This is a genomic window from Sorangium sp. So ce296 (assembly GCF_051529605.1).
Taxonomy (GTDB): domain Bacteria; phylum Myxococcota_A; class Polyangia; order Polyangiales; family Polyangiaceae; genus Sorangium; species Sorangium cellulosum_D.
Map to the genome: position 1 here is coordinate 3,167,432 of NZ_CP150325.1, position 57,671 is coordinate 3,225,102.

44 protein-coding genes and 1 pseudogene (2 of these 45 running past the window's edge) are annotated in these 57,671 nt (G+C 71.8%); 23 read left to right on the top strand and 22 right to left on the bottom strand.

All coding sequences use genetic code 11. The annotated features are described in order from the left end of the window. The 3 genes in view from drmB to WME98_RS11960 are tightly spaced (at most 23 nt apart) and all read left to right on the top strand, a layout consistent with a single transcriptional unit that may run on beyond the window. A protein-coding gene (gene drmB, locus WME98_RS11950) for a DrmB family protein (protein ID WP_437951445.1) crosses the window boundary here: on the top strand, nt 1-1,099 show its 3' portion. It extends 776 nt beyond the left edge of the window; the window shows 1,099 of its 1,875 coding nt (coding positions 777-1,875); its start codon lies beyond the left edge, outside the window; its stop codon occupies nt 1,097-1,099. Further along, nucleotides 1,096-1,890, top strand: coding sequence for a DISARM system phospholipase D-like protein DrmC (gene drmC / locus WME98_RS11955; RefSeq protein ID WP_437951446.1), 795 nt, complete (start codon nt 1,096-1,098; stop codon nt 1,888-1,890). Before drmB ends, drmC begins: the two co-directional genes overlap by 4 nt. Before the next feature lie 23 nt (nt 1,891-1,913). Further along, nucleotides 1,914-3,620 carry an adenylate/guanylate cyclase domain-containing protein gene (locus WME98_RS11960; protein ID WP_437951447.1) on the top strand — a complete coding sequence of 569 codons (1,707 nt, stop codon included), beginning with the start codon at nt 1,914-1,916 and terminating at the stop codon, nt 3,618-3,620. Between the two features lie 16 nt (nt 3,621-3,636). On the opposite strand, the gene WME98_RS11965 is transcribed toward WME98_RS11960, so the two are convergent. The 3 genes from WME98_RS11965 to WME98_RS11975 all read right to left on the bottom strand — a co-directional run bounded on the left by WME98_RS11965 (nt 3,637) and on the right by WME98_RS11975 (nt 7,611). Beyond that, a complete protein-coding gene (locus WME98_RS11965; RefSeq protein ID WP_437951448.1) occupies nt 3,637-5,019 on the bottom strand; it encodes a glycoside hydrolase family 16 protein in 1,383 nt (460 codons plus the stop codon). Between the two features lie 240 nt (nt 5,020-5,259). Then, the gene (locus WME98_RS11970) at nt 5,260-6,255 is read right to left on the bottom strand and encodes a phosphotransferase enzyme family protein (RefSeq protein ID WP_437953974.1); all 996 of its coding nucleotides are present in this window, start codon (nt 6,253-6,255) and stop codon (nt 5,260-5,262) included. A gap of 12 nt (nt 6,256-6,267) precedes the next feature. Continuing rightward, nucleotides 6,268-7,611, bottom strand: a complete 1,344-nt coding sequence (locus WME98_RS11975) for an MFS transporter (RefSeq protein WP_437951449.1) — start codon at nt 7,609-7,611, stop codon at nt 6,268-6,270. Nucleotides 7,612-7,623: 12 nt separating this feature from the next. On the opposite strand from WME98_RS11975, the gene WME98_RS11980 reads away from it, so the two are divergent. The 4 genes from WME98_RS11980 (at nt 7,624) to WME98_RS11995 (ending at nt 13,786) form a co-directional block, all read left to right on the top strand. Then, a complete protein-coding gene (locus tag WME98_RS11980) occupies nt 7,624-8,448 on the top strand; it encodes a glycosyltransferase family 2 protein (protein ID WP_437951450.1) in 825 nt (274 codons plus the stop codon). A 24-nt stretch (nt 8,449-8,472) separates the two neighbouring features. Next, a complete protein-coding gene (locus WME98_RS11985) occupies nt 8,473-10,083 on the top strand; it encodes a C45 family autoproteolytic acyltransferase/hydolase (protein WP_437951451.1) in 1,611 nt (536 codons plus the stop codon). 411 nt (nt 10,084-10,494) lie between these two features. Next, entirely contained in the window at nt 10,495-13,110 is a 2,616-nt protein-coding gene (locus WME98_RS11990; RefSeq protein ID WP_437951452.1) for a cytochrome c peroxidase, read from the top strand. Nucleotides 13,111-13,144: 34 nt separating this feature from the next. After that, on the top strand, nt 13,145-13,786 hold the full coding sequence (locus tag WME98_RS11995; protein WP_437315134.1) for a LolA family protein: 642 nt from the start codon (nt 13,145-13,147) through the stop codon (nt 13,784-13,786). Between the two features lie 55 nt (nt 13,787-13,841). On the opposite strand, the gene WME98_RS12000 is transcribed toward WME98_RS11995, so the two are convergent. Then, nucleotides 13,842-15,728 carry a leucine-rich repeat domain-containing protein gene (locus tag WME98_RS12000; RefSeq protein ID WP_437951453.1) on the bottom strand — a complete coding sequence of 629 codons (1,887 nt, stop codon included), beginning with the start codon at nt 15,726-15,728 and terminating at the stop codon, nt 13,842-13,844. A 98-nt stretch (nt 15,729-15,826) separates the two neighbouring features. On the opposite strand from WME98_RS12000, the gene WME98_RS12005 reads away from it, so the two are divergent. Further along, complete coding sequence (locus WME98_RS12005; RefSeq protein ID WP_437951454.1) at nt 15,827-16,993, top strand: SUMF1/EgtB/PvdO family nonheme iron enzyme; 1,167 nt, start codon at nt 15,827-15,829, stop codon at nt 16,991-16,993. A 45-nt stretch (nt 16,994-17,038) separates the two neighbouring features. On the opposite strand, the gene WME98_RS12010 is transcribed toward WME98_RS12005, so the two are convergent. Continuing rightward, a complete protein-coding gene (locus tag WME98_RS12010; protein WP_437951455.1) occupies nt 17,039-19,978 on the bottom strand; it encodes an nSTAND1 domain-containing NTPase in 2,940 nt (979 codons plus the stop codon). A 729-nt stretch (nt 19,979-20,707) separates the two neighbouring features. Between WME98_RS12010 and WME98_RS12015 the strand changes: the two genes are divergently transcribed. Then, entirely contained in the window at nt 20,708-21,448 is a 741-nt protein-coding gene (locus WME98_RS12015; RefSeq protein WP_437951456.1) for a hypothetical protein, read from the top strand. Between the two features lie 595 nt (nt 21,449-22,043). Next, entirely contained in the window at nt 22,044-22,865 is an 822-nt protein-coding gene (locus WME98_RS12020; protein WP_437948501.1) for an IS630 family transposase, read from the top strand. Here WME98_RS12020 and WME98_RS12025 read toward each other — a convergent pair whose 3' ends face one another. Next, complete coding sequence (locus tag WME98_RS12025) at nt 22,866-24,413, bottom strand: hypothetical protein (RefSeq protein ID WP_437951457.1); 1,548 nt, start codon at nt 24,411-24,413, stop codon at nt 22,866-22,868. A gap of 38 nt (nt 24,414-24,451) precedes the next feature. Continuing rightward, nucleotides 24,452-25,573 (bottom strand): multiheme c-type cytochrome, encoded by a 1,122-nt coding sequence (locus tag WME98_RS12030; protein WP_437951458.1) that lies wholly within the window; start codon nt 25,571-25,573, stop codon nt 24,452-24,454. 537 nt (nt 25,574-26,110) lie between these two features. On the opposite strand from WME98_RS12030, the gene WME98_RS12035 reads away from it, so the two are divergent. The 4 genes from WME98_RS12035 to WME98_RS12050 all read left to right on the top strand — a co-directional run bounded on the left by WME98_RS12035 (nt 26,111) and on the right by WME98_RS12050 (nt 29,467). Beyond that, nucleotides 26,111-26,515 carry a hypothetical protein gene (locus WME98_RS12035; protein WP_061626928.1) on the top strand — a complete coding sequence of 135 codons (405 nt, stop codon included), beginning with the start codon at nt 26,111-26,113 and terminating at the stop codon, nt 26,513-26,515. 40 nt (nt 26,516-26,555) lie between these two features. Continuing rightward, nucleotides 26,556-26,969: a hypothetical protein gene (locus tag WME98_RS12040; RefSeq protein WP_437951459.1), complete on the top strand. Its 414-nt coding sequence runs from the start codon at nt 26,556-26,558 to the stop codon at nt 26,967-26,969. Between the two features lie 176 nt (nt 26,970-27,145). Continuing rightward, the gene (locus tag WME98_RS12045) at nt 27,146-27,934 is read left to right on the top strand and encodes a hypothetical protein (RefSeq protein WP_437951460.1); all 789 of its coding nucleotides are present in this window, start codon (nt 27,146-27,148) and stop codon (nt 27,932-27,934) included. Nucleotides 27,935-28,024: 90 nt separating this feature from the next. Continuing rightward, the gene (locus WME98_RS12050; protein WP_437951461.1) at nt 28,025-29,467 is read left to right on the top strand and encodes a DUF2252 domain-containing protein; all 1,443 of its coding nucleotides are present in this window, start codon (nt 28,025-28,027) and stop codon (nt 29,465-29,467) included. Between the two features lie 130 nt (nt 29,468-29,597). Here the strand turns inward: WME98_RS12050 and WME98_RS12055 are convergent, their stop codons facing one another. From WME98_RS12055 to WME98_RS12085, 7 genes are all read right to left on the bottom strand, one after another. Then, nucleotides 29,598-31,742: a family 43 glycosylhydrolase gene (locus tag WME98_RS12055; RefSeq protein ID WP_437951462.1), complete on the bottom strand. Its 2,145-nt coding sequence runs from the start codon at nt 31,740-31,742 to the stop codon at nt 29,598-29,600. Nucleotides 31,743-32,203: 461 nt separating this feature from the next. Continuing rightward, nucleotides 32,204-33,685: a hypothetical protein gene (locus WME98_RS12060; protein WP_437951463.1), complete on the bottom strand. Its 1,482-nt coding sequence runs from the start codon at nt 33,683-33,685 to the stop codon at nt 32,204-32,206. Nucleotides 33,686-33,893: 208 nt separating this feature from the next. Continuing rightward, nucleotides 33,894-34,181, bottom strand: a complete 288-nt coding sequence (locus WME98_RS12065) for a hypothetical protein (RefSeq protein WP_437951464.1) — start codon at nt 34,179-34,181, stop codon at nt 33,894-33,896. Nucleotides 34,182-34,313: 132 nt separating this feature from the next. After that, complete coding sequence (locus WME98_RS12070; RefSeq protein WP_437951465.1) at nt 34,314-34,574, bottom strand: hypothetical protein; 261 nt, start codon at nt 34,572-34,574, stop codon at nt 34,314-34,316. Continuing rightward, nucleotides 34,549-34,695 carry a glutathione S-transferase N-terminal domain-containing protein gene (locus tag WME98_RS12075; protein WP_437951466.1) on the bottom strand — a complete coding sequence of 49 codons (147 nt, stop codon included), beginning with the start codon at nt 34,693-34,695 and terminating at the stop codon, nt 34,549-34,551. The genes WME98_RS12070 and WME98_RS12075 overlap by 26 nt, the downstream gene beginning before the upstream one ends. A gap of 17 nt (nt 34,696-34,712) precedes the next feature. Further along, complete coding sequence (locus WME98_RS12080; RefSeq protein WP_437951467.1) at nt 34,713-35,366, bottom strand: peptide chain release factor-like protein; 654 nt, start codon at nt 35,364-35,366, stop codon at nt 34,713-34,715. Continuing rightward, entirely contained in the window at nt 35,363-36,598 is a 1,236-nt protein-coding gene (locus WME98_RS12085; protein WP_437951468.1) for an RtcB family protein, read from the bottom strand. The genes WME98_RS12080 and WME98_RS12085 overlap by 4 nt, the downstream gene beginning before the upstream one ends. Nucleotides 36,599-36,774: 176 nt before the next feature. Here WME98_RS12085 and WME98_RS12090 point away from each other — a divergent pair, with 176 nt between their 5' ends. Further along, on the top strand, nt 36,775-38,322 hold the full coding sequence (locus WME98_RS12090) for a sigma-54 interaction domain-containing protein (protein ID WP_437951469.1): 1,548 nt from the start codon (nt 36,775-36,777) through the stop codon (nt 38,320-38,322). 103 nt (nt 38,323-38,425) lie between these two features. On the opposite strand, the gene WME98_RS12095 is transcribed toward WME98_RS12090, so the two are convergent. Continuing rightward, on the bottom strand, nt 38,426-39,118 hold the full coding sequence (locus tag WME98_RS12095) for a hypothetical protein (RefSeq protein WP_437951470.1): 693 nt from the start codon (nt 39,116-39,118) through the stop codon (nt 38,426-38,428). A gap of 371 nt (nt 39,119-39,489) precedes the next feature. Between WME98_RS12095 and WME98_RS12100 the strand changes: the two genes are divergently transcribed. After that, the gene (locus WME98_RS12100) at nt 39,490-39,858 is read left to right on the top strand and encodes an MmcQ/YjbR family DNA-binding protein (protein ID WP_437951471.1); all 369 of its coding nucleotides are present in this window, start codon (nt 39,490-39,492) and stop codon (nt 39,856-39,858) included. Between the two features lie 74 nt (nt 39,859-39,932). Here the strand turns inward: WME98_RS12100 and WME98_RS12105 are convergent, their stop codons facing one another. From WME98_RS12105 to WME98_RS12115, 3 genes and pseudogenes are all read right to left on the bottom strand, one after another. Further along, nucleotides 39,933-40,412, bottom strand: a complete 480-nt coding sequence (locus WME98_RS12105; RefSeq protein ID WP_437951472.1) for a YbhB/YbcL family Raf kinase inhibitor-like protein — start codon at nt 40,410-40,412, stop codon at nt 39,933-39,935. Nucleotides 40,413-40,953: 541 nt separating this feature from the next. Continuing rightward, nucleotides 40,954-41,076, bottom strand: a pseudogene (locus tag WME98_RS12110) (HAD family hydrolase); the annotation flags it as partial. Nucleotides 41,077-41,141: 65 nt separating this feature from the next. Continuing rightward, the gene (locus tag WME98_RS12115) at nt 41,142-42,335 is read right to left on the bottom strand and encodes a lipase family protein (RefSeq protein WP_437951473.1); all 1,194 of its coding nucleotides are present in this window, start codon (nt 42,333-42,335) and stop codon (nt 41,142-41,144) included. Nucleotides 42,336-42,827: 492 nt separating this feature from the next. On the opposite strand from WME98_RS12115, the gene WME98_RS12120 reads away from it, so the two are divergent. Continuing rightward, nucleotides 42,828-43,979, top strand: coding sequence for a zinc-dependent alcohol dehydrogenase (locus WME98_RS12120; protein ID WP_437951474.1), 1,152 nt, complete (start codon nt 42,828-42,830; stop codon nt 43,977-43,979). Nucleotides 43,980-44,008: 29 nt separating this feature from the next. Further along, nucleotides 44,009-44,377 (top strand): hypothetical protein, encoded by a 369-nt coding sequence (locus tag WME98_RS12125; RefSeq protein ID WP_437951475.1) that lies wholly within the window; start codon nt 44,009-44,011, stop codon nt 44,375-44,377. Here WME98_RS12125 and WME98_RS12130 read toward each other — a convergent pair. Further along, nucleotides 44,374-45,714, bottom strand: coding sequence for a hypothetical protein (locus WME98_RS12130; RefSeq protein WP_061626931.1), 1,341 nt, complete (start codon nt 45,712-45,714; stop codon nt 44,374-44,376). The genes WME98_RS12125 and WME98_RS12130 overlap by 4 nt on opposite strands. Nucleotides 45,715-46,313: 599 nt before the next feature. Beyond that, entirely contained in the window at nt 46,314-47,018 is a 705-nt protein-coding gene (locus WME98_RS12135) for a thermonuclease family protein (protein WP_437951476.1), read from the bottom strand. Between the two features lie 644 nt (nt 47,019-47,662). Here WME98_RS12135 and WME98_RS12140 point away from each other — a divergent pair. The 3 genes from WME98_RS12140 (at nt 47,663) to WME98_RS12150 (ending at nt 54,225) form a co-directional block, all read left to right on the top strand. Next, entirely contained in the window at nt 47,663-51,952 is a 4,290-nt protein-coding gene (locus tag WME98_RS12140; protein WP_437951477.1) for a VIT domain-containing protein, read from the top strand. Further along, complete coding sequence (locus WME98_RS12145; protein WP_437951478.1) at nt 51,949-53,220, top strand: hypothetical protein; 1,272 nt, start codon at nt 51,949-51,951, stop codon at nt 53,218-53,220. The genes WME98_RS12140 and WME98_RS12145 overlap by 4 nt, the downstream gene beginning before the upstream one ends. 126 nt (nt 53,221-53,346) lie before the next feature. Next, on the top strand, nt 53,347-54,225 hold the full coding sequence (locus tag WME98_RS12150; RefSeq protein ID WP_437951479.1) for a Uma2 family endonuclease: 879 nt from the start codon (nt 53,347-53,349) through the stop codon (nt 54,223-54,225). Between the two features lie 27 nt (nt 54,226-54,252). On the opposite strand, the gene WME98_RS12155 is transcribed toward WME98_RS12150, so the two are convergent. Beyond that, nucleotides 54,253-55,146 (bottom strand): dienelactone hydrolase family protein, encoded by an 894-nt coding sequence (locus WME98_RS12155; RefSeq protein ID WP_020740100.1) that lies wholly within the window; start codon nt 55,144-55,146, stop codon nt 54,253-54,255. Nucleotides 55,147-55,211: 65 nt separating this feature from the next. Next, on the bottom strand, nt 55,212-55,619 hold the full coding sequence (locus tag WME98_RS12160) for a response regulator (RefSeq protein ID WP_061627803.1): 408 nt from the start codon (nt 55,617-55,619) through the stop codon (nt 55,212-55,214). Nucleotides 55,620-56,395: 776 nt separating this feature from the next. Here WME98_RS12160 and WME98_RS12165 point away from each other — a divergent pair. Both WME98_RS12165 and WME98_RS12170 read left to right on the top strand, forming a co-directional pair. Further along, complete coding sequence (locus WME98_RS12165; RefSeq protein WP_437951480.1) at nt 56,396-56,986, top strand: glucuronyl esterase domain-containing protein; 591 nt, start codon at nt 56,396-56,398, stop codon at nt 56,984-56,986. A gap of 140 nt (nt 56,987-57,126) precedes the next feature. Continuing rightward, a protein-coding gene (locus tag WME98_RS12170) for a hypothetical protein (protein WP_437951481.1) crosses the window boundary here: on the top strand, nt 57,127-57,671 show its 5' portion. Its footprint extends 550 nt past the window's final position; only the first 545 of its 1,095 coding nucleotides appear in the window; its start codon is at nt 57,127-57,129; its stop codon lies beyond the right edge, outside the window.

A 57,671-nucleotide genomic window follows, 5' to 3' on the forward strand; every position in this document is an offset into this window, starting at 1 on the left:
CCCACAGAACGTGAGCGCGATCTCGATCCCCACCGACGCGAGCAAGCAGGCGCTCCGCGAGGCGATCGAGGCGGCGTGGGGAGATCTGGAGTCGGCCGAGGGCGAGGAGGACGTCGCGCGCGAGCTGAAGAAGGCCAGGTACAAGCACCTGCGCGATCGCTTCAGCGCGCCCGAGCTGTGGGCCGAAGTTCAGCGCAAGCGGTCGGGGATGGGCGAGGAGCGGCGCGGGATCAAGGCGGCCGAGCTCGATACCTTCCTCACGATTCCGGAGTCGGCCGGCGAGGACACGCCTGATAAACAGGATTTCTTCGCCCATGCGCTGTCGCTCGCTCCAGCGCGGCGCGGCGCCATGGAGCTCGTCTCGCGGGTGGTCCTCGTGCACCGGATGCGCGAGGTCAGCGTCCAGCTCGGGTTCACGCGCTTCGAGGCGCCGGCGCGCGACGTCGACTACGAGCTGTCGCTCGGCGTGCGCACTGCGCCGCTGGCGCGCGAGGTGACCTGGCTGCCCGCCGTGGAGAACCGAGGAGAGGGCATCTTCCTGGCGCTCGACCCCGGCGCGGTCGCCAGGTGGCGCGACAAGCGGCCTCAGGTCGCGGCGCGGGAGATGCAGCTCATCGCGGGGTTCGAGGCCTGGAAGAAGCGCCGCCAGGCCAAGAACGCACGGTTTCCAGGCGTGACCTACGTGATGCTGCACTCGCTGTCGCACCTCTTGCTCACGGCCGTCTCGCTCGAGTGCGGCTACGCGGCCAGCTCGATCCGCGAGCGCATCTATCTCGACGGGGACCGCTGCGGCATCTTGCTGTTCACCGGCACGCCCGACGCCGAGGGGACCCTGGGCGGCCTCGTGCAGGTGGGCAAGAAGCTCGCTCACCACCTCGACGCGGCGCTCGACCTCGGCAAGCTCTGCTCGAACGACCCGGTGTGCGCGCAGCATCACCCGGACGACGCGCACGAGGAGCGGTTCCTCCACGGCGCCGCGTGCCACGGCTGCCTGCTCATCTCGGAGCCGTCGTGCGAGTGGTCGAACGAGCTGCTCGATCGATCGCTGGTCGTTGACACGGTGGAGGACTCCGGCGCTGCCTTCTTCACGGAGGAATGATGGATCCGCTCGAGATCCCCAGCGAGACGCTGCTCCAGCTCGCCGACGCGCTCGAGGCGGGCCATGTGCGCGGTCCGCTCACGAAATTCGGGCTGCGCGCCTTCACGACGTCCGCGGGCGCTGTGCGGGCGCTGGAGGCGCTGCGGCAGAGGGCGGGGAGCGAGGTCGCGCTCGCCGCCATGTGCCGCCTCGTGGTCGCGGAGCGGGCCGCCACGATAGCACGCGCGCCCAAGGTGGAGCTGGTGTGGACCGGGCCGGAGCGCGCCGGCGCGTCGTCGCGCGATACCAAGGTGGTCGTCGCCGAGCTCTTCGCCCGGGCACGGAGGTCGGTGCTCGTCTCGAGTTACAGCCTCGGAGGAGGAGCGACGCTGTTTGCGCCGCTCGCCGCGAGGATGGCGGAGATCCCGGCGTTGCGCGTCCGGATGTTCTTCGACCTCACGGTCGGCGACGATGGCATCTCGGGGCCGCGAACGCGCGAGGCGTACGAAGCGCGGTTCGTCCAGCGTTTCCGCAAGTGGCACTGGCGGGGCGCGCGCGTCCCCGAGGTCTTCCATGACCCGCGTACCATCGATGACGAGAGAATCAGCTTCCACGCCAAATGCATCGTCATCGACGAGGAGGTCGCCTTCGTCACGTCGGCCAACACCTCGATGGTCGCCCAGCAGGAGAACATCGAGGCGGGCGTTCTCATCGAGGACCGGCTCTTCGCCCTGGCGCTCGGGAAACAGTTCGATGATCTCGTGTCGGCAGGGCTGCTCGTGCCCGTTCAGGGGTTGGCGGCGTCGCGATGAATGCCGAATAGAATTTTGCTTTGATGAACCCCTTCATGTTCCGCCTCGGCACCGTTCGCGCCAAGCTCACCGTCCTCGTCGCGCTCTCTTCGCTCGCGACCCTCGCGGCCCTTCCCGTGCTGTCCTGGGTGATGCACCGGCAGCTCCTCGCGCAGATCAGCGAGCGCGTCCCGCAGGCGATCCGCAACTTCCGCCTCGAGCTCCGGCAGCAGCAGCGCTCCATCTCGACGAGCTCACGCCAGGCGTCCCGCACGCGCGAGCTCGTCGACGGGCTCCGGCTGCGGAACGAGGCGGCCGTCGATACGGCGCTCGAGGCCGTCATCGCCGCTCATCCCAACGTCGCCATCGCCGCCTTCGACGAGCTCGGCGACCTCGTCGCAGCGCGGGGGCTCGACGCCCCGCCGGCGAGCACGGACGAGGTCCCCGGGCTCGCCGAGGGCCTCTCGAACCTCGACGAGATGGAGGACCTCCGGGACGTGCTCGTCCACGGCTGCGAGCGACAGCAAGGCGCGCCGCCCGCGTACATGATCGCCCAGCGCGCGAGGAGCGACGCCGGATCGCTGCTCGCCTGCATCCCCATCGACCACACCTACTTCGACGAAGCGGCGACGAAGCTCGGCGTGGAGATCGCGCTGGTCGATCCGTCGGGCAAGCGGATCACCGGCACGGCGCGCTTCCCGACCGAGCTGCTCCAGGGCGCCTCCATCGGCGACGAGACCCACCCCACGATCGTCGAGGACGCGAGCTCGCTGTGGGCCCTCTCCCGCTTCGCGCCCCGATCGCTCCGGGGCAAGGCCGGCGATTTCTCGATCGTCATGGCGCTCGACGTGAGCGACGTCCGGAAGATCGTGCGCCAGAACCTGATGCTCGCGGCCGGCGTGCTCACCCTCGCGGCGCTCGTCTCGCTGATCCTCGGCGCGCGCCTCGCCACCACGATGTCGCGCGCGCTCTCCCGCGTGAACGTCGCGCTCAAGCAGCTCGAGCAACAGCAGTACGTCCACGTGGAGGGGGTGAAGACCGGCGACGAGCTGGAGGACCTCGCGGCCGGCTTCAACTCGATGGTCGACGGCCTCAAGGAGCGCGACAAGCTCCGCAGCACCTTCGGCAAATACATGACCGAGTCCGTGCTCGAGCACCTGCTCGCCGGCAAGGTGCAGCTCGGCGGCGAGACGCTCACCGTCTCGATCCTCTTCTGCGATATTCGGAGCTTCACGACCATCAGCGAGAAGATGAACGCCCATGAGCTCGTGGGGCTCCTGAACGAGTATTTCACCGAGATGGTGGCCATCATCCTCGACGAGGGCGGGGTCGTCGACAAGTACATCGGCGACGCGATCATGGCGGTGTTCGGCGCGCCCGTCCCCAGGCCGGATGACGCCGTGCGCGCCGTGCGCGCGGCCATCCGCATGCGCGCCGCGCTCGCGCGCTTCAACGAGCGCCTCGCCGAGCGCGGCATCCCGGCGCTGAAGACCGGCGTCGGGATCCACACCGGCGAGGTCGTCGCGGGCAACATCGGCAGCGAAGCGCGGATGGAGTACACGGTCATCGGCGACGCCGTGAACCTCGCCTCGCGCCTGGAGAGCGCGACCAAGGAGCTCGGCGTGAGCGTGCTCCTCAGCGAGGACACGCACCGCCTCGTGAGCGATCGTTTCAACACACGCCCCGTCAGCGAAATCACCGTCAAAGGCCGCGTGCAGCCGGTGATGACCTACGCCGTGGCGAACGTGTGACGGCAGCGCTGGGCCGTCAGAGGCGGATCAGCTCGACGCTATCCATGTGGATGAAGTTGGCCGGGTTGCCGGAGGTGGCCTTCGTGTGGAAGCCGAACTCCAGATAACCGCCCGTGACATGGATGACCGGCGTCTCGATCTGCGTCCAGGCCCCGTAGGTCCCGATCGTCGTGTAGGTGGGCGAGCACGAGCCGCACGTCTTGGCCTGGAGCCGGCTGAAATCGTAGCTGCCGCCCTTCTTCACCCACGCTCGGACCTTGTAGTCGCCCGCCGCGAGCCCCGAGCGCGTCTGGTACGTCCACACCTCGAACGGAGAGCCATTGGTCCAGTGGGTGAGGTGGTAAGAGCCGGATTGCGCGCCGCTATACGTCTCGCTGAAGCCCGCTGCCCCGGTGCCGTTCGGGCTCCAGTTGGTCCAGCCGGTCATCCCGGACTCGAAGCTCGGGTTGGTGAGCGAGATGCCGCTCGATCCGCCACCACCGCCGCCGCCGCCCTGCTGGTACCAGCGCACCCACTCGACCTCCATGGTCTTCGTGGTGCCCGACGGCAGATCGATGCTCGCGGGGCTCGGGTTGCCGTACCAGTTGCCCCCGATGGCGAGGTTCAAGAGGATGTAGTGGTTCTGCTGGAGCTCCGCCTCGTTGTGGTAGTACGTGTTATTGGCCACGATGTTGCCGTCGAGCCGGAAGATCATGCTGCTCGACGACCACTCGACCTCGTAGACGTGGAAGGAGTCGGCGAGGCTCGCGCCGCGGTTCGCCCCGGTCCCCCAGTCCGCCTGTCCGCCGTTCCACCAGTGGACCGCGGACTGCATCCAGGTGGGCTCGGTGGATCTCCACTCGAGGATGTCGATCTCGCCCGAGCGCGGCCACGCATTGGCGCCGGAGTCGATGTTGGCGCCCAGCGTCCAGAACGCCGGCCACATCCCGTAGCCGGAGGGCACCTTGATGCTCGCGGAGATCTTGCCGTACCGCCGCTCGACCTTGCCCTTCGTGTGGATGCGACCGGAATAGAAGGAGCGCCCGCCGTACCCGGTACACTGGGGCGCTGCCGGGTTGTCGCTCGTGCGCTGCGCGGAAATGACCAGCTTGCCATCGCGGACGGCGACGTTCGCGGCGCGCGGGTACTCGAGCTCTCCAGTGCCAAAGTTGCAGTTGTTGGTGACCGGATCGTAGTTGCTCGTGAGCACGTTCCAGTTGGCCGTGTTCAGGCTCGAACCGTCGAACTCGTCCGACCACACGAGGTTCCACCCCGCGCCGGGGCTGTAGGACACCTCGGCGAGCTCCTGGCTCGTCGTGTCCTCCGCGCCCGCTGGCTCGTCGGCCGCCGTGATGCACCCCCCGAGAGCGCCGAGGCAAGCCCAGGTCAGCAGCGCTGCGCAACCGTCTCTCCGATCCATGCGTCCTCCTCTGGTTTCGACGGCGACCTGCGTGGTCCGCTCGTATCGCCGCGACTTGCAGCGGCCGTGCCCGTCCGTGGAGGCCAACAAAATCGATCGCGACCAGAACCGAGGTCGGCTCGGGCCGGGATCCGGGCCGAGCGCGCGCGCTCGGGTGATCCGGGAGATCACCCCCCGGGTGATCCGGGCGATCGCCGGGGGACGCGGTCGAGGTCCGGGCCGATGGGCACGGACCCCGTGTCACCCCCCCGCGAGCAGCCGCGCGATCTCCCCGCGCTGCCGGCGCGCCGAGCGCGCCAGCGCGAGCTGCCCCGCCGCACGCTGCTGGTTGTGCGCGACCCGCGTCGGGAACCGCGCCGGGTCCCAGCCGAAGTACCGATCCTCGAACGCGTCCCGGCAGAACCGCGCCGCGAGCTCCAGCGCGATCCGCTCCACCGCGTCCACGAGCGCCGCCCGCTCCTCCGCGCCGAACGGCCGCACCTCGCGGTAGCCCGCCGCCGCGGCGGCGAACACCTCCAGATCGAACCGCGCGTCGGTCGCGTCCTCCCCGACCGGGTTGCACCACGACCGCCACGCGTCGCCGAGCTCCACGTCGATCGGCTGCAGCGCCAGCGTGTCCAGGTCGAGCAGGCAGATCCCCTCCCCCGCCTCGGAGAAGCGCAGGTTCGAGATCTTGAGGTCGCCGTGGCAGTGCCGCAGCGGCAGGTCCAGCCGCCCCTGCCACGTGCGCCACGCGTCGAGGATCGCGTCGGCCAGCCGCCTCCCCTCCCCCCCGGTGGCCGCGCCGTCCAGCCGCTCCATGTGCAGCGCCGTGTCGTGCGCGCCGGCGCGCACGTGGCGGTACGCGTGCTCGAGATCGTCCACCGCCCGGTGGAACCGCGCCACCAGCGCCCCCGCCGCGCGCGCGAGCGCGGTCGAGCCGACCCGGTGGTGCGTGCGGCCGGGGACGAAGTCCATCACCCGCCACACCGCGCCCGCGCCGTCCCGCGCCCAGAGCGCGCCGTCCTCCGCGCGCAGCAGCCGCGGCGTCGCGAGGCCCCGGCGCGCCAGGTGCGCGGTCACCGCCTCGATGTCGTCGTGGACCTCCGGGGCGAAGATCGCGCTCACCCGCTGCACCACGAACCGCGGCGGCCCGCCGCCAGCCAGGCCGGCCAACCACGTTCCGTTGATGAGGCCCTCATCGTCGCAGCGGCCCACCGAGAGACCGCGCAGCGGCGCCCACACGTCCGGGATCATCGACACGGCAAGCTACCTGCGCTCCGTCCCGGGCCGCAAGGAAACCGCCTCCGGCTCCGCCGCGACCTCCGCCGCGCCCCGCCCGCGCACCGCCGCGGCCCGCCGGCGCAGCATCCACTGCGACCCGATCCACGCGAGCACCCCCGCCCCGAGCCCCAGCCACGCCGCCACCCCGGGCACCCCGACCCGCTCGACGAGCACCGCCCCGCCGAGCGACGTCGCGCACAGCCCCACCGTGAGCACCAGGTTGTCGATCGCCGACAGCCGCCCGACGAACCGGTCCGGCGACAGCCGCTGGATCTCCGCGCTCGACAGCACCCAGTTCGCGCCGCTGCCGAGCCCCCACACGAGCGCCACCGCGATCAGCGCCGCCGCGTGCCCCGTCACCGAGAACGCCGCGATCGCCGCGAACGTCATCCAGGCGGCCCCGGTCGCCGCGAGCTCGCCCCGCAGCCCGCGGCGCACCAGCGCGACGCCGACCAGCGGGCCCACCCCCGTCCCCGCGCCGCGCACGCACTGGAGCACCCCCAGCGTGAGCGCGGCCGTGCCCGCGAACGCGCGCTCCGCCGCGACGAGGTTGAGCAAGAGCAGCGCCCCGCCGTTCGCCAGGTGGACCGGCGTCTTCGCGAGGACCGCGTCGAGCAGCGGCGGCCGATCCCACGCGTGCTTCCACGCGAGCGCGATGTCCCGGCGCACCGACGCGAGCGCCGAGAGCACGCCGCCCTCCGGCCGCCCCTCGGCCACCATCGGCGGCAGCCCCCAGAGGAACAGCGCCGACAGGCCGAACGACGCCGCGTCGAGCGCGAGCGCCGCCGCGGGGCCGAGCGACGCGATGAGACCGCCGGCCGCCATCCCGACCGCGAACATCACGCTCCACGTCGCCGACGCGATCGCGTTCGCCTCGAGGAGCTCGTCCTCCGCGACCACGTGGCGCAAGACCGCGCTCTGCGCCGGCAGGCGCAGCGCCCCCACCGACGCGCGGACGAACACGAGCACCTGCACCGCCGCCACGCTGCCCAGCACCGCGGCGCCGAGCATCGCGACCGTGAGCGCGCCCTGCGCCACGCTCGTCGCGACCAGCAGCCACCGCCGATCGAGCCGGTCCGCGAGCACGCCCGCCACCGGCGCGAACAGCGCGTTCGGGAGGTGATGCCCGACCATCACCAGCGCGAGCGCCACGACCCCGCCCCCCTCGCCGCCCAGCGCGAGCAGGCTCACAGCGACGAAGCTCATCCAGTCGCCCAGGAGCGAGACGATCTCGCTCAGCCAGACGCGACGGAACTGGGGTCGGCGGCGGAGCAGGCTCGGACGGGACGACGCGGACGCAACGGACAGATCGTGCCTGCCGCTGTTCATCCAGGGCACACCATGGTAATCGCGCTCTGCTGCATGCGGATCTGCGCCATCATTCCCGCCTACCAGGCCGAGCGCAACGTGGGGGACGTCACACGGGAGGCGCTCCGGGTCAACGGCCTGGACGGCGCGGTCGTCGTCGTGGACGACGGCTCGAGCGACCGCACGGCCGAGCGCGCGCGCGCGGCCGGCGCCACCGTGCTCATCCACCCCGAGAACCAGGGCAAGGGCGCCGCCCTGCGCACCGGGATGGAGTTCGCCCTCGCCTCCGGCTTCGACGTGGCGATCACGATCGACGCCGACGGCCAGCACCCGCCCGAGGAGGCGCGGCGCCTCGTCGAGGCCGACGCCGATCCCGAGGCGCTGGTCCTCGGCATCCGGGATCTCGCGTCGGCCGGCGCGCCGCGCGCCAACCAGATCTCGAACCGCATCTCGAACTTCTTCCTCTCGCTCTTCGCCGGCCGCCCCTTCGCCGACACGCAGTGCGGCCTGCGCCGCTACCCGCTCCGGACGACGCTGTCGCTCGGCGCGCGCGACGACGGCTACGCCTTCGAGGCGGAGATCCTCCTGCGCGCCGTCGCCGCCGGCATCCGCATCGTCGAGGTGCCGATCCAGGTCATCTACCCGCCCGAGGACGAGCGGCTCACCCATTTCGACAGCGTGCGCGATCCGGCGCGGATCGTGAGCCGCGTGGTGGCGACGCTCGCGCTCACGCGCGGCCTCCGCCACGTGCCCGCCGCGCCGACGCCGTCCCCGGCCCCGCGCCGCTCCGCCGTGGCGAGCGCCCTCGCCGCCGAGATCGACCCCCGCCCGTCGCAGCCGACGGCCGCGCCCCCCTGACGCGGGGCCAGCGCACTGGAACGCGTGACGGACCCAGCCGGCTCCAGCGCGGGCGCGGCGCCGGGCAGCGCAGCGACGGGCAGCGCGGCCCCCGCCGCCAGCGCGCCCCCCGGCGCCGCCGCGGGCGCGCGCCGCCCGCCCTCGCGCCTCGCCCGCCACCGCCGCAAGCTCATCGCCGCCGCCGCGCTCCTCGCCGCGCCGGTCCTCGCCCACCTCGGCATCGCCGCCGCGACCCGCATCGAGCCGCCGCCGATCCGCGCCGCCTCCGGCGAGCCCACCGCAGGTCCCGCGGGCCTGCGCGTGCTCGGCCCCGCCTACGCGCGCCGCCGCGGCCGCATCCTCGAGGCGCGCCTCGCCGGGACGCCCGAGGAGATCGGCCACCAACACGGCCGGCTCTTCTACCCGGAGATGGTCCAGAACGAGGGCACCCTCTACGAGCAGTTCCGCCGCTACGTGCCCGTCGCCCCGCTCAGGTGGCTCATCATGGACCTCTCGCGCCTCGAGTTCCGCGGCGTCGACGAGGGCATGAGCGACGGCGCGCGGCGCGAGATCGCCGCCCAGGCCCGCGCCTTCTCGCCCGACCCGTTCGACGGCGTCCTCCCCACGTACCACCGCTTCGTCTTCCTCCAGTCGCTCTACGACATCGCGCTCTCGTTCGAGCACTCCCCGCTCATCGGCTGCACGAGCTTCGCCCTCACCGGGGCCGCGTCGGCGGGCGGGCACGCGGTGCTCGCCCGCAACTTCGACTTCGAGGCCGGGCCCGTCTTCGACCTGGGCAAGGCGGTGTTCCTCGTCCACGAGCAGGGCAAGATCCCGTACGCCTCGGTGGCCTGGCCCGGCCTCGTCGGCGCGGTGACCGGGATGAACGCCGCCGGCCTCGCGCTCGTCGTCCACGGCGGGCGGGCCGGCGAGCCGCGCGCGGCCGGCGAGCCGGTCGTGCACACGATGCGCGAGGTGCTCGGCCGCGCCCGCGGCGTCGACGAGGCGCTCGCGCTCCTCGAGGCGCGCGCCCCCATGGTCTCCCACCTCGTGATGCTCGTCGACGCGGCCGGCGAGGTGGCGATCGCCGAGCGGGCGCCCGGCGCGAAGCTCCACGCGCGCCGCGGCCGCGGCAAGGTCGCCCTCACCAACCACTTCGAGGGGCCGCTCGCCGGCGACCCGCGCAACCTCCGCGTCCAGGCCGAGACCTCGACCCACGCGCGCCGCCGCCGCCTCGACGAGCGGCTCGCGGCGCTGCCCGAGGGCGCGACCGTCGAGGCGGCCGTCGATGTCCTGCGCGACCGGCGCGGCCCCGGCGGCGCGCCGCTGCCGCTCGGCGACCGGCGCGCGATCGACGCCCTCATCGCCACGCACGCGGTCGTCATGGACGCGACGGCGCGCGTCCTCTGGGTCAGCGAGGGCCCCCACCTCGCCGGCCGCTTCCTGCGCTTCGATCTGTCGCGGCTGCTCGACCCGGCGTTCGACCCCGCCCTCGACACCGCCGAGCCGGACGCCCTGCCCGAGGATCCGCTGCTCACGAGCGGCGACTACGCCGCCTGGGAGCGCGCCGGCTCGCCCCACGCGGGCGGCGAGCTCGGCAGCGACGCCCCGGGCCCCTCCGCCGCGGACCCCAAGCGCGACCCGGGCGATCCCTGAAAGCACGACCGCGTCGCTCCTCGGGCGCGACAGCCGCGGCGATCCTTAAATAACCAACGATCTTAACCCAACGACAAACAACTTAACGAAGCAATCGCCCTTGCCCGATCGCGACGGCCCCACGCCCTCCCCGGCACCCGCGCAACAGCGCTGCGTCCGGGTCGTGTCCATCCCATGGCGAGCTGGACAGCGCTCCGTCCGGGTCGCGCCGTCCCGCGGCGAATGCCGGCGACGCGCCGCTTCCGGCCGCTCCGCGGCGCGCCGGAGACACGGCCGGGCCCGGCGCGCAACTGTTTCGCCGCAGTTTCGCAGGGCCCCTCTCCCACGCCCGTACACCGGGGCTAGGACACCTCTCGTCCGGCGCTCCCGTACCGCGAGATTGCCTAGCGGGAGCTTCCGTCCGACAATGCGATGCGGGGCGCAAGGTCGCGGCAGCGGAGCGGCGACCGGGTCGACCGGATCATGACCGACATCAACCTGATCAACACCACCCTCGATCAACGGTACCTCATCCTCGGGCTGCTCGGCGAGGGCGGGATGGGGGCAGTCTACGAGGCACGGCACCTCGGCACCGGCCGCCGCGTCGCCGTCAAGGTGATCACCAGCAAGCTCGCGCAGGACGACGCGGTGATGGCCCGCTTCGAGCGCGAGGCCAGGGCCGCCGGCGCGATCGAGAGCGAGCACATCGCGAGCGTGCTCGATAGCGGCAGGGACCGGGCCACCGGCCTGCCCTTCCTCGTGATGGAGCTCCTCTCCGGCGAGGACGTCGACCAGATGCTCCGGCGGCTCGGCCCCCTGCCGCCCGAGCTCGCGCTCTGCATCGTGGCCCAGGCGTGCATGGGCCTCATCAAGGCGCACGACGCGCGCGTCCTCCACCGCGACATCAAGCCCGCCAACCTGTTCCTGGCCCGGCGCGACAGGGGGGAGTACGCGGTCAAGCTCCTCGACTTCGGCGTCGCCAAGATCCAGGCGGACGACAGCTTCGAGTCCCACCAAGAGCTCACGGCCACGAGCAACCTGATCGGCTCGCCCATCTACATGTCGCCCGAGCAGGCGCGCAACATGAAGGACGTCGACGGCCGGACCGACCTCTGGTCGCTCGGCATCGTCCTCTTCAAGATGCTCGCCGGCCGCACCCCCTACCGGAACTCGCGCGGGCTCGGCGAGCTCATCGTCGCGATCTGTTCGACGCCGGCGCCGCCCATCCAGAGCCTGGCGCCCTGGGTCACCTACGAGGTCGGCGAGATCGTCCACCGCGCGCTCCAGATCGACAGGAACCTGCGCTTCCAGAGCGCGGAGGAGATGCTCGAGGAGTGCCGGATCCTCCTGCCGCACGGCTTCTCGATCCGCGAGGAGATGCTGCAGCCGCTGCCCGAGTCGCTGCAGGCCGACATACCGCCGCCCTCGCGCTCGGCGCACCCCGAGGCGCCGACGCGGCGCCCGCCCACGCCCGTCCACACCTCCCGCACGCCCACGCCCGGGGGCACGTCCCGCGGCTGGCCGGACAACGGCGATCACCCGACGCGGCGCCCGCCGACCCCCGTGGCCACGCCCCGCAGCTGGCAGGACCACGGCGATCACACGGGTCGCCGCCCGCCCACGCCCGTGGCCACGCCTCGCAGCTGGCCCGAGCACGTCACGGCGTTCTCGCAGAGCGGCCAGGGCCACCTGAGCCAGAGCGGCCACCACCTGAGCCAGAGCGGCCAGCACCTCGGGCAGAGCGGCCAGCACCCGAGCCACAGCAGCCCCGTCATCCGCGGGCTGCCGGACGGGCCGCCCTCGTCGAGGACGGTCGCGGGCACCTCCGTGCCGTTCCAGAAGACGATCATCGTGGCGGGCGAGCCGCCGCCCGCGGCCGCGCGCCCCCGCAGCAGGGCGGCCCCGCTCGTGGCGGCGGCGGCGCTGGTCGCCGCGACGGGCGCCGGCGTCGGCGCCTGGCTCGTGCAGAAGACGACGGCGGCCGCGCCCTCCACGGCGACCGGCGCCGCGCCGGCCGCGCCCATGGCCCCGGCCGGGACCGCGGCCGCGCCGGGGGCGACCGCCGCGGCCCCGGCCGAGCCGTCCGTGCAGATCGATCCGGAGCGGCTCGCGAGCTTCAACCCGCTGCCGGCGGTCGTCACGTCCTCGAACAACCCGCTCACGGACGAGAAGATCCACCTCGGCCGGATGCTCTTCTACGACGCGCGGCTGTCGAAGAACCACGACCTCTCGTGCAACTCGTGCCACCCGCTCGACCGCTACGGCGCCGACGGCACGAAGGTCTCGATCGGGCACGCCCACCAGAGCGGCCGCCGCAACACGCCGAGCGTCTACAACTCGGCGGGGTTCTTCTCGCTCATGTGGGACGGGCGCTTCGACAGCGTCGAGGATCAGGCCAACGGGCCGATGATGAACCCGAGCGAGATGGCGATGACGCCGGTGCGGCTCGAGGCGACGCTGCGCTCGATCCCCGACTACGTGAAGGCGTTCGGCAGGGCGTTCCCGAACGACCCGTGGCCCGTGACGGTCGGCAACACGGCGAAGGCGATCGGCGCGTTCGAGCGCAAGCTGTTCACGCGCGGGCGGTGGGATCAGTTCCTGGAGGGGGAGCGCGACGCGCTGACCAACGCCGAGAAGGAGGGGTTCAACACCTTCGTCGAGGTCGGCTGCGTGACGTGCCACTTCGGCCCGCACGTCGGGGCGACGATGTTCCAGAAGCTCGGCCTTGTGCGGTCGTGGCCCGACACGATGGACCGCGGCGTCTTCGAGATCACGAAGAAGCAGGCGGATTTCATGGTCTTCCGGGTGCCGACCTTGCGCAACGTGGCCGCGACGGCGCCGTACTTCCACGACGGGTCGATCTCGTCGCTGGAGGAGGCGGTGCGGCTCATGGGGAAGCACCAGCTCGGCAAGGATCTGGTAGAGAGCCAAGTCCATCAGATCGTGGTCTGGCTGAAGTCGCTGACGGGCGAGCTCCCGAAGGAGTACATCGCCAAGCCGGCGCTGCCGGAGAGCGGGCCCAACACGCCGAAGCCGGTTGCAGACTGAGCGCGGCGTGCCCGTCTGAAGGTAGAGGACGAGGATGCAGCGACGATCGTTTTTGATGGGCCTCGCGGCGTGCGGCGGCGCGCTCTCGCTCGCCGGCCGCGCGCGCGCGGACGAGGTGGGCGACGCGCTCGCGGAGATCACGAGGGCGCGCGCGTCGGTGAAGACGCTGGTCGCGCCGTTCACGCAGGAGCGGAGCATCGGGCTGCTCGCGACGGCGGTGAAGAGCGACGGGGAGATGACGCTGGTCCTGCCGGACCGGCTCCGCTGGGAGCTCAAGCCGCCGGACGCGATCACCTACTGGATCACGCCCGAGGGGTTCGGCTTCGCGACGCCGAAGGGCGCGGCGGGCGCGGGGCGGGGGGCGGCGGGGCGCTTCGGCGCGGTGCTCTCGGACCTCCTGGTGCTCCTCGGCGGCGACCTCGCGAAGCTCAGGGCGCGCTACGACCTCTCGATCCCGAGCCGCGCCGACGGGATCACGCTGGCGGCGCGGCCGCGGGCCGAGGAGGTCGCGAAGCACGTGCGCAGCCTCGAGATGACGTCGGGGCCGGAGCTGTGGTCGGTGCGGCGGGTGGTCATCGAGGAGAAGAACGGCGACCGGAGCGTCATCACGTTCGGCAAGGTGGCGCGGGACGCGGTCGTGGACCCGGCCCGGATGAGGGCGCCGAAGCAGGGCTGAGCGGGCGCGCGGCCGGGGGGGCGCGCCGATCCGGCGCTGCCGCGGCGCCGCCGGCTCAGGGCGGGCAGGCGCCGGTGCCGTTGTTCTCCTCGACGACGCTGGGAGGCGTCCGGTCGAGGCGCTCCACGAGCGCATCGACCTCGCAGCTCGGCAAGCTCGGGTTGTACTTGATGTCCAGCAGCGAGGTGATCGTTCGAGCGCCCAGGCCGCGGAGCGTCGCGAGCGACGCGTTCCCCTCGATCCTGAGGCTGTCGATCTCGGTCACATCCTCGAGCCCGGTCAGCCGGGGCAAAGCGTCGTTGTCCTCGATGCTGAAATAGCCCACGCGGACCAGGCCGCGCAGAGCGTCGATGTCGACGAGCGCCTGGTTGCCCGCGAGCAATACCGTCTCGGTAAAGCCGCCGCCCGCGCGGAAGGAGCCGAGCCCGTCGAGGCTGGTGAGCGCGGGGTTATGGGCGATATAGATCGCGCCTCGCACGTCGCGGAGGCCGCTCAGGGGCCGTAGGCTCGCGAGCAGAGGATTGCCGGTGATCTCCAGATGAGAGAGCTCCGAGATCCGCTCGACCCCCGCGAGGCTCACGAGCCCGGAGTTCTGGCGCACGGTGAGGGCCGTCATTCCGGCGATGTCGGCGAACCCGTACAGGTCCGTCAGGGAGCCGCACCCTTCGACGGACAGCTCCCCCAGGCTCGTCACCTCGCCGAGGTCGATGCTGGTGAGCTTCGGGTTGTCGTGGAGGTAGAGCGACGGCGCGCCGTCCGGGTTCGAGCGGACGTGGGCGAGCGCGCTGGCGCTCACCAGCTCGGGATTCGATACGGCGACGACGTTCCAGACACTGCGCAGCGAACGCAGGCCGTCCAGGCTCACCATCCCTGAATTCTGGCCGACGTAGAGGTCGTGGGCGGCTTCGAGCGCTGCGAGCCCGGTCAGGTCCACGAGCCGCTCGTTCGACGAGACGGAGATCTGGCTCGCGAAGACGAGGCTCTCGAGGCCGTCCAGCGATCTCAGATGTCGGTTTTCCGCCAGCGTGAGGTTATCCACGGTCGTGAGCTGCTCGAGGCCCTGCAAGCCGACGAGCCCGTCGTTCTCGGAGATGTGGAGATTCACGAGCGCCTCGACGGCGCCGAGGCCCTCGAGGCTGGTCAGCGCGTCGTTGTCCGCCAGGATGAGCGACCCCCGGCGCAGGTTGCGCAGACCGTCCAGCGTCGCGAGCCGGTCGTTGCCCCTGATCCAGAGCTCCCCCTCCTCGATGCCCTCGAAACCCGACAAGGACTCGAGCGAATCGTTGTCCAGCACCTGCCACTGGAACGCGTCCACCCCGACGCCGGCGACGCTCTCGAGGAGCGGATTTTCACGGATCTCGATGGTTCCCCCGACCTTCTCCAGGCTCCGAAGCCCGCTGAGGCTGCGCAGCGAAGCGTTATGGACCACCGTCAGCGTCGAGCCGATGGAGGAGAGGGAGCCGAGGCCGTCCAGGTTGGTCAAGCGCGTGGTGTCGTTGATCAGGAGCTCGCCCGTGACGGTCGTCAGGCACGCAAGCGGGGACAGGTCGGAGATGTCGCCGCCGAGGGCGAGCGAGCCGTCGACCACGGTGACGCCGCGCAGGTCCTCGAGGGCCTCCTGGCGGGTGGAGCCCCAGAAGCCGGTGTGCACGCGGCTCGGATCGCACTCCTGCTCGGCGCCCCCCGCGCCCGAAATACCGCCCGAGCCTTGACCGCCTGAGCCCCCGGCGCCCGACGTGCCGGCGGGGTCGGCGGCGCCGGCGCCGCCGCCGCCGACCCCGGCCGAGCTCGAAGCAGGGCTGGGACCGGCGCCAGCTCCCGCGGTGGTCGATCCGATCTCACCTACGCCCGCGGGCAGGTCGAAGTAAACCTCGCTCCGGGCCCCACAAGCCGGCGCGAGCGCGACCGAGGCAAGCACGCCGATCCACCAGGAACTCCGCATGCCGCGAGGCTGGGCGCGCGCCGATTCCGCGTCAATGGGACACTCCGACGGCGCGATGGCTGGTTCCCCCCGCCGCGATCTCGACTATGACGCCGGCCATGCGACGCCTCCTGCTCTCCCTCCCCGCCCTGACGCTCGCCGCCGCCTGCTCCGGCGCTCCCCCTGAGCCCGCCCAGACGCCCGCCGCCCCGCGCGCGCACGACGATCGCCCGGCCGCTCCGTCCCCGGCCGGGCCCGCGGCCGCGACGCCGCCGACCTCCGAGCCCGGCGCGCCTTCCGCCGAGCCCGGGACGGCCGGCGGGGAGACCGCCGCCGCGGAGGAGCAGGCGTGCCCGGCCGACATGAAGCTCGTCGAGGGCGAGTATTGCTCCGAGGTCGAGCACAGCTGCCTCCGCAGCTGGTACGACAAGTCGAACAAGAAGACGATCTGCGAGGAGTTCGCCCCCACCCCGGGCCGCTGCGTCGGCGACAAGACGAAGAAGCGCTATTGCATCGACACGTACGAGTGGCCGAACAAGAAGGGGGAGCGGCCCGAGGTGATGAACCGGTTCCACCAGGCGCAGGTCAAGTGCGCCGCGGTCGGCAAGCGCCTCTGCACGGAGTCGGAGTGGACGCTCGCCTGCGAGGGGCCGGAGATGAAGCCGTTTCCTTACGGGTACTCGCGCGACGCGACCAAGTGCAACGGCGACCACCTCTGGGACGACCCCGACATGAAGAAGGTGGCGAAGCGCGACCCCGGCGAGCTGGCGCGACTGTGGAAAGGGGTGCGGAGCGGATCGCAGGCGCAGTGCATCAGCGATTATGGCGTCGCCGATCTGCCCGCGAACACCGATGAGGTCGTGGCGAGCGAGACGACCGGCGGCTGGCGCGGCAAGTTCGACAGCGTCCACACCGGCGGCCCCTGGTACAAGGGCGTGCGCAACCAGTGCCGGCCGAAGATCTACACGCACGACGAGGGGTTCTATTATTACTTCCTGAGCTTCCGCTGCTGCGCCGAGCCCGACGGCAAGACCACCGACCCGCGGACGCCGCGCCAGATCCAGGAGGGGTGGAACATGGACCGGGTCGAGCGGCTCGCGCAGTTCACGGTCGAGCAGATGCGCGGCAAGCTCGAGCTCAAGCAGCAGGGCAAGTGCGAGTGCAAAGCGACGGATATCCTGTGCAAGACGATGTGCGGGACGCTGCTCGGGCCCAATGCGGTGGACGCGACGCCGGGCGGCGGCGCGCCGGCGGCGGCGGCGGGGGGGAGCGGCGAGAAGCGGTGAGGAGCGCCGCCGAGCACTCCTTGGCGGGATTCTTGAGGCACGGGCCTAGTCCAAGCTCTCCCCGATCTTCCCCACGCTCCGCTCGATGAGCTGCTCCTGCTCGCGCTGGCTCCGCAGCACCTCCTCGGACGCCGCCCTGGCCTTTTGTTCCTCCCGGGTGGCCTTGAGCTCGGCCTGTCGCGCCTCCGCCTCGGACCTCCGCGCCTCATCCCGCGCGGCCTGCGCCTGACCGGCCGCCACGCGGGCCCTCTCGGCCTCGGCCTCCGCGCGATCCCGGGCCTCCTCGGCGTCCTGCTGCAGCTGCTCGGCCCGCCTCCGCTGCGCGTCGCTCTCCTGCCGCGCGGCCTCGCTCTCCTGCCGCGCCCGCTCCGCCGCGCCCCGGGCGGCCTCCGCGCTCGCGAGCGCGCCCTTCAGCGTGTGCTCGGTGCGCTGGATCTCGTGGAACTGCGCCGTGATGACCCGGTTCTGACCGGTCACCTTCACGATCCCGGCCCCCGCCGCGACGATCAGGAGCGACAGCGCCGCCATGATCCCGGACACGAGGCGGCGCCTCCCGCGTTGCTGCTGATCGGCGAACCGGAGCACCTCCTCCAGATAGAGCCGCTCCCGCTCGGGCAGCTCCCCCCGATAGCGCTTATGAAACTGGCGCGCGTCGTCGGCGACCTTGCCGCGCCAGAGCGTGTCCGCGGCGCGATCGCTCGACTCCCAGAGCCTCGCCGCCGCGCGCAGGCGGTCGAGGAACACCGCGTCTTCCTGGTTCTCATCGAGCCAGCGCTTGAGCGTCGGCCACCGCTCGATGAGCGACTCGTGCACGAGCTCCACCGTGGTGCCCGCGCGGTCGCTCCCCGTCTCGAGCGCCAGGAGCCGCGCGTCGGCGAGCAGCCCCACCACCCGCTCGATCTCGCCTCGATCCCCCGGCAGCTCGCACAGCTCCCCCAGGCTGGCGACGGCCCGCGTCCGCTCCGGCGTCACCAGGCGCTCCAGGACCGCCCGCGCGAGCTTCGCCCGGCGCTCGCTCATCGCGGCCAGCACCGTGTCGGCGTGGCTCGCCAGCGCGCCCGCCACGCCGCCGAGCGCCTCGTAGCTGGCGCGCGTGAGCAGCCGGCGCCCCCGATCGCGCATCTCCCACAGCCTCGCCGCGGTGAACTGGAGGAGCGGCAGCGCGCCGCGCGTGCTCTCCAGCGCGTCGAGGAGGCCCTCGACCATCGCCGGATCCTCGATCTCGTGCCGCGCCGCCTCCACCGGCTTCATCAGGGCTTCGCGCAGCCCCTCGCGCCCCATCGGCCGGAGGAACACGAGGCCGCGGATCATCGCCGTCATGAAATGCTCGTGCTCGGCCATCCGCTCGAGGAAGTCCGATCGCACCGACAGGACGACCCGGAGCGGCGAGGAGGCGTCGTCGGCGACCCCCTCGAGGCACGCGAGGAACGACTCGCGCTCTCCGGCCGGGGCGCCGAGCGTGAAGAGCTCCTCGAACTGATCGATGAACAGGAGCAGGCGTCGCTGCGTGCTGGCCGACCACGCGCGCAGCGCGGCGCCGAGGAGGCCAGGCTCGGCGCGCAGCCGCTCGCCGAAGCCCGCGCCCGTCGCCGCGCCGCCCTGCGCGGCGAGCGCGCGCGAGGCGGCGCTCAGCGTCACCCCGGGGTGGCTGAAGAGGTGCGCCAGCGCGGCCATGGGCTCGCGCCCGGGCCGCAGGACGAGCGCCTCCCAGCCCTCCCCGGAGCGCTTGAGCGCCGGGATCACCCCCGCCCTCACGAGCGACGATTTCCCCACGCCGGACGCCCCCGCCAGCGCGAGCAGCGGCTGGCTCCGGAGGCGCGCGACCACGGCGGCGAGCACCTGCGCGCGGCCGAAGAAGCGGTCCGCGTCGGCCTCCTGGAACGCCGACAGGCCCGCGAACGGGCTCTCGTCGGCGGCGAGGTGGACCTCCCGCCGCCCGGGCAGGAGGGGCAGCAGCGCGGCCAGGAGCTCCTCGGCGGAGGCGAACCGCTCGGCCTTTCGCTTGCGCAGGCAGCGATCGATGATCGCGCCGAGCGGGCCGAGCTCCGGGTGGCGCGCGCTGACCTCGGGCATCGGATCTTCGGCGACCGGGACCCTGAGGAGGCTCGCCATGCTGACCGGCGCGAGCGGGTGCGCGCCGAGCACGAGCTCGTGGAGCATGATGCCCACCGCCCAGATATCGCTCGACTGGTCGATATCCATTCCTCGCCATTGCTCGGGAGACATATAAGGCAGTGTGCCGATGACCGCTCCTTCGCCCGTCAGGCGCGCATCGCGGGCGACCGCGCTGGTAACAGAGCGCTCGACCGCGACCGCGAGGCGCGTCTCGTCCTCGCGCAGCTTGGCGATCCCGAAATCGACCACCTTGATCGCCCCCGACGCCTCGAGCATGATGTTCTCGGGCTTGAGATCGCGATGGACGATGCCGGACGCGTGCGCGCGCGATAGCGCGCTCACGACCGGGACCATCAGCTCCACGGCGAGGCTGGGCGGCACCGGCGCCGTCGACGTCTCCTCCCCGGCGTCCGCGGGCCTGCGCTGCCTCATCCAGGCGCCGAGGCTCTGCCCGTCGATGTACTCGAGCACCATGTACGGGTATCCGTCGTGCTCGTTCACCTCGTGGATCGTCACGATATGCTCGTGCTTGCAGCGCGCGGTCGCCTGCGCTTCGTTCAGAAAGCGCAACACGCCGTTGCTGTTCAGCTTCGTGAGGAGCTTGATCGCGACGAGGCGCGCGAGCCTTATGTCTCGCGCGAGGAAGACCACGCCCATGCCGCCCCGGCCGAGCTCGCGCAAGATCTCGTAATGCCCGATGCGGGCGCCGGCCGAGAGCAGCGGGTTGAGTTGCCGAGGCGACGAGGACGGCGGAGCGCCCGCGCTCGCCGTCCCGCCGGCCTTCGCCGCGCGAGCGCCCGCCGGCGCGACGGCCGCCTCCGCCGCGAAGCCGGCCCGCGCGGGCGCAGCGGGCGCCGCGCCGACGAACATCGTGCTTGTGTAACTTGCGTCCTCGCGCCCTCCGGTGCGCAGCGGAAAGCTCCCCGTATGATGGAGCTCGCCCGCGCCGGACGATCGAGCGCCCTTCGGCCCCAGGATGATCAGCTCGGTGGACATCTTCCCCCCTGCGCATAAAACAACGCCGTCACTGAAACGGCGGTTACCACGGCGAGAGCTGCGAGCGCGGTCACGATAGCATAGGCGCTCAATGCATGCGTGCATCCTCAAATCTGATACGACCTCGCTTCACAGGAGGACATGCGAGGGCGTACCCTCGGGAGCGCGGCATGCTCGCCGGCCCGGTGAGCCGGGGTGAAGGCTCGATGGATCACCCCGGGCGACCCGCGAAGCAAAACGACCCACACGCGACCCATGCACGTCCCCCTCCCAGCAGCGAAGCTCTCATCATCGATCGCTCTCGTGGCCTTGTGCTCCTTCTGCGCCGCGCCTGCGCGGGCCCAAGGGACGACGAGCTCAGGGACGGGCTCAGGGACGGGCTCAGGGACGGGCTCAGGGACGGCGGGCCCGCCGCCAGGGTCGCTGTCGCCGCATCCACCTTCTCTCTCGCCGCATCCCCCGTCGCTGCCGCCGCCGGCGGCGGTGGAGACGTCTTCGCCCCGTGCGTCGCGGCCGCCGCGGCCATGGCACCAGGGCATCTCCGACGATCGAAAGCAGCGGGCGCACGAGCTATTCACGGAGGCGCGGGCGCTGCACCGGCGCATGATGTTCGCCGAGGCGCGGGTCAAATACGAAGAGGCGCTGGCCGCCTGGGAGCATCCCGAGCTCCGGCTCTATCTCGCGCGGGTGTTGAAGAGCCTCGGTCTGCCGCTCGTGGCCTATGAGAACCTGCGGCTCGCCCTGCGATGGGGGCCCGGCACGCTCGCGCCCGAGACGGAGCAGGAGGCGCGCGCGGCGATGCGCGCGCTCATGGAGCACGAGCTCGCCGCCATCGAGATCCGCTGCGATGAGCCGGGCGCTGCCGTGCTGCTCGACGACAAGCCCTGGTTCGTCGGCCCCGGCGCCGAGCGCCGGATGGTCACGCCCGGAGAGCACGTCGTCATGGTGAGGAGGGACGGCTACTCCACGGTCGTCAAGCCCATCCTCGTCATCGCCGGCAAAGAGGCTTCCGGCCAGCTCGCGCGGCGCGTCGAAACCGTCATGGGCCAGCCGCGGTGGCCCGCGTGGGTCCCCTGGACCATGCTCGGGGCAGGCGCAGCCCTGGGCGTCGCGGGTGGCGGGCTGATGTGGAGCGACGCGGCACACAAGGGCGACCAGGCCAGCGGCGACCTGGCGATCGGCGCCTTCGTCGCCGGCGGAGCGACGATGATCACGGGGACGGTCCTGCTCCTCATGAACAGGCCACAGGTCTACCGCGTCCACGATCGGGGCGAGGTGGAGATCGAGCTGCGGCCCATCGCGTCGCTCGGCCCTGCGGGGCTGTCGGCCCGGCTCGTGTTCTGACCCGGCCAAGGACGCCAAGAAGAGGACGATATCTTGGCGCCTTGGAGGTCGATGTCTCGCTCGCTCGACGTCGATCGGCGCCGCGCCGAGGCGGTGGACCGTCGTGGCAGCCACCGCCACCCGCGTTCACCTCACGACCTCGCCCGTCTTCAGATCCAGCTTCAGCTCCCGCACCACCTCCGGCTCGGCGCAGACGATCTGCGGCGTCGACCCCTGCACATCGGTCTTGATCCGCTCCTCTAGTGGACTGTTCGATAAGTTTTTTAACATATTCCCCGGGGTGGCGTAAGCTTCGGCATGCGAGGACGACCACCCAGGAAGATCGAGCTGTCGCAGGAGGATCGGGCGTACCTGGAGCGGCTGGTGCGCGATGGACGGACCGAGCAACGCGTGGCTCGCCGAGCTCGGGTGCTCTTGGCCATGGCAGACCCGGCGACGGTCGTGGAGGAACTGGCGACGCACGTGGAGCAGAGGCGCGAGAGCATCTGGCACCTCTGCCGTCGGTACGAAAAGGTGGGGGTTCGGGCGGTCGAGGACGCCCCTCGCGAGGGTCGGCCCCGGGCTTTTTCCCCCTCTGCAACGCGTCGGCCTCGAGATGCTCGCCTGTTGTGAGCCCGCAGGGCTCGGGCTGCACATGACGCACTGGTCGACGCGCAGCCTGGCGAAGGTGGCGGCTGAGCGTGGGCTGGTGCCGAAGATCGCGCACTCGACCGTCTCGCTGATCCTGCGTACCGCCGATCTGCAACCCCACCGTTCGCGGTACTGGAAGACGCCCACGATCGATGCCGACTTCGAGAGGAGGGTGACGCGCATCCTGTGGTGCTACGAAAGAGCCTCGGATCTAGCCGCGCGCGGCGAGCTTGTACTTTGCTTCGACGAGAAGCCGAACATCCAGGTGCTCGAACGCCGGCGACCGACGCGCCCCGTGAGGCCCGGCCAGGCCGAGCACCAGGAGTTCGAGTACATCCGGCACGGGACGGTGAACTTCGCCGCGGTCCTCGATGTGCACACGGGCAAGATGCGCGGATGGTGCCCCAACCGGAACGATAGCGAGCACCTGCGCGCGATCCTGCCCGAGTTACTCCACGAGTGCTGCGATGCGCGACGCGTGCACCTGATCTGGGACGGAGCCCCGTCCCACGTCGCACAGGAGACCACCACCCTGCTGCGTACCCTCTACCCGCACGTCCGCGTCCTCGTGACGCCGGCGCACGCCTCGTGGCTCAACCAGGCTGAGTTGCTGCTCCGCGCGTTCAGCGAGCGCTACCTGAAGCGCGGCAGCTGGAACAGCCGCCAGCAGCTCGTCGAGCACCTGGACGCGAGCTGGCGAGAGTACGACCAGCTCTACGCTCACCCGTTCAGGTGGTCCTGGACGCGGCAGAAAATGCACCGCTGGGTTGAGCGGCATGCCGCGTGATTATGTTAAAAAACTTATCGAACAGTCCACTAGCTTCTTCGCGAGATCCCAGCTCGGCACGAACGCGGCGAAGAAGCGCTGCCCCATGTCGCGCGTCACGACGAAGCGCGCCGGAGAGAACTCCGTGCGTCCTTTGAGCGCCTTTCGCGTCAGCGGGAAGTCGTAGTCGTCCGGCGCCGTCTTGCTGAACGTATAGAGCACCACGAGGTTCTGCGGGCACGTCGGCCCGCCGGGCTCGGGGAAGGGCCGGCTCGGCTTGGGCTTCGGCGGCGGCCCCTTCTGGACCTGGATGGTCCCCGGCGCCGCGCCCGCGGCCTCGCTGCCGCCGCCGTGCTTCAGGATCGCCCCCCCGGCCGCCACCCACACCGCCCCGTCGCTCCCCACGGCCACGTCCTGGGCCTTCACCCCGTCGGGCAGCGGCGCCTGCTCCCAGGCCTCGCCCTTGCGCGCGAACAGCGCCCCGTCCGCGATCGCCCACAGCATCCCGTCCGGCGCCGCCGACGCCGTGAGCACGCGCGCGCCCTTCGCCGGCGGGTCGATCCTCTTCGGCTCCCCGCCCTGGTAGTGGAGCACGCCCCCATCCACGATCCACGCCTCGCCCTCGCCGGGGCCCGGCAGGATCAGCGTGCGCGCATCGTCGGGGCTCTGCCCCTCGGGCAGCGCCGGGACGGGCATGATGGTCGCGCGCCTCTCGCCCGGCTTCCATACCTCCAGGGCGCTCTCCACGTCGCAGTCGAGCCCGTAGCTCAGCGCGGTCCCGTCGCGCGTCGCCCCGAACGCCTGCGGGCGGACCTCGGCCTCCGGGTAAGGCAGCGGCGCTTCCCACCCGCGGCACGGCTCCTTCCTGGGCGCCGGCGTGATCGTCAGCCCCACCCTGGGCCCGCGCAGCGTGACGAACCTCGGGACCCCCATCATCGTCGGCCCCACCAGCCCCACGAGCGAGCTGCCCATCCTCGCCACCCCGGTGAACCACAGCCCCGGGTCGCCCATCCGCTGCACCCAGCCCTGCGCCCCCAGCACGTGGTGCTCGGCGACGCCGGTGCGGCCCGTGGTGCCCGTCGCGATCAGGTCGAGCTGGTCGGGATAGCGCCCGTAGACGCCGATCACGGCCGCCCCCCACCCCAGCAGGCGCAGCCGCTTCGGGAACTCGATCGTCCCATCCTTCAGCACGCCGACGGCGGCGCCCATCTGCTCCCCCTCGAGCGTCAGCAGGTTGGTGGTCGACACGAGCAGCGCCCCCTCCACCGGGTGCAGCCGCACATCGATCTCCGCCGGGACCTGCGCCACCGGCGTGAACGCCGACTTCGGCGGCGGCGCCGGCTTCGCCGCCTCGTCCGCCTTCGCGGCGCCCGCCGCGCCTGCGGCGCGCGATCCGCCCGCCGCGCCTGCGGCGCGCGATCCGCCCGCCGCGCCTGCCGTGGCCGGCGCGCCCGGCCCCGGCGCCGCATCCGCCGCGCGCGGCCCGTCCGCCGCCCGCGGCGCCGGCCCGCACCCCGCCATCGCCATCACGAGCCCGCCCAGCCCCCACCACGCCCTTCGCCCGCTCATCGCTCCTCCTTCTCCCCGCCGCGCCGTCCCGCGTCCGCTCACGGCGCGAGCCTCCCCGACGCCACCCGGATCTCGCCCTCGATCGCCGCGTCGCGCAGGTCCACCCCGTTCGGGTGCGCCACCCGCTGGTAGGCCACCTGCCACGCGAGCGTCCGCCCCTCGCCGGCGGACCCGACGTCGAGCTCCACCGTCACGGGCTCCGCGTGCACCCGATCGTCGGCGACGAGCTTCCGCCCGATCGTCCCCGGCCGCAGCACGAAGTGCCGCGTCAGGTAGCGCTCCTCCTGCCCCAGCACCAGCTCGTCGGGCCCGAGCGCCTCTGCCGACACCTCGAGCCTCCGGAACAGATCCCCCGTCGGGAACGCGTGCCCCGCGTTCGCGGGCGCGAGCGTCACCGCCACGCGCGTCGTCGACAGCCGCCGCGCCGTCACCGCCACGGCGCTCCGCACGAGCGCCTCGTCCCGCGATCCTGCGAACCCGTGGCCGCGTCGCAGCCCCGGCCCGCGCGGCATGTGGCACGCCGCGCAGGGCTGGGCCGCGGCGGGCGACGCGCGGTGCTCGGTGAGGGTCGACTGCATCAGCTCCGCCGTCGACCGCCCTCGCGCCGTGGGGAACGCGAACTCGTGGCAGGCCGCGCACGCGTCCGCGCCCCCGAACCGCGCGTCCCGGATCACCGTGTGCGGCGCCGCCGGCGGCGCCCCGCTCCCCGCCCACGGCGCTGCGAGCACCGGCGCCACCGCCGGCCCCGCGAGCTCGCCCTCGCCGTCGCTCGTCACGTGGCACGTCACGCACCCCACCCCGAGCGCCCCGAGCGCCTCCGGCTCTGGCTCCTCCGGCCTCGCCTCGGGCGCGTGGCAAGCCCGGCAGAACGGCATCGGCTCGATCGCGAACGCCCGCCGGTAGGCAGGCTCGGTGTTCGCCCGGTGGTGGAGCGACGCGCGCCACTCCCGCGCCACCTCCTCGTGGCACCCCTCGCAGGCCTGGTTCGCGATGGCCGCCGCCCCGAGCCGCGCCCGCGCCGGCCTCGGCATGGGCACCCGCGCCGCCTCCGCGGCCCCAGCCAGCGCGCTGCCAGCCGGCGCCGCGACCTCGCCGCGCGGCCGCGCGGTCGTGTCCGGCGCGGCGGCGCACGCGCCCACGAGGGCACCCGCGATCAGCACACCAAGGCCAGGGACACAGCGCCGCACAGCGATCGTTTCCGCTACAACACCCCCGCCGCCGCGTCACGCCCGAGACCGCCGAGCGACGCCGGCCGCTCCGCCGGCGCAGGCGCCGCGGCGCGCCTCCAAGCCCCTGGGGCGGGGCGCCCGCGCCGCGACAGCGGCGATCCATCATGGCAAATTGCCACTCCCATTGCATGATCGGCACAGTCGGGAGCGCATAGCGAGCTCGGCGTCCGCGGCTGCAGCGAACCTCGCGGGCGGTCCCCAGCGGTGCGCGGCTCGGCCCCGGCGCAGCTGGACGCCACCTTGCTTCCGGGCGGCGCCCCCGCTCCGGCTCGACCGCCTCCACCGGCGGCGGAGCCGGTCGCGGCGCGCTCGCCCGCGAGCGCAACGAGCCATTGCTGGAGATCCGGGAGAATCGCCGTCCCTATGCGCGATGAATGCAGCGCCTCCTCCTCTTGGCACCCGTATTGCGGATTGGCGGTGGAGGGAGGTAGACGCATCGTGCAAGCTGATCATCGCTGCTTGAATCGCGTGGCTCGAGGCACGCTTGCGCGCCGCCTCGGCGCCACGATTTCGCTGTGGGCGCTCGCGCTCGCCGCTGCTGGATGCTTCTGGACAGTCGGCGGCGAGAGCGAGCGCCTCTACGGCCACTCTGTCGTCCGCGTGGAGGCGGCGCCGGCGGACATTTACGCGTATCCGAGCGTGCGCTACCGCGGCGGGTACGCCTACCTCGTCGGCGAGACGTGGTACTACGAAGGCCCGCGCGGCTGGGTGATCTTCCGATCGGAGCCGCGGGTGCTGGCGGAGCGCCGGGTGGTCATCCGGAGCCGGCGTGAGCGGCCCCATCATCATCACCCGCCGCGGTACTACGAGGAGCGACGCGCCCCGGCCTACCGCGAGCCGGTCGAGCGCCGCCGCCGCTATTACGCGGACTGAGCTGCGCCCGAGAGGACCGCAGCCGCGAGGAGAAAGAACCATGCAATCGACGAGAATGCTGAGTCTGATGTTGCTGGCCGCGCTCGCGGCCCCGGCGGCAGGCTGCGTCGTCGTGGCCGACGACCCGCCCCCGCTCCGGGAGACGGGGACGCTGACCATCGCGTACACGATCGAGGGCACGACCGACCCGCTCCTGTGCTCGTATTACGGGGCGACCGACGCCGAGCTCATCGTCTATACGCGCGGCGGCGACCTCGTCGCGGAGGAGTACGCTCCGTGTGATTGGTTCGAGGTCAGCACCACGCTGCTCCCTGGCCGCTACACGGCTGACGTGACGCTCGTGGACGCCGCCAACGGCGCGAGGAGCATCACGAAGCCCCTCGATGCGCTGGACGTGTTCTCGGACGCCGAGCTCGTCGTGGATGTCGGCTTCCCGGCCGGATCCATGCTCTAGCTCCACCCCACCAGGGATCCGGAGAGAGAGTTCAACGCAAAGGCGCAAAGGCGCAAAGGCAGCCGAGCGCCCCGAGCGCATCCTCACGAAGCAGGCTCGCACAACGCACACGCCTCGCGTGGCATCGGATCTGTGCTCGCGACGGCGAAGAGCCGTGATTGGAGCGAGGTGCGTCGATGCCCGTGGGTGGACCGCTCGATCGATTTCCGCTCTGGCTGCTCTTCGGGATGACGATCGTGGTCCTGCTGCTCGCCGTCGAGGGCGGCTACCGGCTGGGCGTGTACCGGCTGCGCCGCTCCGACCAGGAGTACGGGCCGCACGTGCTCGCGCTGGCCACGGCCACGATGGGCTTGCTGGCGCTCATCCTGGCGTTCACGTTCGGACTCGCGGCGACCCGCTTCGAGGCCAGGAAACAGGCCGTCGTCGACGAGGCCAACGCCATCGAGACGACCTACCTGCGCGCCGGCCTGCTCCCCGGCGATCGCGGCCACAAGGTCCGCGACATGCTGCGTGAGTACGTCGAGCTTCGTCTGGACGCGGTGAGGCTCGGCAACGTCGAGCAGGCATTGCGGCGCTCGGAGGAGCTGCACCGGGAGCTGTGGAAAGAAGCGGAGGCCGCGGCACGAGACCAGCCCAGCTCGACCGACGTGGCGCTCTTCATCGAGTCGCTGAACAGGGCGATCGAGCTCTACGCGACACGCGTCAAGGTGGCCGTCCGGGGCGGCATTCCAGGCGTCCTGTGGGCGGCGCTCTTCGTGATCGCGGTCCTGAACCTGGCGGCCGTCGGTTATCACGCCGGTCTGGTCAGGACGCGCCGGTCTCCCACGGTCGCGACGCTGGTCATGGGCCTCTCGATCGTCCTGATGTTGATCGCCGACCTCGATCACCCGCAAGACGGGGCTCTGAGGGTGAGCCAGCAGGCGATGTTCGATCTGCGGCGCACGATGGGCACGATGGGTGATTGAGCGTCGCTCGCGCGTCGGGCGGATCGGCGAGGATCTCACGGCGCGCCCGCCCTGCCGTGGGATGGCGATCACCGAGACGGGACGGAGGAGATGGAGATGGACAGCGTCGACGCATCGACAGCGGTCACGAAGGAGTGGGCGATGCCGCACCTCTCCGCCGAAGACCACGCGGCCCGCGGCAAGGCGGAGCGCGCGGAGATCCCGCGCACCACCCACGCGACCTGGGGGGCGCCGCCCCACCGGCCCGATCCGATCGCGCTGCTGGAGGAGCAAGCGAAGACCCGTGTGCCCGAGCTCGTGCCGATCCGCTACGGCCGGATGCTGGCCTCCCCGCTCGCGTTCTACCGTGGCGCCGCGTGCGTGATGGCCTCTGATCTGGCCGCCACCACGCGATCGCGCCTGAGGGTGCAGCTCTGCGGCGACGCACACCTCTCGAACTTCGGGGTGTTCGGCTCTCCCGAGCGGCGCATGATGTTCGACATCAACGACTTCGACGAGACGCTCCCGGGACCGTGGGACTGGGACGTGAAGCGGCTGGCCGTCAGCATGGAGCTGGCGGGGCGCGACAACGGCTTCTCGAGATCGGCCCGCTCCGAGATCGTCCTGGCCACCGTCCGCGAGTACCGCGAGGCGATGCGGAGCTTCGCCGCGCTCCGCGACCTCGACGTCTGGTACGCGAGCCTCGATATCGAGCGCATCATCGACCGGTTCCGCTCGCGGGTGGGTCGCGAGCGGTTGCACGTCACCGAGCGCAACGTCGCCAAGGCTCGGGCGAGGGACAGCATGCAGGCCTACGAGAAGCTGACGCGAGAGGTCGACGGCCGGCGGCGAATCATCAGCGATCCTCCCCTGATCGTCCGGATGGATGAGCTCGTGGGGGGCGTGGCCCGCGAGCAGCTCGAGCAGCAGGTGCGCGAGATCCTGCGCGGCTACCGCTGCACCCTCCAGAGCGATCGGCGGCACCTGCTGGAGCGGTACAACTTCGCGGACATGGCCCACAAGGTGGTCGGGATCGGGAGCGTCGGCCTGCGCGCCTGGATCATCCTGCTCCTCGGCCGCGACGACCAGGACCCGCTCTTGCTGCAGGCGAAGGAGGCGCAGGCGTCGGTCCTCGAGCGGTTCCTCGGCAGGAGCGAGCACCGCAACAGCGGCGAGCGCGTGGTGGCCGGCCAGCGGCTGATGCAGGCCGCGAGCGACATCTTCCTCGGCTGGCAGCGGGTGAAGGGCGTCGACGGGATCGAGCGCGACTTCTACGTGCGCCAGCTGCGCGACTGGAAGCTCTCGGCGGACATCGCCTCGCTGGATCGGGTCGCGCTGGCGACGTACGGCAGCCTCTGCGGCTGGACCCTCGCGCGCGCGCACGCGCGCTCGGGCGACCGGATCGCGATCGCGGCCTACCTCGGAAAAGCGGACACGTTCGACGAGGCGATCGCCGCGTTCGCGATCGCCTACGCCGATCAGACGGAGCGCGACCATCGAGCGCTGGCGGACGCGGTGAAGAACGGACGCATCCAGGCCGAGACCGGGCTCTGAGCGGCGGGCGCGCAGGCGACAGCGCAAGCGAGCACGAGCGCGATTGGTCAGCTGCTCGGGCCGCCGGCGTCTCCTGCCGGGGACGAGGCGGCCGATGGTGGCCTGGGGAGCTCGATTCCGCTACGAATCGTCAATCGCCAATCGTATTCGCGCCGTTCAGGAGCGGCACGCCGAAGTTCGGCGTTCCGTCTGCATTCCATTCGAGCCGCTGGACGCGCGTGTGACGGTTCGGGTCGTAGAGCGGGTCCCCCGTGATCTTCTCGTAGTTCCGCGCGTGGTACACGAGCACGTCGATCGATCCATCCGCCGATGTCGTGAACGAGTTGTGGCCCGGGCCATACAGCCCGTTCGCGCTGACGAACACTGGCTCCTCGTTCTTCGTCCACGAGCTGGCGCTCAGCAGGTCGTCCGTCGCGCTCGCCGTGAGCAGGCCGAGGCAGTAGCGGGCGTCCGTCGCGCTCGCTGAGTAGCTGATGAAGACCCGCCCATTCCGCTCGAGCACGGCAGCACCTTCGTTGACCGCGAACCCCGCCGTCTCCCAGGCGTGCTCGGGTCTGGCGATCCGCACGTTGGGGCTGGCCAGCGTCCACGGGTTCGCCATGGCCGCGATGAACAAGCTGCTGTTGTCGCCCACGACGCTGGGGTCCTCCTGCGCCCACACGAGATAGCGCTTGCCGTCGTGCTCGAACGTCGTCGCGTCGAGCGCGAAGGTGTCCGAGTCCGTCACGATCTGCCCTCGCTCGATCCACCTGCCATCCATCGGGTTGGCCGATGAGCTCTCGAGCGCATACATGCGAATGGCCCAGATGTCGGTCGAGCTCCCTGCGGCGAAGTAGATGTACCACTTGCCGTCGATGAAATGTAGCTCTGGCGCCCAGATGTGCGCCGCCATCGGGCCGGACGCGTGCTTCGTCCAGACGACCTTCGGGGTCGCGTTGACCAGGCCTCGTATCGTGGTCGCGCGCCTGATCTCGATGCGATCGTACGTCGGCACGCTCGCGGTGTAGTAGTAGTAACCGTCCGTATGCCGCTTGATGTGGGGATCAGCGCGCTGCGAGACCAAATAGCCGAGCGGTTCGAGCGCGAACGATGCCTCCGAGCTCTCGACCGCCGTGCCGTCGAGCACGTGCGCATGGATCTGGTAGTTCAGGTGTCGGAGATAACGTGTCGCATCCGAGTACCACTGCAGCGAGACCATCGTCGGATCCCCGTTCAGCGCGGGCACGATCCGGAACGTGGCGTCCCTCCGGAACGTGGTGGTATCCGTGAACACGTCGATCCACAGGAGGTGACTCCTCTCATCGGGCGGGGTCTGCCAGAGCCCGTCAGCGCGATTGGACGCCTCATCCTGCAGCGGGTACCGGGTCGAATTCACGCTGTCGACGTGCAGGTAGCGACCGCCGAAACCCACAGACTCGAACGACACCAGCGTCGGATCGTCCGGGTTCGCGAGGCCGGGCACCACTTTCCACTGGAAGTCGGCAGGAACCTGGTTGTTCGCCCTGTCGTCGAGGCCGGTGATCATCGCGTGATAATAGGAATGCGCGACATAGAGCGGCGCGTCCTCCGCGTGCGTCGTGCGTATATGGTACCCCCCTCCGACGTCGTCGTCGAGATTGGAGAGCTCGAGAACAGCGGGGGCGGCGAGGGCCGCATACTCGGGGTCCTCGCTGGCCGGTGAGCCGAAGACGACGCGTACGGGCTGAGGTCCGTCGGCCTGCCAGTCATCGACGCTGCTCAAGGTCACGGTCTGCGCCGCGCTCCAGTCCGCCTCCGTGAACGTGAGGTCCGCGTGGCTCAGCGTCGACTCGGTCGTGTCGCTGACGCTGAGGGCGATCGTCACGGGCGCGCTCGGCCGCGATGCGAGGCGCACGGTGAACGTCACGGGCGCGCCGCGCTCGGCGAGGGTCCCCGACGGGTCGCTGACGACGATCGCTGCCGTCCTTGGACCGTCGTCGTCCGTGTTCGTGATGCCAGCGGACTCCGCGAAGAGGCCGTCGCACGCTCGGTCGGCGGAGACCGAGGGCCCGAAGCGGACGCGGAAGCTCTGGTCCCCGTCGCTCTCCGCATCGTCAACGCCCGTGACCGTGATCTCTCGAGGGATGCTCCAATCCTCCGCCGTGAAGGAGAGGGTCGCCGGTGAGACGGAGCCTTCGGTCGCATCCGAGCTCGAGACCGGCACCGTGACAGGCTCGCGAGGCGCGGCGTCGAGCGCCACGCTCACGGTCACCCGCCCGCCGGACTCCGAGGTGCTGAGCGCTGTGCCCGCCGTCATGATCCGCAATGAATTGGTCGACGCGTCCGGCGCGTCGGTCGAGGGCCCATCCGAGCACCCGACCACCGCGAGCAATGCGGCGAAGGCGCAAGCTGCCGCCGTGAGCGCGGCGCGTGGCGCAGAGAGGGAAGTGCACGCTGGGTGGGGAGATTTCGGTGTGCGCATGATAGGGGGAGACCCTAACCATCAGTGGAGATGTCAAGACGAGGGCCCGGTAGACATGCGGCCCCTTCGACGAATAGATGAGCTCTTGATACAGCGTCGAGCTCGGCCGCCTCGAAGGACGCGAGATCCGGATCGCTCGTGTAGGCGAGCCCGTGGACGGCCTTCCAGAGAAAATCGTTCCCGAGCTGCCCATCGGGGCGAGCGGCCCCCTGGGTGATTACGGCATGTAACCACGGATGAGCGACGTAGAATGGCACGCTCGCCTCGCCGTAGGTGCTGCGGATCCGGTAGGATGTTCAGTAGTGGGCGATGATCGCGTCGAGCTCCGCCTGCGTGACCCGGACCGCGTTCGCGTGGCGCACGCCGGACGGAAATCGGTACTGCGCGCTCGGGAGCTCTGTCCAAGAGCCCGGATCCGCGTCGAGATCCGTCGTGCTCCAGCACCCGAACACACCGCCGTCCAGGTAGTAGTCGGCGAACAGGTACCATCGACTCTGCCGCGGATCCTTGATGACAAACGGTCCCTCCGTCGCTCGTCTCCTGCTCTGGGTCGACCCGCGAGTGATGTAGTCCGGACTCCATCGCGTGAACGTCGCCGGATCGAGCGCGAGCGTCGAGGAGCGCGCGATCTGGATGTCCTTGCCCGACCCTGTGAGCGCGCTCCCGCTGCTGTCCGTCTCGTCCTTGAAGAAGAGGTAGTTGCGGTCGTTCCATTGCGTGATCGTCGCGTCGATGACGCTGTAGCCCGGATCGAAGAGCACGTCGGGCGTCGGGTTGACGATGGTGACGAAGTCCTCGGTGTAGCTGACGTAGATGCGGTTCGCGCCCGTGGTGTCGTTTCCGGACCAGATGATCGCATAGAGCTTACGATCGGGGTCGTAGTAAGCCTCCGGGGCCCAGGCGTGCATCGGGGTGGCCCCGGGGCCCGGAAGGTTCGTGAGCGTGATCAACCGGGGATTCGTGAAGGTGATGAGATCGGTCGAGTCCGCCACGAAGATCTTGGAGCTCGGGTTGTTCCAGTAGTTCGAGTCGTTGTTCGAGAGCGTCCAGTCCGTGGCGATATAGACGTACGTGCCATCGTTCTTGCGGAACAGGAACGGATCTCGGATGTGATTCGTTCCCATCCCGGTGAGCTGGTACGCGGGCTGTCCATCGGCGAGGGTCGACCAGTGAAGCCCGTCGGTGCTGTAGGCGAGGTGCAGCGAATCGCTCGGCACGTCCTGATGCGGCCCGAAGTAGCTCAGCACCCAGGCACCCGGGGAGCAGCTGCTCGCGTTCATCGAGGCCGTGTGCTCGCCGTTCGTACACTTGAGGCAGCTGCGGTCCGTGGTGCTGCTCCCCTCCGTGCCGACGAGCTCCCCTGGCACGCAGTCGGTCCACGCTACGCATGTCGTTGCGGGATCGGCGTCGTCGTCCCAGGTGCCGTCCGCGCAGTCGACAGGCGCGGCGGCCCCGCCTGCGCAGTACGTGCCCGGCGAGCAGGCGTCACACTGCGCGGGCGTGGTGCTCGTCCCAGGCGCGGTCTGCGTCGTCCCAGGCGCGCAGGGCGTGTGCATCCTGCAGCTCGGCGCGTTCATCGTGTCGCTGAAGGTGTCCTCAGGGCACGCCGTGCACCGCCGGTCCGCCGTAGGCGAGCCCTCGGCGCTCGCGAAGGTGCCTGCGGTGCAGCCTGTCCATGCGACGCAGCTCGTCGCGCCATCGCCATCGTGATCCCAGGTGCCCTCGGAGCACGCGGGGGGCTCGCCGTCGGGTCCTGCGTCTCTGCCGGTCGTCGTCACCGGGTCGCTGCACCCGCTAGTCCATAAGAGCGCCACTAGGAATCGCGCTCTCGAGCTGCTTCCCAAACGTGCCATCTCGCTCCTCGGTTCGCGCGTAGTTGCTGCGCCGATGGGCGCTAGCGTGAGGTGCTCCGGCGCTCGAGCGGGCGAGGCGTGCACATCCTGGTCCACAGTTCGAGAACAATTGTGAGCGTTCACAACGGCGCCGTCAACCGAAATGGCCCGGCGACGAGCTCACGGCCGCCGGTTCCTTGGAGCCCATCCGCATCGATGCAGGTCCGACGCGGCTGCCGCACGGCGAGCTCCGGAGCTTGCGTCCGACGCCCTCGACGACGAGCGTGGCGAGCACCCTCGCCCCCTCCTCGTTCGCGCGCGTGGCGTCGCCGTCCACGTAGAAGGCGCTGGCCTGTGCTCGCCCGATGTTCTCTACCCACGCGGCGCTGGAGGCCATCCGATCGATGAAGGGGATTCCCTTGTCGCGGGTGATATGAAGCAACCCCTGCAGAACGTTCAGATCATGATAGATGTGCTGTCGCTCAAGCGGGCACGCCGTCGGGCGGATGCTCCGTTACCTCTGGTGGTACGGGCATCTCGAGATCGAGCATGACGTCTGCTCGTCGCCATGCCCCTAACCGACGCGCCTCCCCGGACGGCTTTCCACCCGGGAGGCAACGCATAGCAGACATCTTCGGCGAGCCTTCGCCGAGGACGTGGACTGACTGCGCTGAACGTGTCGTCGTCCGGGGCGAGCGCGGATGCAGCGCGCGATCGCGCGCGGCTCGAGCATCTTGACGTCAAGCATATACGCGATGGTGCCGCCGAAGATGACGTCGGCCATCGAGAACTCCTTGCCGAGGACGAAGTCACGGCCAGAGATGGCCGATTCCATCGTCGCGCTCGAGCTTCGGCGCGAGGCGGCCCGGGGCATAACGATCCGCGAGATAGAGGCCGATCGCCGCGGACTCGGTGACGACGGTGCCGCCGTCGACGAGCAAGGGCAGCTTGCCCATCGGGCGGGCGCCTCCCCTCACCGCGCCCCCGCCACCTCGAGCGCCCTCTTCCGCCCCACCCGGTACGTCCTCACCGGCTCCCCCCGGACGATCCGGTCGTGCTCGCTCCAGCGCGCGGCCTCCCCTTCTGCGGCCCGCCGCGCGGCGCGCTCCGCCAGCCGCTCCGCGATGCGCTCCACCCCGCGGCGGACGTTCGCGCGCTGCGAGCGCTCGTCGGCGACGCGCACCGTGATCCCGCTCGGCCGGTGGTGGACCCGCACCGCCGACCGCGTCCTGTTCACGTGCTGCCCCCCCGGCCCTCCCGCCAGGCAGGCCGAGATCTCGATATCCCGCAGATCCACGCCCTCCCCTGCCCCGGCGCCCGCGTCCGCCCCGGCGGGGTGGATCTCCACCCCCGCGAACCACCGCTTGCGCGCCGCCCGCCCCCGGTCCGCGCTCCTCTCGATCAGCGCGTGCGTCCCGATCTCGCCCTCGAGCCAGCGCCGCGCGTCGCCCTCCACCAGGATCTCGACCGACGCGGGCGCGCCCTCGTCGCCGTGCACCGTCACGTCGACCACCGCGAGCCCGCGCTCCCGGCAGAGCCCCTCCATCCGCTCGGCCAGCCGCGCCACGAACCGCCGCACCTCGACCGGCCCCCGCCCCGCGCTGATCTGCACCCACGACCGGCTCATCGCTTCACCGTGATCACCGGGACGAGCGGCGCGACCGCCGTCGCCAGGCCGGCCTCCACGAGGCTCTCGATCACCGGCGCGATCGGCTTGTACGCGTCCGGGTGCTCCTCGAGCAGCAGCGCCGGATCGTCGCACACAACGCGGCCGCCAAGCTCGGTGCGGGCGAGCTCGCGCCGCCGGTACCGGGCCGCGATCTTCTCGCGCGCCTCGCTGCGGCCCATCTTGCGGCCCGCGCCGTGCGCGACCGAGCGCAGCCCGGCCTCCGCGTCGCTCGAGCGCATCACCCACGACGGCGCGCCGCGCGACCCGAGCACCACGGTGAAGTCGCTGCCCCGCGCGGGCGCGGCCCCCTTCCGGTGCACCCACGCCGGCTCGCCGCCCACGATCTCCCGCGCGACGTCGTTGTGGGTGAGGTCGAGCCCGCCGGCGATCTTCGACGCCCGCGCGGCGCCGAGCGCGCGCAGCATCCGGTAGGCGAGCAGGAGCCGGTTCGCCCGCGCGAAGCGGCACGCGCCGGCGAGCTCGCCGAGGTACGGCTCGGCGGCGTCGCCCTCGAGCACCGCGTCGCCCCAGCGCTGCCCGAGCGCGCCGCCGAGCCCGCGCGAGCCGGAGTGGGCCAGGACGACGAGATCCCCGGCGGAGAGGCCGAGCGCCGCCGCCGCCGCAGGGTCCCGCGGCGCGCCGACGCGCGCGATCTCGAGGAAGTGGTTCCCGCCGCCGACCGAGCCGAGCGCCCCCTCGTACCCCGCGCGGTACGGCGAGGCGTCGCCGCTCGGGCGCAGGCCGTCCTCCGGCTCCGCCGCCGCGAGCTGCGCGAGCGCCTCGGGCACCCCGTCGACCTCGGCGAGCCCGCGCGCGCCGCGCCGCCAGACCTGCTCGAACACGGCGGCCGGGTCGCAGTCGGCCAGCGGATCGTCCTCCATCGCCTGCCGGGCGCGCCGCTCGAGGACGTCCGCCGAGACGCGGCCGATCGACGTCGCGACGAGCCGCACGCCGCACCCGGCGTCCCCGCCGATGAGCTGCGGGACGACGCGGTCCGCGAAGGCGAACGCCGCGCCGATCGGGATGCCCCGCCCCGCGTGCAGGTCCGGCATGCCCACGGCGCGGACGCAGCCGGGCAGCGCCGCGACGCGCGCGAGCTGCTGGACGGCGTTGCCCTCGAGCCAGACGTCGTCGCGGGCGACCAGGCGGGCGTGGGCGGGGAGAACGACGCTGTCGGCGGGCGCTTTCATGAGATCTCCGTGGCGGGCGCGCGCCCGAGGCGGGCGGCGGGGGGAACGCGGCGGATCCTTGCGGCTCCCGTGCCAGCGCGCGACCCGCCCCTGCGCCGGCAGATCGCTTCAACCTGGTGCACGATGCACCAGACAACATGGTGCACGGCGCACCACCGCTGGTGTACGGTGCACCGGTGAATCGCCTCCTCCTCACCTGGTCGGACGCGGGCACGCTCGGGCCGGCGCCGGCGCACCACGGCCGCCGGGCGGAGGGCGATCGCGGGCCGGTGCTGCGGCTCCTCGACCAGGAGGAGAGCCGCTACGACGCGATCGTGATCCTCACCATCCCGGCCGGCGAGGCGCCGTCGCGGGCGCTCGTCGAGCGGGCGCGGGCGCGCGCCGCGCGCGTCGAGCTCCGCGTGGTCGACGTCGACGACCCGTCGGACCACGCGAAGCTCTTCCGCGCGCTCGGCAAGCTCTCGGCGCAGCTCAAGCGCGCCTTTCCGCAGGCGGCGTGGGCGACGGACGTCCTGCTCTCGGCGGGCACGCCGCAGGCGCAGACGCTCTGGGTCATCCTGGTCCAGGCGGGGATCCTGCCCGCGCGCATGCTCCAGGTGATCCCGGCGGCGTTCGTGCCGCACCCGCACCCGCGGCCGGTGCGCGAGGTCCGGCTGGACATCGAGGGCTTCCCCGAGATCCGCGCGCTGCGCGAGGAGGTCGTGCGCCTGCGGGCCGAGGCGCGCACCCGCGACGCCGTGCTCGTCGGCGAGAGCGAGCCGATGCGCGCCCTCCGCGCCCGGATCGCCCGGGTCGCCGCGACCGACGTGCCGGCGCTGATCGTCGGCGAGACGGGGACCGGCAAGGAGCTCGCGGCCAGGGCGATCCACGAGCACAGCCCGCGCGGCCGGGGCCCGTTCGTCGCGGAGAACTGCGGCGTCTTCGCCGAGGGCGTGCTCGCGAGCGAGCTGTTCGGCCACGAGGCGGGCGCCTTCACCGGGGCCGCGGGGCGGCGGCGCGGCGTGTTCGAGCAGGCGCACGGCGGCACGCTGTTCCTCGACGAGATCGGCGAGCTGTCGCCGCGGGTGCAGGCCTCGCTGCTGCGCGTGCTCCAGGACGGGACGCTGCGCCGGGTGGGCGGCGAGGCCCGGATCGAGATCGACGTGCGCGTCGTGGCGGCCACGCACCGCGACCTGGCGAAGATGGTCGAGCAAGGGACGTTCCGCGAGGATCTGTACTACCGGCTCCGCGGCGCGATCATCGACGTTCCGCCGCTCCGCGCCCGCGGAGGGGATATCGAGATCCTCGTCGACGCGTTCCTCGACGAGGTGCGGGCGCGGCGCAAGGGGCGCGGGCTCGAGGTGACGCGCGACGCGCTCCGGTGCCTGTACCAGCACGCCTGGCCCGGCAACGTGCGCGAGCTGCGCGCCGAGGTGCACCGGTGGGGGGTGTTCTGCGATCACACGGTCGACGTCGGCGACCTCGCGCCGGAGATCGCTGCGGCGGCCGCGGGGCCGGCGGGCGGCGCGGGCGGGGTCGCGCGGGGGCCGGCGGGGGAAACCGGGGGCGAGGAGGTCGCGCCGCTCGCGGAGGCGGTGGCGTCGGCCGAGCGCGCGGCGATCGGGCGCGCGCTCAGGGTGCATCAGGGCAACATCTCGCGCGCGGCGCGCGCGCTCGCCATCGACAGGAACACGCTCAAGCGCAAGATGGCGGCATACGGCCTCCGCGGAGACGAGGCGGCCTGATCCGTCGGCGTGAGGCGCGGGAGCGCGGGCGAGGGGCGAGCAGCCATCATGGCTCCGGATCGCGCCACGATCGCCGGCGGAGCGCCTCCGAGCTCGGCGACGATCAGAACTCCGCGACGTCGAGCCTTCGCCCGCGCGTGCCCGGGCCCTCGCCGGTCCCGTTCGGGTTTCCTGGGGCCAACCCTTGCAGCTTTCCGGTGATCATCCTGCTGCGGATCGTGCCGAAGAGGACGAGCCGCACGTCATCGACCTCCGCGGGGTCGACCCCGCTGATCCGGTATGAACCCTGGATGTGAGAGGGATGGATCACGTGGATGTACGCGACAGCGTCGCGACGCACGGCCCGGAGCGTGACCGGGAACGAGTCGGCGAAGGCGCCGTCCTCCGTCGAGAAGCGCAGCGGGACGTCGATCTCCAGGAGCGGATCGCCGCCGGGGCAGCCCGTCGCCCTGAGGTCTACCGGGTCGTCGGGCGGCCCATCGCCCCCCGCAGTGGCCTCGACCGCTGACCTCGTGAAGCGGACGAAGCGCGCGGCGAGCGGCGCGCCGGCAGCGACCGTCACTGTCGTGCTGCCGCCCGCCGCCCACGTGAGCGTGGCGGAGCGCGCGCCGGAGATGGCGGAGACGACGTCGTTCGCCGAGAAGCCGAGCCGGGAGGCGTCCTCCACGCCGACGATCTCCGAGCGCGCCGTGCACGCCCCGAGCACGCCGCCGCTCTGGCCGCCCAGCGCGCCTGAGCGGCTGTCCGTACCGCTGCCGGCGCCGTCCGAGCCCCCAAGGAGCGCAGCGCTCAACATCAGCGCACCCCTCCAAGAAAGCCGCAGTCCCCCGTGCATCCAAGCACCTCGCGCGGCGCATCTTGGGCTCCCCCGCGCGGGGGTGCCAGGTCACATTCGCACATTCTATAGCGCAAATTGGCCAATCGATGTGCGAATCTGCCATACGTGGCGCGCGCCTGGGCGCGTCGAGCGGGAGCGGCCCCGGCAGCGCTTCGCGCGGCCCCTGGCACGGCGCACGCCGCGGGGCACGCCGCGAGCACGCCGGGGCCGCCCATCGATCTGGACTCTCGATGGCCGCTCGTGTTCCCTTCAGGAGCCGCGGCGGCAGGTGGCGTGCCACCGCCGCGGCGGGAAGGCGGGCAGCCCGACGTGAGCGACCTCGACGAGCCATGAACTGGGAGCAGCTCTGCAAGCTCGGCCTCGCGCTGCCGGAGGTGGTGGAGGACGTCTGGTTCCGCACGCCCGCGCTCAAGGTCCGCGGCAAGGCGTTCGTGCGCCTCAAGGAGGACGGCCAGTCCGTCGTCTTCCAGCTCGAGAGCGTCGACGAGCAGGAATTCCTGATCGAGACGCAGCCGGACATCTACTTCATCACCGACCACTACCGCGGCTATCCGGCGGTCCTGGCGCGGCTGTCGGCGCTGCGCGCGCCCGAGTGCCGCATGCGGCTCGAGCGAGCGTGGCGCCTCAAGGCGCCGAAGACCCTGGTGAAGCAGCTCGACCAGCGCCCGCCCGCGAAGCCGAGACGGCAGCGCCCCTGAGGCGCGCAGGAGGCGACCATGGAAGCCGTGTTCATGCAGCCGAAAAAGAAGGGTCAAGGTCACGAATCGGTCTTCTACGTGCCCCTCTTCTGGTACGTCCCCACAAACTCGGCGCGCGCGAGGATGTGGCCCTCCATTGCCCTCTCGAGCTCCGCCTTCGCGAGCCCATCGCGCTGGGGCAGCACCGTGTCGAGTCCATACAGTTTGAAGAAGTAGCGGTGCCGGCCGATCGGCGGACACGGGCCACCATAGCCGGTGCGCTTCCAGTCGTTCCGCCCCTCGCGCGTGCCCGCCGGTAGATCGACCTTGCGCGCGCCCTCGGGCAGGCCGCCGGCGTCTGGCGGGATGTCGTAGAGCACCCAGTGGACCCACGTCGTCTTGGGTGCGCGCGGATCGGGCGCGTCGGGGTCGTCGACGATGAGCGCGAGGCTCCTCGTTCCGGCGGGGACACCCGACCATGCAAGCGCGGGCGGCACGTCGTCGCCCTCGCAGGTGTACTTGATCGGGATCTCGCCGCCATCGTGGAAGTCGGGAGATCGTAGCGAGAGCGTCATGAGAGCACCTCCAGCGGGGCTACAGGAGCAGAGCGGCCACAGCAGCGCGATCAACGTGCGAAGCAGGCGCGAGAGGACGCGTGCCCAGATTTGTTCCTGCCGGACCCGAGCGGACGAAGTGGACACGTGAGATCTCCTAGGCTTCAGAGCCTACCTCAGGCTCCGGCGTGCTCTCCGTCGCCGTGCGCTCAAGCAGCGCGCGAACCTCGTCGTGGAGAGGAGCACCATGCGGGTGCGTCGATAGCGCTCGAGGGGCATTGGTTGATTTCCGTGTTCGGCCAGACCTTCGCGCCCCCGCATCGTGGCCTCGGTGCGGACGCTATCTCTCGAAGTCGCGCTCGATCTGGCGCCGCGCAGCAGCATGGCAAGGGGCGCTCGGGACAATCGAAGCGCAGGCACGGCCTGTTGTTCGGGCCGGACCAGCCGAGGGTTCTGCGCTTCTACGAGCGCCAGGTGCTGCCCGCGCCGGGCCAGCCGAGCGAGGCGGCGTCGCGCCCGCCGCGGAAGCCGACCCGCGCGGAATGCCTCCGCCGGGCGCTCCTCAGGGCAGGACGCCGAGCTCGTCGAGCGAGGCGCCGAGTTCCGCGGGGTCGCGGTGCACCCGGTAGGCCCCCGCCTCGAGCAGCTCGTCCTGCCCATACCCGCCGGAGAGCAACCCGACGCCGGACATAAACATCGTCCAGCCCGCACGAGCGGCGCGGGCCCGGCTGGCCTGTCGCACTCGGCTCACTATCCGTCTGGCGTGGGGCACGCCCTGCTCAGGGGACCGAACTCGGCGCCGGGGAAAGACTGCAGCGAGGTGCGCAGGTAGTTGAGCGGGTTGTGATCGCCCAGCGAGTAGGGCAGGGACACCTTGGACAAGAACGGGACCTGGTCCTTGATCCAGGCCGCCGCGCCGATCGCGAGGGCGTACAGCCCGAACCACGTCTGAGATGCGCGCGTGTTCCTGAATTTCCATGTGGCGAGCGACGGCGTGTACTCCTGTCCGAAGTGCGTGAACCACCCCACCGTCCGCGGCGGCAGGTGCGGCACGACGTCGTTCCGGTAAACATGCCGGAAGAGCCGGTCCCCGAACATGGATCCGAATGTTTTGGCGAATACCTCGTCACCGACCATCGGCTGCCCGAACGTATACACGCCGCACAGCCTATCCCTGATCGGGGCGAGGACCGGATCCGTGTGCATGGCCGCCGCAGCCAGGACGGCCAGCGCTCCGCCCAGGCTGTGCCCGGTCAGGTAGAGCGCCTTCATCTTGGCTCTGCCGACCGTCGCGGGGCAGCCGTCCTCGGCGCCAGGCAGCGTCGAGTTCTCCATCGTCGAGCGCTTCAAGTCGAACGTCTTCAGATCCGTGTAGCCGCGATGGCTGATCTCGTTGATGGCGTTGATGAAACAGTTCGAGTATCCGAGCAGCGCGCCCTTGAGCTGTACCCTGATACCGGGCCACAACCCCAGGAAGGCGCGAAAAATGCCGCCGTGCACGATCCCTGTGGAGAAAAACGGGTCCGTCTTCACACTGGCATCCAGGAGCAGCTGGATGGTGTTGGTCGGCAGTGTCCCCCCGAAGCAGACGATCACCAGCTCTCCGCACTGGCTCTGGATGACGTGCGCAGTGGTGTCCAGGAAGAGCGCGTCATTCTCTAGATGCATGGATACAGTCTCATTGTTCGGGATACCACGGAGGCATATCATCCTGGCCATGGTGTCTGCATCCGAGTAGGCCCACGTGGAGGCCGCGGAGAGGAGGGCGGCGGCCTTCTGATCGTACCTCCTCGTATTGTTCACCAGACGCTCGACGAGCTCCGTGTCGCTCGCGATCTCGCACTGGAGGATGTTTTCGAAATCGATCTCGAACTGCCGTCCGAGCCCCTTGAGGTGCTCCGTGGAGCCCTTGGCGTCGGGTCCTCGCGCACAGGTGAACTCCATATCGTCTCCCGGTGGCGGGCTCGCTCACCCCGCCTCTCGCGCCTTGATATACCCTAGGGCCACCCCCCGCGCGGTCAACCGTGGAACCGCCGGGGATCACGACAGATCTCATCCTCCCGTGCCTCGCACCGCGGTCGCGGTGTACAGCGTGTTTGCCGCGTGTGCATATCGTTCGTCCGTGATGTGTTGGTGTACGTCAAGGACGACACGTACCGCGCGAACACGGAGCTTGGTCTGGGTGGGACGAGCTTCCGACGCCGCCACGCGCCCAGCATCGTCGACCTCGGCGAGAGTCGCAAGGGACCATGCCTCGCATGGAGACCGCGGAGAACGGCCCGCGCGCCGGCGCTCCCGCAAACGATGGACAGCCGCTCTCCCGCGGCGCCGGCCGGCTAGCCGCGGAAGGCCGATGTCTACGCCGGTTGCACTCGCGAGCGCGCGCGCCGGGTTCGCTCCTTGCTTCGCCCATCGAGCAGGCGGGAGGTGCTGCGAATGCTGGCGGTCACATACCATGGGCCGAGATGCGTCCGCGTCGAGGAAAACCCGGAGCCTCGGATTCAACATCCGAACGACGTGGTCCTCCGCGTGAGCCGCGCCGCGATCTGCGGCTCTGATCTGCATCTCTATCACGGCTACATCGCCGACACGCGCGTCGGCACCATCTTCGGCCATGAGTTCACCGGCGTCGTGGAGGAGGTCGGGCCCTCCGTGCAGACCCTCCAGCGCGGCGACCGCGTCGTGGTGCCGTTCAACATCGCCTGCGGGACCTGCTTCTTCTGCCAGCGAGAGCGCACCTCCGCGTGCGAGAACACGAACCCGCTCACCACGATCGCGGGCGGGATCTTCGGTTATTCGCACACGACCGGCGGCTACCAGGGCGGCCAGGCCGAGCGCGTTCGCGTCCCGTTCGCCGACGTCGGCCCCATGAAGATCCCCGACGACCTCTCGGACGAGGACGCGCTCTTCCTCTCGGACATCATCCCCACGGGGTACCAGGCCGCGGAGATGGGCGACATCACCCCCGCCGACACGGTGGCCGTCTTCGGCTGCGGGCCCGTCGGCCTCGTGGCCCAGCGGTGCGCCTGGCTCCTCGGCGCCCGGCGGGTCATCGCCGTCGACGCGATCGATTACCGCCTCGAGTTCGCGCGCCGGTACAACCAGGCAGAGACGCTCGATTTCACCAAGGTCCCCGATGTCGTGTCCGTCCTCCGGGACATGACCGACGGCCGCGGGCCGGATGTCTGCATCGAGGCGGTCGGCCTCGAGGCGAGCGGCTCGACGCTGCACGGCCTGCTGGGCAAGACGCTCATGCTCCAGGCCGGCTCGCCCGTCGCCCTCAACTGGGCGATCCAGTCGGTCCGCCGCGGCGGGAGGGTCTCCATCGTCGGCGTCTACGGGCCGCCGTGGAACCTCGTCGACGTGGGCGCGGTCGTGAACAAGGGCCTGACGATCAAGTCCGGGCAGTGCGACGTGAAGCGCTACATGCCTCGCTTGGCCCAGCACATCCGCAAGGGGAACATCGACCCGCGGGCGCTCATCACCCACCGCGTCCCGCTGGAGGCGGCCGCGGAGATGTACCGCCTGTTCGCGGCGAGGACCGACGGGATCATCAAATGCGTGCTCATCCCGTCGGGCGCGAAATGAGCGCTGTCACCGGGGAGGAGGAGGCGACCATGGAAGCCGAGCTCATGCGGCCGAGGGAGCTGCCGTACTGGGGAGTCGATCTGTGCCCGGAGGACAGGCCCGGAGTCCCGAGGGAGGCGCCGCCGCACCTGCTCTCGTGGGCACACTGGATAGAGCCCGAGCGGCAGCCGGTCGAGGGCCGGGTGCTCAGGCACCCGGGGCTCGCCCGGCCGACGCCGGTGTTCAGCGCGGCCTTGCCGCCGAGAGGCGCCAGCGGCGCGCTGCGCCGCCTGGCCTACGAGGTCCCGGATCACAAGGTCTCGCACTGGCTCTTGCTGATGATCGCGGATCGGGTCGACGTCCTCGAGAGCCTCCCGCTCCTGGTCAAGCGCAGGAGACGGGCCGCCAGGACGGGCTAGAGGACCCGCAGGAACGCCGTGAGGTCGGCCTTCTCCTGGGCCGTCAGCTTCGTGCCGAGGACGAGGTTGAAGAACTCCACGGTGTCCTCCAGCGTGAGCAGGCGCCCGTCGTGCAGATACGGCGGGCTGTCCTTGATGCCGCGCAGCGGGAACGTCTTGATGGGGCCGTCGGCGGTGGCCATCCGGCCGTTGATGAGCTCGGGCTTGAAGAAGCGCTCCGCCCGCAGGTTGTGCATCAGGTTGTCGGTGTAGTACGGCGCCACGTGGCACGTCCCGCACCGGCCCTTGCCGTGGAAGACCTGCTCGCCGCGCAGCTCCTCGGGCGTGGCCTTGGCGGGGTCGAGGCGGCCGTCCACGCCGAGCTTCGGCGCCGGGGGGAAGTCGAGGATCTCCTGGAACTCGGCCATCGCGTGGACCTGGTGCCCGCGGTCCAGGATGTTGATCCCCTTCTTGACGGCGATGACGATATCGCCGTCGAAGTACGCCGCCCGCTGCTCGAACTCGGTGAAGTCCTCGACGGTCTTGAGCGCGCGCTGCGAGCCGAAGAGGCGCTGGATGTTCACGCCGCGCAAGGTGGGGGTGTCGACCCGGTGCCGGAACTCCTGCGGCCTCGTGTCGCCCACGAGGTGGAATGCGTTGTTCGTGTGGCCGTTCGCGTGGCAATCGAAGCAGGCGACGCCGAGGCTCGCCTTCTCCGAGCGCCGGTCCGCGGTCGCGTTGAACTGCATCTGCGGGAACGGCGTGACGAGGAGCCGGAGCCCCTCGAGCTGCTTCGGCGTCAGGATGCCGTTGAAGAGCTCGTAGAAGTTGTCGATCGTGACGAGCTGCCCCTTGGAGACGTCGCCGAGGTCGGGCCGGGTGGTGAGGTAGATGGGCGCCGGGAACTCGGAGATGAGGTGATCCGGCAGGTCGAAGTCGAGATCGAAGCGCGTGAGGTCGCGCCCCGTCTGGCGCTTCAGCTCGTCGATGTGGAACTTCGGGAAGACCATGCCGCCTTCCGGGTGGTTCGCGTGCGGCAGCGGCAGGAAGCCCCGCGGCCAGAGCCCCTGCTCCCGGATGGCGTCGGGCGAGAGCGCGGCCAGCGCTTCCCACGTCGTCCCCTTCGGGAGCTTCACGCGCACGCCGGCCTGGACGGGCTTTCCGCGCGACATGGTGACCCCCTGCGCGGCGCGGTTCGAGAGGTCGTACCGCTCATCGAGCAGGGCCTGATGGCGCTTCTCCACCGCGGGCTTGTCGGCCTTCATGCGGGCGACCATGGCCGCGAACGGCTCCTTGTCCTCCACCGGCAGGTAGCTCGTGCGCGGCGTCTCGGGGCCGGGCGGAGGGTTCGCGTTCATGGGCGCCCGCGGGCCCGCGGGCGCGATCGTCCCGGCCGTCGCGGGGGGCGCGTCCCGCGGGCCGGTCGGGTCTTCGGGCCGCGCGCCCGGCGCCGAGCCGCAGTTCACGAGGCCGAGCGAGAGCGCCGCGGTGCACGCGACCAGGCACGAGATATCCATTCTCTTCACAGGCATAGAAGCGCTCCTTCGAAGGAATACATCGACAGGGGACGACCGACCGGGCGCCCCGCTCTCGGACGCGCCGAGCTCCCGTCCGGCTCACACGAGAGGGCGACTCGCCGGGCTCGCAGGCCAGGCGCATGAGCAATTCCGCCCGCAGGCGACTCCTGTGCCAAGGCCGCGTCCGCCATGCGCGCGGCTCCCGACCGGGCGCGGAGCGCGGCGTCGGGTGAGGGAGACGTCTGCTTCCTCGTGCGGATCGGGAGCCGCCCCTCCGCCGAGCCGCCGGAGACCGCCGCGCCCCCGGGTTCAGGAGCGCGGGTCGTCGCGCGCAGGAGCCTCGCAGGACGAGACATTTTGCCACATGGCGTGGCATGGTGGCTCGCTGACGTTGAGACGACCTGGACAGAGGGGCAGGTCGCGCGTGGAGGACGTCCCGATCAACCGCCGCGCGCGCGCCCGTCGGTCGCGATGCGGACAAAGGGCGCTCGGACGTCCCGAGCGTCGAAGAAGAACACCCGATCCCAGCACGGCACGCGCTCGCGCTCCGACAGGTCGAACACCTCGCCTCGGGACAGGCTGCCGACGAGCTTCGCGCTCGACTGACCTCTCATGCTCCACCGGAACTCGTACGGGAGGAGGAGGTCGGGATCGCTGAACATGCCGCGCCGCTCGGTGAAGCTGCGCCGCGCGGCCTCCGAGAAGTCCTGCGCGTGGCGCAGGTTCGGGGCGACGGTGTACGTCACCGCCAGGCCCTCCTCAAGGAGCTGCCGGTTGATGATCCGGCCGCCGGACAGCACATAGGCGAGCACGCGGCCGTATGCGTCGCACGGCTGTTCATCGGTCTGGATCTCGACCTCGGCGCCTTCGGGGAGCAGCTCGGCGAGCCGCGCGGCCGCCGCCTCGGCCCAATGGCCCTGGGAGGCGCCGAGGAAGTGCGTCTCCGGCGTATCGATCGAGAGCATGCGGATCGGATGGTCCACGCCCCGCTCGTCGCGTACGTGGAGCGTGTCCCCATCGACCGTCCTGACCACCGCCGCGCGGAAGGTCGCGCCCGGCAAATCGGGCGCCCTGCGCAGCCGCCGCCGGGAGACAAGAGACACGTAGCCGATGAACCTCCGGATTCCCGGAAGCAGTCCTGTCATCGCCCCCTCCTAGGATGGATGGATTCCCAGAAACCAACGTTCGGCGTTCGCTCGGACGTGCGCCCGGCCCAGGCGGCCTGTTCCATCATGGTATGGACCGGGTCGGGGCCGGCTGAAAGAGCTCGTCGGCCCTGATCCGAGGGGCAGGAGGCGACCTGAAGCGCCGAGCGGCGGGAGGAGAGCAGAGAGAGAGTCAACGCCAAGGCGCAAAGGCGCAAAAAGACAAAAAAAAAATATTCTCGCCTCTCTTCTTCTCTCTCTTGCGCCTTTGCGCCTTGGCGCCTTGGCGTTAAATTCTCTTCTCCTGTCCTTCTGAGTAGTGGTCAACTTTGCCCAGGGGAGAGTCCACATGAAGGCGGGAAGATCATTCATGTTTTCTTCTCGCCTTCCCGCCTTCATGTTCAAATTTGACCACGACCTCCTTCTGCAGGTGCCTCTGGCCGCTCCCCCCGTCCACGCAGCAGGCCTCCGCCCCGCGAGCGCCGCGCGCCCCCGCTCCGGGATGGGGCTACGCTTCGTGCGCGCTTTCCCGTTACGATGACCGGCGCGATCGCTTCGGTAGATCGCGGCGGGGCATGGGACGTCTGCACGCGGCCCCGCGCTTGGCTCCGGGGGCGAGGGCCACCGCGGCGAGGAGGTCTCGGATGTCGTCGCATGAACACAGGGAGCCGGCCGCAACGCCGGCAGAACATGGCGCGCCAGAGGCGAGCATCGAGCTGGCACGAAAGAGGCGCGGCCTGCGCTTCCGGCTCGCGGCCGGCGCGCTCGTGCTCGCCGCGAGCGTGACCGCGCTCGTCCTGACCCAGGAGAAGGCGCCCGTGAGGGCCAGCGCCATCGGCGCCCGGCTCGAGCTCTCCTCGGGTGAGGTCACGCTGGAGCAGGACGACCGGAAGTCCACGGTGGTGTCCGGCGTCCCCCTCCCGGTCGGGGCCGAGCTCGCGACCGGAAAGGGCGCGCGGGCCCTCGTGCGGCTCGCCGACGGCTCCGCGGTGTTCCTCCGCGCGGACTCGGAGGTGGCGCTCGGCGCCGAGGGGCTCTCGATCGCCCAGGGCGAGGTGTGGCTCGACGCCCCGCCCGAGGGGCGCGGCGAGCTCTCGCACGCGCTCGGGGAGGTCCGGGTCACGGCGTCCGACGCCGGCCTGTCGATGAAGCGCGCCGGCGACGCCGTGAGCGTGTACGTGGCCCGCGGGCTCGCCGTGGTCACCGCCCCCGGCGGGCGCGTCGAGGTGCACGCCGGCGAACAGGCCACCGTCGCCGGCGGCGCCGCGCCCAAGGTCGCGCCGCTCGCCTACTGGGAGGACTGGACCGGCGGCATGGGCGACCACCGGCCCCTCGCGGGCGAGGGCAGCGGCTCCGGCCGGATCTACGGCGTCGATCTGCAGGGCGCCCCCGGGGCGCAGGCGCGCACGCTCGAGATCAGCCGGCAGGCCGTGCGCGCCGTCGTGCGCGACGGCATCGCCGAGACCGAGGTGGACCAGACCTTCTCGAACCCGGGCGGGCGACAGGTCGAGGGCTGGTACTGGTTCACCGTGCCCGAGCGCGCGCTCGTGAGCTCGTTCGCGGTCGAGACGAACGGCGTGCTCGTCGAGGGGGAGGTCATCGAGCGGAAGGAGGCGGCCCAGCGGTACCAGGCCGCGGTGCAGAGCGGCCACGAGCCGGCGCTGCTCGAGTGGGTCGACGGGCGCAGCTACCGCGCCCGCATCTTCCCGGTGCCCGCGAGCGGCTCGCGGCGCGTGGTGCTGCGCTACGTGGAGATGCTCGGCGCGCCGGCCGGGAAGCTCACCTACGTGTACCCGATGCGCTCGAGCGAGCCGGTCCAGATCGGCGAGTTCTCCCTGTCGGTCGACCTCGGCCAGGCCGGCCAGGGCATGCAGATCGCGACCCTCGCCGACGCGGTGATCGAGGACGGCGGGCGACGGGTGAGCATGCGGCGGAGCGGGTACGAGCCGCGCGCGGACTTCCAGCTCGAGGCCGCCGTCAAGGCGAAGCCGGCGCCGCTGCGCGTGTCGCGCTTCGCCGCGGGCGAGGACCGCGCCGACTACGTGATGGCGCGGTACGTGCCCGACGTGGACTGGGCCGAGCTCAAGGAGCTCCCCGCCGACCTGGTCGTCGTGGTGGACACGTCGGCGTCGGCCGACGAGACGGCGCGGCAGCAGAAGGCGGCCGCGGCCGAGGCGATCCTGCGGACGATGTCGCCGTCGGACCGGTTCGCGCTGCTCGCGCTCGACTCGGCCCCCGCGGTCCTGCACCCGAAGGACGGGCTGGCCGAGGCGTCGGACAAGGAGATCTCCGCGGCGCTCACGCGGCTGGCCGAGCACGCGACCGGGGGCGCGACCGACCTCGGCGCGCTGTTCGAGTCGGCGCTCGGGCGCGTGCACGGCAAGGAGCAGCCGGCCGTCATCTACATCGGCGACGGGCTCGCGACGAGCGGCGAGGTGACGGGCGCGCGCCTCGCCGATCGGCTGCGCCGCTCGCTCACGGACTCGCGCGCGCGCTTCTTCACCGTCGGCGTCGGCGAGAACGCGAACCACGCGCTGCTCCGCGAGCTCGCGCGCGCCGGGGGCGGACAGGCGTTCCGGATCGACGAGGTCGAGGGCTCGACGTCCGAGGTGCTGCGCCTCGCCGGCGCGATCAAGACGCCGACCATCACCGACCTCTCGATCGATCTCGGCGCCGGGCTCGACGAGCCGATGCTCACCGCGAGCGGCAAGGTGTCGCGCGGCGAGGAGGTCGTGCTGCTCGCGCGCACGCACCACGCGCTGCCCGCGAAGGCGGTCGTGAAGGGGCGGCTCGCCGGCAAGGAGTACGCCCGCGAGCACCCGATCGAGATCGACCGGGGCGTCGGGGCGGCGCTGGTGCCGCGCTTCTGGGCGGCCGAGAAGATGCGGCGGCTGCTCGCGGACGGCGACGACATCGAGGCGCACCGGGGCAAGGTGGTCGAGCTCGGGCTCGATTACGGGCTGATCACGCCGTTCACGAGCACGCTGGCGCTGGAGAGCGAGCAGGCGTACCTGAACCAGGGCATCCAGCGGCGGCGCTCGCCGCTCCGGGGCGAGCGGCTGACGGCGCTCACGCCCGAGCGGGAGCGCGAGCTCGCGGCGCTGCTCGCGCCGGCCGCCGCCGGGGTCGCCTTCGGGTGCGCGAAGAGCGAACCGAGCTACGACGAGAGCGCGGGGAAGGAGGGCGGCTACGCGCAGAAGGCGGCGGCGGCGCCGATGATGGCGCCGGCGCCGGCGATGGCAGAGAACGCGGCGCGGGATGAAGCCCCGAGGGCGGACCTCGCCTCGCCGGCGGCTGCGCTGCCGGCCCCGCCCCCGGCGACCGCGGCGCACGCGGAGGAGGCGGCGCTGCCGCCCGAGCCCCTGGAGCAGGACGCCACGGCGAGACGCACGACCTCCATCCGCGCGCGGCCCTCGTCCGCGGGGCCCCAGGCGGACAGCGAGCACGCGGCGTTCGGCATGGCCGGCGCGAACAAGTCGAGCGCCCCGCCGCGCGGCGGCGGCGGGCCGGTCGCCCCGGCCGCGGGCGCCGCGCCGCTGGGCGCCGCGGCCAGGCCGGCGCCGGCGATCGCGCCGAGGCCACGTCCGATCGGGACGCTCAAGCCCCCGCCGGTCGCGATGGCGCCGTGCAGCGACACCGCGCGGCGGCCGCTCGCCGAGCGCATCGTCGTCTGGTCGAAGCGCCTCGCCCGCGCCACGACGGCCGAGCAGCTCATCGCGCGCTACGAGGGCGCGCTCTCGACCTGCGAGCTGCCGGACTGGCGCTCGAGGGCCGCGCTGCTCTCGCTCCTCCAGGCGAAGGTGTCGACCGAGGGCGGCGCCGAGGCGCTGCTCGCGCGCTTCGCCGGCGAGCCCGAGGCGCAGCGGTTCATCGCGCACGCGCTCCTCCGGCGGAGCGTGGATCTCGCCATCTCCGCGGCGGTGCGGCGCACGCTCTTCGGCGGCGTCGATCCGAAGGCGAGCTGGGCGCTCCTCGACGAGCGGCTCGCCGCGCTGCCGGCGGTCGAGGACCGGCTCGCGCTGCTGCGGCAGGCGCTCACCGAGCGGCCGGACGATCCGGAGGGAGAGATCCGGCGGGTGCGCCTGCTCGCCGAGGCGGGCCGGAAGGACGAGGCGCTCGCCTACGGGCGGAGGCTGCGCGACCGCGGCTTCATGAGCCCGGCGCTGGCGCTGGAGCTCGGCGACGTGCTCGCCGCGAGCGGCTTCGCGTCGGACGCGCTGCGCACCTACTCGGAGGTCGTCGAGTTCGATCCGACGAGCCCCGCGTCGCGCGAGCTGCTCGGCGACGTCTACCTCCGGCACGGCTGGTACGCGGCCGCGTACCGCCAGTACACGACCCTCACGGACCTCGCGCCGGCCGAGCCCCGGGGCTGGCTGCGGCTCGCCGCGGCGGCCGCGGGGAGCGGGCGCGTCGACGAGGCGCTCCGCATCCAGCGCAAGGTCGCCGCCGCGGAGGGCACGCCGGGGCCCGACGATCCGCGCGCGTGGGCGCGGCTCCTGTCGGCGGCGCGCATCGGCCGGCTGCTCGCAGGCGACGGCGTCGCGGCCCCCGCGGCGGGCGCCGAGGCCGAGAGCCTCGCCCGCAAGCTGAAGGAGCTGCAGCTCTTCAGCGGCCCGGGGGCGCTGCGCGTCGTGCTCTGGGAGGACTACGCGGCGGAGCTCGCGCTCGCGGCCCGCGACGGCCAGGTGGACGCGGCGCTCGGCGACGGCCTCTTCGCGCCGGCGGTCGGGCTCGCGGCGGTGCAGCTGCCCGCGTCCGAGCTCGCGCGCCTCGAGTGGCGCGTGCGGCTCCGCAGCGATCCGCCGGGCAGGGACGTGCGCTTCGTGGTGACGACGATCGTGTGGGACGGGGCGTCGTTCCGGGTCGCGAGCGCGCCGGGGTCGGTCGGCGCGCGGGATCGGGAGGTGGCGCTGGCGAGCGGCGCGCTGCCATGATCGACGTCTCGCTGCTCGGCTGGCTGCTCGTCACGCTGACCTCGCCGCTGTCGCTCGTCCTGCTGGTCGTGGCGCTCGGGTCGGCGGCCTACATCGGCGTGACCGCGCTCGCGGCCGCGCCCCCGCGGCGCGGGGCGCGCGCGATCGGCACGGGCGTGGCGGCCTGCGCGCTGGTGGCCGCGATGATCGGGCTGCGCGTGGGCTCCGGCGCGGGCGCGGCCCTGCCGACGGCCGCGGTGGGGATCGCCGCGGCGGCGGCGCTCGGGGCGACCGCGGCGTGCGCGTGGACGTTCGGCGCGGCCGGCGCGGCGGCGCTCGGGGCGGCGCGGGCCCGGCGGAGCGCCGCGGCGCTGCGGGCGGGCGACGCGCGGCGCCGGCTGCTCGCGGCGAGCCAGCGCGCCTACGTCGAGGGCGACGACCTCGCCGCCGAGACGGCGGCGGCCGACGCCGCCGTGGAGCGGCTGCGCGCCGCCGTCGGGGCGCTGGGGGACGCGCGCGCCGCGCTCGAGGCGAGGCGCGACGCGGCGCGCGGCGCGGGCGGCGACGGGGAGGAGCGCGGCGCCGAGGACGGGCCGCAGGCGAAGGAGGCGAGCGCGCTCGCCGAGGACCTCGCGCGGGCGTGCGACGAGGCCGCGACGAGGGTGTCGATGGGCCAGCGGGTGCTCGCCGCCGCGGAGGCCGCGGCGCTGCGGATCGCCTGCAACGCGCCGCTCCGCCGGCTCCTGCGGCGGCGGCCGCGCGAGGCCATGCAGGCGCTCGCGACCCTGGGCGCGGGCGCGATCGCGCAGGCGGCGGCGTCGATCGAGGCGTTCCTGGGCGAGGTGCGGGCGGCGCGCGTCGAGGTCGCGTCGATCGCGGAGCGGCGCGCGGCGGGCGACGCGCGCGGCGGGGCCGGCGCGGGCGCGGCGGAGGGCCCGGCGTCCGTCGCGCTCGGCGAGCTCGCCGCGATGGAGTCCGCGTACGGGGCGCTGCTCGAGCGGCTGCGCCTGTCGGAGCTCCACGCCTCGGCGCGCGCGTCGGTGGAGCAGGTCGAGAGCGCCGCGGGCGCGCTCTCCGCGGCAGCGAGGGCCGCGGCGATCGATCCGGCGGCGCTCGGCGCGCTCGTGACGGAGATCGCGCGCGCCGAGTCGGCCGTGGCCGCCGCCGCGCCGGAGGCCGGGGGCTCGCGCGCGCTCGCCGAGGCGCTCGCCGAGGGCTCGCTGGCGCTCGATCGGAGCGACGCGACGTCGCTGTCGGAGCTCATCGCGGCGCTGCGCGAGCTCCGATGACGGAATGACGGGCGGCCGCTCCTGGAATCGAATGACGGAGGACGCCCGCACGTAATGCGCTTTTCTCGCGGCGGAAACGGCTCCGGGAGCCTCGCGGAGGGCTGTTGCGTCGGGTAGACTTCGCTCATGGCTCAGGCGCTCCCCACCACCAGCTACGTCTTCGATGCAGCAGATCCGCGCGCACCGACGAGCGAGCAGTGGTCGCGCATGACCCCGGCCGAGCGCGCCCGCGTCGTGGACATGCTCCCCGCCGACGTCCCGCTCGATCTCATGCCGCCCGAAGGGGACGCGCACCGCAAGGCCAAGCGCGACGCGCTGGACGCCCTCGACGGCTTCTTCCGCCGGATCGGCCGCAAGATCTACCTCTCGTCCGAGCTCGCCGTCTTCTACCCCGGCGAGCCGCGCTTCGCGCCCGACGTGCTCGCCGTCCTCGACGTGGAGCCCCACGAGCGCATGAAGTGGGTCGTCGATGTGGAGGGCAAGGGCCTCGACTTCGTGCTCGAGGTCCACGTGGCCGGCAATCGTGCCAAGGATCATGAGGACAACGTCGAGCGCTACGCCCGGCTCGGCGTCCGCGAGTACTTCCTCTTCGATCGCTCCCGCCTGCGCCTGCACGCCTACAGGCTGCCGGCGGCCCAGGAGGGCGACCCTTCGCGTCCGCGCGTGTACCAGCGGATCGTGCCCCAGGCTGGCCGGTTCGTCTCCGAGGTGCTCGGCCTCGATCTGCTGCTCGACGGCTCCCGTCTCCGCTTCTTTGCGGGCAATGCCCCCCTCGAGGATGCCGACGAGATGATCGTGCGCCTCGGCGGCATGCTCGATCAGGTCATCGCTCGCCAGGAAGAAGCGCAACGCCTGGCCGAGGAGCTCGCGGCCGAGCTCGACCGAGAGCGGCGCCTGCGCGAGGATGAGCAGCGCCTACGCGAGGAGGAACAGCGCCTGCGCGAGGAGGCGGAGCGGCAGCTCGATCAGGCGCGCGCGGAGATCGAGCGGCTGAAGGGTCGCTGAGCGCGCTGCCGCCGCGCCCTCGGAGGGCTAGCCGCCCTTCAGCTTCGCGGCCAGGAACTGCCGCACCTTCTCCCAGGCGTCCGCCGCGGCCTTCGTGTCGTACCGCTCTCCCGAGGGGTTCGCGAAGGCGTGGTCGGCGTCGTAGCGGAGCACCTGGTGCTCGACGCCCGCGTCGTGGAGCGCCTTGTCGAACTCGTTGACGACCTCGGGCGGGATGCCCTTGTCCTGGTTGCCGAAGACGCCGAGCACCGGCGCCTTGATCGCCTTGAGCTGCGCGGGGTCGGTGACGAGCCGGCCGTAGTAGATGACGGCGGCGTCGAGCTCCGGCTCGTTCAGGGCGAGCTTGAGCGACCAGGCGCCGCCGAAGCACCACCCGATCGAGCCGGTGCGCGGCGCCGAGATGCGCGCGTCGGTCGACAGGAAGCGGTGCGCGGCGCGCACGACCTCGAGGCCCTTCGCCTCGTCGACGGCCTTCATCGCCGCCATCGCGTCGTCGGGCGTGGTCGCGACCTTGCCGCCGTACATGTCCACGGCGAGGGCGGCGTACCCGTCCTCCGCGAGGCGGTCGGTCCAGTGCTTGATGTGCTCGTTGAGGCCCCACCACTCGTGGATGACCACGAGGCCCGGGATCGGCGGCTTCGCGTCCTTCGGCAGGCTCAGGTACGCCTTCGTCCCGGCCACGTCGACCGTCTGCCCGCGCGCGGGCGGGGCCTTGTCCGACCGGAGCTGGTGGAGCGCCTTGAAGTCCTCCTCCGAGAGCAGCCCGGTCGGGCTGTCCGCGGCGCCGGACGGCGCGGGCGCCGGGGCGGCGGCGCCGGGCGGCGGCTCGGCGGGAGGCGGGGGAGACGAGGCAGAGCAGGCGGCCGCCGCGAGCAGCGCGAGCGGCGCGGCAAGGCGGCGGAAGATGGGGCGGAGCGTCATGGCCGCGCACCCTACCAGCTCGGGGAGGCGCGCCGGAAGCCTCGGCGCGGGGAGGCCGCGCCCGGCTACGTGGCGACGCGCAGGCGCAGCTGGCTCGACGCGACGCCCCGCCGGACGGCGGCCGCGAGGGTGTCCGGAGAGAACGGCTTGGCGACGAACGCGTGGGCGCCGAGGCGGAAGGCGCGCTCGCGCTCGCGCGCCGACGACAGGGCGGAGACGACGACGAGGGCGACGTCGCGGTGGTGCCGGCTCTGCCGGATGAACCGGATGAGCTCCAGCCCATCGATGTCCGGCAGGTTGATGTCGATGATCACGGCGTCGTACGCGCCGCGGTGCATCAGCCGGAGGGCCTCGAACCCGCTCGCCGTCTCCGCGACCTCCGCCGCCTGCCCGAGCTCGGGCGCCCGCTCGAGCGCGGCCCTCATGTGCGCCCGCATCGCGGCGGAGTCGTCGATGAGAAGGATGCGGATCATACGGGGCCTCTGCGGGGGCTCTCGGGGCGCCTAGGTACAACAGAAACAGCAAAAGCAAAAGCGGTCGTCACGTTTCCGACACCAGGGCGTCCGGGTGCGCCCGCTGGCAGCCGTCATCCCGCCCTTCCCCCGGCCTCCCACCCGCCTCGCGGGCCCGTCGGTCCGGGTCGCTCCGCATCATAACGCAACGCATCATCATGACCCGAACAGGAGGTGGCCTATCCGGCTTCTCCTCGAGCGCCCGCGTGATCACAGCGGCCCCCTCCGGGAATTCGTCTAAGTCACACGGGAGAATCGGGTGCGCACCAGCGTATTGAACTTCTTCGCCACGGCTGCCGTGCTGCTCCTCGCGGGCTGCGGCGGCGAAGACGCTGGCGGGGCAGACGACGCTGGCGGCGGCCTCGGCGAGGCGGGCGGCGCCGACGCCTCCGCGAGCTCCGGCGGCCCCTCGGCCGCCGCAGGCAGCGGCGGCGGGACGACCGCGGCATCCGCCAGCGCCGGCGGCACCGAGCCTTCCTGCACCGATCCGGTCGTTCCCGAGGTCTCCTCCCTGCCCCCCATCGCGGAGCACCCGGACCCGTTCACGTTCCTCGATGGCACACGAATGACCACCGCAGCGGACTGGCGATGCCGTCGCGCGGAGCTCAGCCAGCTTATTCAGCATTTCCAATACGGCCTCTACCCGCCGTCCCCCGAGAACGTCACAGGGACGCTGAACGGCGAGGTCGGGCGCCGGCGGCGTCGGCAGCTGGCGAGCGGCCGAGGGCAAATCCAACGTGCAGACGCTCAGCCAGATCAACGGCGAGGCCCCGCAGTGGTTCGGCGACGGCTTCGGGGCCACGTTCAGCGGCAAGACCACGACCCTCCCATTCGACGCTCACTCGATCGTGGCCCTCGTCGCGCCCCGCCCGATCATCGTGCAGGAGGGGAAGTCCGACGGCTGGAACAACAACAGAAATGGCGGCCCCTACCAGGCGGTCTGGGCCGCAAGAGAGGTCTTCGAGGCTCTTGGCATCGAGGATCACATCGGCTGGGTCGCGGACGACCACAGTCATGGTGTGATGACCACCCGAGAGGCGAACGCGATCCTCGGCTTCGCGGAGAGATTCCTGCTCGGAGGAGAGATTCCTGCTCGGAAAGGACGTGACGACGGAACAATGGGACGAGAGCGCCAGCCCGCCGACCCTCTCCTGGTCGGCGCCATAGACGAGACACGCGCCGTCCCGGCCGGCAAGGACCGGACAGCGCTCGACAGGCCGAGCAGAACGCCCTCGGGCGCTCGGCCCGATCCTGCCGGTCGACCCTCGATTCGAATCGACCTCAGCACCGGTGCAAATTCAACTCTCGCGTCGCTCAAAAAGAAATAGTTCTAATTGACAACAAAATAGCGCAACGGTATTCCCAATGGCGGTCCAGCGCATTGGGGACCGTGCTCCTCTGCGCGTCGCGCCAGCTCATCGAGAGCGATCGACGGTCAGGACATAACTTAGGTCAAGGAGACTTCTGTATGAGCGAGAAAAAAGAACCCGCGGCTCGTGATCTGCTCGGCGGGGTCGTCGACCGGCGGCAGGTGCTCATCAAGCTCGGCGCGTTCGCCATCACCGTGCCCGTGCTCGGCGCGTGCGGGGACGAGGGGTCGACCGGCTCGGAGACCGGAGGCGGCGGCGGCGCCGGCGGCTCCGGGGGCACCGGCGGGAGCGGCGCGAGCACCACCAGCGCGAGCACCACCGGCGCGAGCACCACCAGCGCGAGCACGAGCGTGGGCACCGGGGGCGCGGGCGGCGAAGGCGCGGGCGGCGAGGGCGCGGGCGTGGGAGGCATGGGCGGCGGCGACGGCGGCGACAGCCTCATACCGCCGCCGTTCGACGATGTGCCGATGTGCAGGGCGCAGAACAAGACGGACGGCGCCGGTCAGGGCCCCTTCTTCATTCACGAGCTCGAGAAGAACGACGACATCTCCCTGATCCGACAGGACATTCGTGGTCGCTACAACGAGAGCGCAGCGCCCGGCGTGGAGATGCATCTCCACCTGCGCGTGCTCGACCTGAGCAA

Excerpts from the sequence above, each read along its gene's own strand:
- WME98_RS11960 (WP_437951447.1), top strand. The coding sequence starts at position 1,914 with ATGAACCCCTTCATGTTCCGCCTCGGCACCGTTCGCGCCAAGCTCACC.
- WME98_RS12070 (WP_437951465.1), bottom strand. The coding sequence starts at position 34,574 with ATGGAATCGGCCATCTCTGGCCGTGACTTCGTCCTCGGCAAGGAGTTC.
- WME98_RS11975 (WP_437951449.1), bottom strand. The coding sequence starts at position 7,611 with ATGAACAGCGGCAGGCACGATCTGTCCGTTGCGTCCGCGTCGTCCCGT.
- WME98_RS11995 (WP_437315134.1), top strand. The coding sequence starts at position 13,145 with ATGCAGCGACGATCGTTTTTGATGGGCCTCGCGGCGTGCGGCGGCGCG.
- WME98_RS12000 (WP_437951453.1), bottom strand. The coding sequence starts at position 15,728 with ATGCGGAGTTCCTGGTGGATCGGCGTGCTTGCCTCGGTCGCGCTCGCG.
- WME98_RS12160 (WP_061627803.1), bottom strand. The coding sequence starts at position 55,619 with ATGATCCGCATCCTTCTCATCGACGACTCCGCCGCGATGCGGGCGCAC.
- WME98_RS12115 (WP_437951473.1), bottom strand. The coding sequence starts at position 42,335 with ATGGAGTTCACCTGTGCGCGAGGACCCGACGCCAAGGGCTCCACGGAG.
- WME98_RS12155 (WP_020740100.1), bottom strand. The coding sequence starts at position 55,146 with ATGACGCTCCGCCCCATCTTCCGCCGCCTTGCCGCGCCGCTCGCGCTG.
- WME98_RS12015 (WP_437951456.1), top strand. The coding sequence starts at position 20,708 with ATGATGTTCGCCGAGGCGCGGGTCAAATACGAAGAGGCGCTGGCCGCC.
- WME98_RS11965 (WP_437951448.1), bottom strand. The coding sequence starts at position 5,019 with ATGGATCGGAGAGACGGTTGCGCAGCGCTGCTGACCTGGGCTTGCCTC.
- WME98_RS12105 (WP_437951472.1), bottom strand. The coding sequence starts at position 40,412 with ATGACGCTCTCGCTACGATCTCCCGACTTCCACGATGGCGGCGAGATC.
- WME98_RS12095 (WP_437951470.1), bottom strand. The coding sequence starts at position 39,118 with ATGTTGAGCGCTGCGCTCCTTGGGGGCTCGGACGGCGCCGGCAGCGGT.
- drmC (WP_437951446.1), top strand. The coding sequence starts at position 1,096 with ATGATGGATCCGCTCGAGATCCCCAGCGAGACGCTGCTCCAGCTCGCC.
- WME98_RS12040 (WP_437951459.1), top strand. The coding sequence starts at position 26,556 with ATGCAATCGACGAGAATGCTGAGTCTGATGTTGCTGGCCGCGCTCGCG.
- WME98_RS12100 (WP_437951471.1), top strand. The coding sequence starts at position 39,490 with ATGAACTGGGAGCAGCTCTGCAAGCTCGGCCTCGCGCTGCCGGAGGTG.
- WME98_RS12135 (WP_437951476.1), bottom strand. The coding sequence starts at position 47,018 with ATGACAGGACTGCTTCCGGGAATCCGGAGGTTCATCGGCTACGTGTCT.
- WME98_RS12050 (WP_437951461.1), top strand. The coding sequence starts at position 28,025 with ATGGAGATGGACAGCGTCGACGCATCGACAGCGGTCACGAAGGAGTGG.
- WME98_RS12020 (WP_437948501.1), top strand. The coding sequence starts at position 22,044 with ATGCTCGCCTGTTGTGAGCCCGCAGGGCTCGGGCTGCACATGACGCAC.
- WME98_RS12045 (WP_437951460.1), top strand. The coding sequence starts at position 27,146 with ATGCCCGTGGGTGGACCGCTCGATCGATTTCCGCTCTGGCTGCTCTTC.
- WME98_RS11970 (WP_437953974.1), bottom strand. The coding sequence starts at position 6,255 with ATGATCCCGGACGTGTGGGCGCCGCTGCGCGGTCTCTCGGTGGGCCGC.
- WME98_RS12005 (WP_437951454.1), top strand. The coding sequence starts at position 15,827 with ATGCGACGCCTCCTGCTCTCCCTCCCCGCCCTGACGCTCGCCGCCGCC.
- WME98_RS12080 (WP_437951467.1), bottom strand. The coding sequence starts at position 35,366 with ATGAGCCGGTCGTGGGTGCAGATCAGCGCGGGGCGGGGGCCGGTCGAG.
- WME98_RS11990 (WP_437951452.1), top strand. The coding sequence starts at position 10,495 with ATGCGGGGCGCAAGGTCGCGGCAGCGGAGCGGCGACCGGGTCGACCGG.
- WME98_RS12075 (WP_437951466.1), bottom strand. The coding sequence starts at position 34,695 with ATGGGCAAGCTGCCCTTGCTCGTCGACGGCGGCACCGTCGTCACCGAG.
- WME98_RS12055 (WP_437951462.1), bottom strand. The coding sequence starts at position 31,742 with ATGACGGCGGGCACAGCGCTCAGCACCTCGGAGTCCGGCGGGCGGGTG.
- WME98_RS12150 (WP_437951479.1), top strand. The coding sequence starts at position 53,347 with ATGGCTCAGGCGCTCCCCACCACCAGCTACGTCTTCGATGCAGCAGAT.
- WME98_RS12025 (WP_437951457.1), bottom strand. The coding sequence starts at position 24,413 with ATGAGCGGGCGAAGGGCGTGGTGGGGGCTGGGCGGGCTCGTGATGGCG.
- WME98_RS12120 (WP_437951474.1), top strand. The coding sequence starts at position 42,828 with ATGCTGGCGGTCACATACCATGGGCCGAGATGCGTCCGCGTCGAGGAA.
- WME98_RS11980 (WP_437951450.1), top strand. The coding sequence starts at position 7,624 with ATGGTAATCGCGCTCTGCTGCATGCGGATCTGCGCCATCATTCCCGCC.
- WME98_RS12145 (WP_437951478.1), top strand. The coding sequence starts at position 51,949 with ATGATCGACGTCTCGCTGCTCGGCTGGCTGCTCGTCACGCTGACCTCG.
- WME98_RS12130 (WP_061626931.1), bottom strand. The coding sequence starts at position 45,714 with ATGAACGCGAACCCTCCGCCCGGCCCCGAGACGCCGCGCACGAGCTAC.
- WME98_RS12140 (WP_437951477.1), top strand. The coding sequence starts at position 47,663 with ATGTCGTCGCATGAACACAGGGAGCCGGCCGCAACGCCGGCAGAACAT.
- WME98_RS12085 (WP_437951468.1), bottom strand. The coding sequence starts at position 36,598 with ATGAAAGCGCCCGCCGACAGCGTCGTTCTCCCCGCCCACGCCCGCCTG.
- WME98_RS12010 (WP_437951455.1), bottom strand. The coding sequence starts at position 19,978 with ATGTTCGTCGGCGCGGCGCCCGCTGCGCCCGCGCGGGCCGGCTTCGCG.
- WME98_RS12125 (WP_437951475.1), top strand. The coding sequence starts at position 44,009 with ATGGAAGCCGAGCTCATGCGGCCGAGGGAGCTGCCGTACTGGGGAGTC.